Genomic DNA, 56,790 nt, shown 5'->3' with positions numbered 1-56,790 from the left:
GGCCTGCCGCGCAAACGCAGTTTCGGCCCCTGGATGCTGCGCGCCTTCAATGTATTGGCGAAATTCAAATTCCTCCGTGGCACAGCGCTTGATCCTTTCGGCCACAGCCTTGAGCGCAAACAGGAGAGGGAGCTGATTGACGGTTACGTGCGTGACATCGAACTGATTCTTCAGCACCTGCAAGCACAGAATCGCCATACCGCCTTGAACCTGGCACGTCTGCCGGAGCGAATTCGTGGTTATGGCTATATCAAGGAGAGCGCCATGAAAGCGGCGGCATTGCAGGCCGATATTCTGCGCAAGAGCCTGGAAAGTGGCGAAGTGGTTGCACCGAAGTTGTACGAGGCGGCTGCCTGACGGAGAGATGCTTCGCATCGACTGGTCGCAGCGACCGGGGTGATCCGCTGTGTTCTGCGCCCGGAGTATCGCCTTCGCCAATATCAGCTCGGTCTGAACAGGTGTGCATGCCCGGCGCGGTACAGCGAGGACTCGCTGAAGGTGTCGTCGGCAAGCACACGTCCGACCAGAATCAATGCCGTGCGGCGAAAGCCTTTGGCCTGCACTTTGTCTTGAATATCCGCCAGTGTGCCAACTGCCCAGTCCTGATCTGGCCAACTGGCACGGTGCACCACGGCAACCGGGCAATCGGCTCCGTAATGTGGAACGAGCTCGTCGACAATCCGCTGCAGGTTGTTCACCCCCAGATGAATCGCCATGGTTGCCCGGTGGCTGGCCAGACTGGCCAGCTCCTCGCCGCTGGGCATTGAGGTCTTGTCGGCATAGCGAGTCAGAATCACGCTTTGCGAAACATCCGGCAGGGTCAGCTCGACGCCCAGCAGCGCAGCGCAGGCAGCGGTCGCGGTGACGCCGGGAATGATTTCGAATGGAATATTCAGTTCCCGCAGATGGCGGATCTGCTCGCCGATGGCGCCATACAGGCTCGGGTCGCCGGAATGCACGCGAGCAACGTCCTGGCCTTGCGCATGCGCGGCCTTTATCAGTTCAATGATCTGCTCCAGATGCAGCTCGGCGCTGTTGGTCACCTGCACGGCCTGATGACCCTCCAGCACGGCGAGCGGCACCAGTGAGCCTGCATAGATAATGACTGGGCATGTGCGAATCAGGCGTTGCCCCTTGACGGTGATCAGCTCGGGATCACCAGGGCCGGCACCGATGAAATAGACAGTCAATGAATTCTCCGGAGTGGATGAGCGCGGGGAGATTATCCGCTGTGTGCAGGGCTGATTGCCAAGGCAAATGTGGCGTGGGCGCTTTTCTGCCGTTCGATCAGCAGGGTGGCGGTGCCGTCTCCCAGTTGCGCGGCCAGCGCCAGTGCCGAACCTTCGGCGACACCGTGACAGCCGGTGGTCTGGAAGACCTGCGCAGAACGATGGGTGAGGTGCAGCTCCCACGCGACCAGTTGCGCTGCGTTGAAGAACACCAGCGGCACTGCCAGTTGCCCGGCCAGTTCAAGCAGGCCCGGTTCCTGGTCTTTCAGATCAATACATGCCAGCGCAGTGACGCTGGCAATCTCCAGGTCGATTACGCGAAGGCTGTTCTCGATCAGCTCGCGCAACGTCGCTGCAGAGCAACCGCGGCGACAGCCCAGCCCGGCCACCAGTGACGAGCCGGGCTGAACGGTCGGTGAATCAGGCCTGATGCAGGTCGGCATCGTTTCTGCGGAACAGCCAGGCACTGATCAGCCCCATCGCGATCCAGAACAGCGCGTTGGTCAATAGCGAGGCAAGCATGAATTGCGATTCCAGAACTTCGGGTGCCATGCTCTGATGGACCAGCGGCTGTGGGGCGCCGATCACGTGAGGAACGACCAGAATCGCCACGCCCAGCACTTTGAGCAGCCAGTTCTGACCAAATACCAGCAAGGCCAGCCCGGCGGCAGTCGATGCGGCCGTACCTATCCACCAGGCCTGACGCTGACTCAGTTCGGCGGCAGCAGTGCCTGGCAATTCAGGCGGCAGGCCAAGCGTGGGTGCCAGCACAAAAACCGCGAAACCGGCCAGCCCCCACCATACGCCTTGCACTGTGCGACCCGGCGCGCGCAGGGTGTAAAGCCCGGCAAGCATCAGGGCGAAGCCTACCGCGACCACCAGATTGCCGCCCGTGGTGGACAGCACACGTTGCCAGCCGTTTTCAGGTTCCCAGGCCGCTTGGTCATGCGCATGACTGTGCTCGGCAGCAGCGCCGTCGGCATGCTCATGGACCTGTTCGGCAGTTGCGTTCTCGTAGGTTTCGGCCTGCTGGATCAGTGGCACCACCCAGAAGCTTTGCAGCACGGTCAGCAGCAGGGCCGCAAGCAGGCCCGTGAACCCGGCAGTTTGTGCGATTCGCTTGAACATTGTGGAGTCCTTAATGGCAAGGAAAGGCAGCGCTGTGACGGGTATCGTGTGCGGCGTTGTGTACGGCCGCGATGTGCGAGAAACCGGCGAAGTACACCAGACAGGCACCCAGCAGCGCAGCGCTGATGGCGGCTGTCAGGCGTTGAGTGCGTGTGGAGCTGGTAGTGGCGGCGTGGCTGCTGCTGATGGTCGACATGGCGATCCCTCTTGGTGATTGGCAAGCGGGCCACGCGCAAAGAAACCTGCCGGCAGACGCCGAAGGTTTCAACTGCGCCCGCCCACCGCGGGTTTGTCATTGCAACGATGTCGGGCCGGTCTCCGGGCTCGCGAGGGGCTCAAACGTCGCGCGTTCAAGGCCTGCAAGGTCACCTTCCCATGCCGTGGCACAGTGGATAAGACCTTCTCTCGCTTACCGTTGCGGGGGCAGCACCGGACTTGCTCGACAGCGTGAGCGCACCGGTTTCCCGTTTCACCCCGTGAGGGGCACCCGAAACAAGGCGTACAGGAGAGCATGGGCGGCGGGGAATCGTCAATCTGAACGATTGACCTGTCTGCGGTCACTGCGTAGCCTTGCCGGTTCGAGGTTCTCCATGCGTAAAGCGTTACACATGGAGCTAAGACGGGAATGCGGTACACGCCGCAGCTGCCCCCGCAACTGTAAACGATGAGGTTCATTGCACAGCCACTGCTGCGGCGGGAAGGCGCAATGAATGCGTGTTGGCACGGTCTTCATTGCCTGCCACATGTCGCCGTGAGCCAGGAGACCTGCCTCGAACCGGGCTGACCAAAAAGCCTGCGAATTCTCACTACAACCGGGCGGGGTGATCCGGTGGCGATCCGATCCGTGTGCCAGGCACGCGGTTCTCGTCCTGTTTGCCCGCCGCATTGCCAAAGGGCACCTGATGAAAACACTGGCCAAGCTTCCCGTCACCATCGTCACCGGCTTCCTCGGCTCGGGCAAAACCACCCTGCTGCGGCACATGCTCGACAACGCCGAAGGGCGGCGCATCGCGGTCATCGTCAATGAATTCGGTGAACTGGGCATCGACGGAGAAATCCTTAAGCAGTGCACCATCGGTTGCACCGAAGAAGAGGCCAACGGCCGGGTATATGAGCTGGCCAACGGCTGCCTGTGCTGCACGGTGCAGGAAGAGTTCTTCCCGGTCATGCGCGAGCTGGTCGCTCGCCGTGGCGATCTGGACCACATCCTGATCGAAACCTCGGGGCTGGCATTGCCCAAGCCGCTGGTTCAGGCTTTTCAGTGGCCGGAAATTCGCAACGCCTGCACGGTCGATGCGGTGATCACTGTCGTCGACAGCCCTGCGGTATTGGCCGGTACGTTTGCTGCGTTCCCCGATCAGGTCGATGCGCAGCGCAAACTCGACCCGAATCTGGACCATGAGTCGCCTCTGCACGAGCTGTTCGCTGATCAACTGGCCAGCGCCGATCTGGTCATCCTCAACAAGGCCGACATGATCGACGCCGAAGGTCTGGCAGCGGTGCGTGCCGAAGTTGCCGAAGAACTGCCGCCAGCCGTCAAGGTGATTGAAGCCAGCAGTGGTCGTCTGCCGATCAGCGTACTGCTGGGTGTTGGCGCCGAGTCCGAGCTGCACATCGATGGTCGCAAGACCCACCATGATCATCACGACGATGACGATCATGATGACCACGATCACGATGCTTTCGATTCGATTTCCCTGAAATTGCCTCAGGCCGATGAAAAGTTGTTGCTCGACGCACTGAATCAACTGGTCGTGCAGCACGGCATTCTGCGGGTGAAGGGCTTCGCGGCCATTCCCGGCAAGCCGATGCGCCTGCTGATCCAGGGTGTGGGTACGCGTTTCGACAAGCACTTCGACCGCGCCTGGCGCGCCGACGAAGAGCGTGCCACGCATCTGGTGCTGATTGGTCAGGAGCTGGACGCCGTGGCCCTGCAAGCGCAGCTCAACGCTGCGGTTGTCGGCTGATCCCATGCATTTACTGAGAACCCAGCCCGGCGGTTTCGTACCCGACGACAGCATTGCCGATCTGGGCCAGACCCCGGCCGAGCTGGTGATTCTCTGTAGCGGAGACTCCAGCCTGGCGCTGCTGGCCGAAGCTGCCCGCCAGCTTCCTGACGACTACCCGAGCCTGCGTCTGGCCAACCCCATGCAGGTACAGAATCACGCCTCTGTCGACTTGTACGTCGATGAGGTGCTGCGCCACGCAAAGGTCATTCTGATTTCCCTGCACGGTGGCATCGGTTACTGGCGTTACGGCGTCGAGCGGCTGATGGAGCTGGCGGCACGCGGGGTTCAGGTCATTCTGGTGCCAGGTGATGATCGTCCCGATCCTGAGCTGAGTGACCTGAGCACGGTGCCTGCCGCAGAACGCGACCGGCTCTGGCAGTTTCTGCGTCAGGGCGGCTTGCAGAATGCGCTGGAAATGTATCGTTGCATGGCCAGTCGCTGGCTGGACCGGGAGTATTTCTGGACCGAGCCCCAACCGCTGCCACGCACAGCCATTTACCACCCTCGACTGGCGAGTGCGCAGCTCACCGATTGGCAAGCCGACTGGGTTGCAGGGCAGCCCGTCGCGGCGCTGCTGTTTTATCGGTCGCACTTGCAGGCCGCCAATACCGGTTTTATCGACGAGTTCTGCGCTCGCTTGCAGGCACACGGCATTAACCCGTTGCCCATTGCCGTTGCCAGCCTCAAGGAACCCGGCTGTTTCACTCAGGTGGAGAACTGGCTGGACGAGGCTGAAACCGAGCTGATCCTCAACACCACAGGCTTTGCCCAGTCGAGCCCGGAAGCGCCGCATCTGCGCCCGTTTCGGCGCAACGTGCCGGTCATTCAGGCGATCTGCGCGCAGGACAACGAGCCTGCCTGGCAGGCCAGTGAACAGGGCCTTGGTGCGCGCGATCTGGCGATGCACATTGCCTTGCCGGAGCTGGACGGGCGGATCATCAGTCGACCGATCAGTTTCAAGGACCTGGCCTGGCGCAGCGAGCGCAGCCAGTCGGACGTGGTGTGTTACCGCGCCCAGCCGGACAGGATGGATTTTGTCGCGCAACTGGCGCGGCGCTGGATCGAACTGGCGCGGCTGACCAACGGCGACAAGCGTGTGGCGTTGATCCTGGCCAACTATCCGACCCGCGACGGACGCATCGGCAATGGTGTGGGGCTCGACACGCCTGCTGCGGCGCTGAACATCCTGCGCGCCATGCAGGCCGAGGGTTATCCGCTGGCACAGTTGCCGGACAGCGGCACCGAGCTTATCCAGCAATTGCTGGGTGGCGTGACCAATGATCTGGACAGCATCGACCTGCGGCCCTGCCAGCAAAGCATGGCACTGGAGGAATACCTGGCGGCGTTCAACGAGCTGCCGCAGGAAAACCGTGATGCCGTGAATGCCCGCTGGGGCGCGCCGGACAGCGATCCGATGTTTCGCAGTGGCAGAATGATGATTGCCGGGCTGCGCTTTGGCCTGACCTTCGTTGGCATTCAGCCTGCGCGTGGCTACCAGGTCGACCCCAGCGCGGTGTACCACGACCCGGATCTGGTTCCGCCCCACGGTTATCTGGCGTTTTACTTCTGGCTGCGCAAGGCGTATGGCGCTCATGCCGTGGTGCATGTCGGCAAACACGGCAACCTTGAGTGGCTGCCGGGCAAGGGCGTCGGCCTGTCCCGAACCTGCTGGCCGGACGCCGTACTGGGTGCCATGCCGAACATCTATCCATTCATCGTCAATGATCCGGGCGAGGGCGCACAGGCCAAGCGGCGCACCCAGGCGGTGATCATCGATCACTTGATGCCGCCCCTGACCCGTGCGGAAACCTATGGCCCGCTGCGCAATCTGGAACTGCTCGCCGACGAGTTCTATGAGGCGCAACTGCTGGATCCGCGCCGCGCGCGCGAGTTGCAACGGGACATTCTTGAACTGGTCCGTGAAACCCATATCGACCGCGAGCTGGCCCTGGGCGAAAACCTCGACAGTGACGCCGATGCGGCGCTCTGGCTGCCGCGTCTGGACACTTACCTGTGTGATCTGAAGGAGTCGCAGATTCGCGATGGCCTGCACATCTTCGGTCAGTCGCCGCAAGGCCGCCTGCGCACCGACACCTTGCTGGCCCTGCTGCGCATCCCGCGCGGCGACGGGCGCGGCGCGCAGTCGAGTCTGTTACGGGCGCTGAGCAAAGCGTTCGGTCTGGATTTTGACCCGCTGGATTGCGAACTGGCCGAGCCCTGGACCGGCGCGCGTCCCGCTGCGTTGCTGGTGGTCAGCAGTGACCCGTGGCGCACTGCCGGTGATGCGCGTGAGCGGCTTGAGCTTTACGCCGCTGCCCTCATCGAACGCGTGACCCAAGGCGAAGCGCTGCATGACCTGCCGGTCGACGATGATCTGGCACTGATTCTCGACAGCCTGCGTGAAGTGGTCGCGCCGCGTCTGGACGCCTGCGGCCCCGGCGAAATGCAGGGCATGCTCGATGCACTGAGCGGCCGCTTCGTTCCGGCAGGCCCCAGCGGCGCGCCGAGTCGGGGGCGTCTGGATGTGCTGCCCACGGGGCGCAACTTCTTTACCGTAGATGTCCGCAATCTGCCGACCACCACGGCGTGGCGTATCGGTTTCCAGTCCGCCAGCCTGTTGCTGGAAAGGCATCTTCAGGACCATGGCGACCACCTGCGTCAGTTGGGGCTGTCGGTCTGGGGCACGGCGACCATGCGCACCGGTGGTGACGATATCGCTCAGGCGATGGCGCTGATGGGCGTACGCCCGGTCTGGGCGACGGGTAGCCAGCGGGTCGATGATTTCGAGATTCTGCCGGTCAGCCTGCTGGACCGTCCGCGAGTGGACGTGACATTGCGGGTGTCGGGCTTTTTCCGTGATGCCTTCGCCAACCTTATCAAGCTGTTCGACGCTGCGGTGCAGGCAGTTGCCGCGCTGGACGAGCCGGACGACCTGAACCCGCTGGCGGCCAGGGTGCGAGAAGAACGACAAGGTTTTATCGCAGAAGGGTTGAGCGAAGACGAAGCGGCACGTCAGGCGGGCTGGCGGATCTTCGGCGCCAAGCCGGGTGCCTATGGTGCTGGCGTGCAGGGCGCGATCGATGGCCGTCTGTGGCAGAGCCGTGAGGACCTTGCCGAGGTTTACCTGAACTGGGGCGGCTACGCCTATGGCGCTGCCGATGAAGGTACGCCTGCGCGTCAGCGCTTTGCCCAGCGACTGTCTCAGGTACAGGCCGTGCTGCAGAATCAGGACAATCGCGAACACGACCTGCTTGATTCAAACGATTATTACCAGTTTCAAGGCGGCATGCTCGCGGCTTCGGAAACCCTCAGCGGGCAGAAGACCGCCAGTTACCATGGCGATCACAGCCAGCCGGACCTGCCGAAAATCCGCACCCTGAAGGAAGAGCTGAACCGGGTGATACGCTCGCGCGCAGCGAATCCGAAATGGATCGACGGGGCCAGACGTCATGGGTACAAAGGTGCGTTCGAAATGGCCGCGACCGTGGATTTCCTGTTTGCCTTCGACGCGACCACCGAACTGATCGATGATCACCAGTACGCGCTGCTGGCCGACGCCTATCTGCTTGACCCGACCACTCGCGATTTTCTCGCCGAGCACAATCCCGATGCCTTGCGCGACATGACCGAGCGCATGCTCGAAGCCCAGCAGCGTGGCCTCTGGCAGGAGCCGGGCGAGTATCAGCAGGCGCTGGAAGACCTGCTCCTGGACATAGAAGAGAACTGATGACCTTGCCTGACCCGAACATCACCGAAACTCCACATTTTCCGCTGGCCGCTGTGGTCGGCGCCGATGACCTGAAGCTGGCGTTGTGCCTGACCGCCATCGACCCGCGCATCGGTGGCGTATTGATCGAAGGGCCTCGGGGCATGGCCAAATCGACGCTGGCCCGCGGGCTGGCCGATGTGCTGGCCAGCGGTCAGTTCGTCACCTTGCCGCTGGGTGCTACCGAAGAGCGTCTGGTCGGCACGCTGGATCTGGACGCTGCGTTGAGCGAAGGCCGCGCGCGCTTCTCTCCGGGCGTGCTGGCCAAGGCCGACGGTGGCGTGCTGTATGTCGATGAGGTCAATCTGCTCGCCGACCATCTGGTCGACCTGTTGCTGGACGTTGCGGCCAGCGGCGTCAATCTGGTCGAGCGGGATGGTATTTCCCATCGCCATGCAGCGCGCTTCGTACTGATCGGCACCATGAACCCGGAAGAAGGCGAATTGCGCCCGCAGTTGCTGGACCGCTTTGGCTTGAACGTCGCATTGAGTGGCCAGACCCTGCCTGCCGAGCGCAGTCAGATCATCCGCCGCCGTCTGGATTTCGACAGCGATCCGGTTATGTTTTGTCAGCAATGGCAAGCTCAGCAGGACGCTTTGAAGCATCGTTGTGAGCAGGCGCGTCAACTGCTTGCCGGTATCGAGCTGGATGACCAGTCATTGGCAATGATTACCGAGCGCTGCTTTGCTGCGGGGGTCGACGGTATGCGTGCCGATCTGGTCTGGCTGCGGGCCGCGCGCGCCCATGCGGCATGGCGTGGTGCCGACCGGATCGAAGAACAGGACATCGACGCGGTCGCCGAGTTTGCCTTGCGTCATCGGCGGCGCGAGCCAGCCCCGCCACCACAAAACCCGGAAGCGCCGCCGCCCGGATCGTCCAGCAGGCAGGCCGACCCTGAAAGCGGGCAGGGCAGTTGGGGCGAGTTGCCCGCCCAGGCCGTCACTACCGGCGCACGCCGCGAAGTGCCGAGCTGGCCAAAAAAGCCTTAGGCATCCGCCCTCGTATCGCGCAGGGGGCGGATGCCGTTCCCCGTCCTGGTCGACTGGCCACTGGCAGACAAGGGGCCATGCGTGCCGGTGCTGATGGCCCGGTGCAATGGTTGCCCACACTGTTGCGCGGTCAGCCGAAAAGCCGCAAGGACCTGATTCGCCAGCCGCGCAGCAGCCGTCCCAGTGAGTTATTGCTGGTGATTGTCGATGCTTCAGCTTCTACGCGACGCCATCAGGCGTTGAGCCAGGCAAAGGGGCTGTTGTCGCAATTGTTCGACGATGCGTATAGACGCCGCGCGCGTCTTGCCTTGCTGACCGCCAGCGGTAATACGCCACGCTGGCAACATCAGGGCCTGAAAGCGTCATCGGCATTGAGTCCATGGCTGGATGCACTGGGAGCGGGCGGCGGCACGCCACTGTCAGCGGCGCTCCAGCAGGCCAGTGAATGGCTGGCACAGCGGCAAAAACGATATCCGGCCGAGCAGCAGCGGGTTCTGGTGCTGACCGATGGCAGGATCAAGCAGTTACCCGTCCTGCCTGCGTTCAACTGTGCGAGTGTGTTGATCGATATCGAGAAAGGCCCGATCCGCCTGGGCAGGGCGCGGGAACTGGCGTCCAGCCTGGGGGCTGATTATCAGCACATCGATGAGCTGAAACCGGTTTGAGCCATCTGGTCTGGCAGTTCTGCAACTGCGTGCCAATGCTGAAGCATTGGCACGGCAGTCAGTTGCAGTGCACGAGCAATGCTCAACCCTGCATCAGGCTGGCATGGTCCAAGGCTCAAGGTCATAGCCTTCGTTGCTGATTTCAGCGCGGGCCTGTTCCAGAGCGCTGGCCAGTTGCCGCTTGTCTGAATAGGTGCTGCTCGGGATCTGCTTGCGACCGATACGGTTGCTGGTGCGGTCGATCACCGTCAGGCTCAGTTCGCCGTTACCGTCCTGTGGTGCCCAGGCAACACACTGGAAGGGTTCAAAAGCGTGTCCAGCGATCAGAAGTGCATCGTTGAAGCGCAGTGGGGCGTTCATGGTTTTTTCCTCAAGTGCCCATATCAATTCAGTCACGGCGGCGGGCTGACCGTCCGGCTGGTTACTTGTGTTGATGAACGACAAGGGGGCATGAGTCACACCCTTCAAAGAAAAATATGCGAATTTTTTTCAACGCTCGCGCGCGTGACCTTGCAAATAAACATCCTTCAGCGGCTAAGGCGTTAGTGACAGAGGGTTATGAGCGTTAGACCCAAACGGTACAACGCTGCGTCAAAAATTTGCTAGGGTAATAATTGGGCTCGCCAACATGCTGTTTATGAAAAGCTTTTAAAAATCCCACTCCACGTCGGGCGCCAAGGAAACTTCATGCATGGATCGGCCCCAACGCGACGTCTGTTGATCATCGACGGCGGTGACGACTGTCATCTTCTGATTCCTGCTTTGAGTGATGCCGGATGGACGGTGCAGGAAAGCACCTCAGGTTCTACCTTCAATCCCGATCATGACGTGGGCCTGATTCGCCTGACGTCCGGTCATTTCGAACAACTGCCCAGGCTTCAGGAGCTTGTCGCCCACAGCAACATGCGCTGGGTTGCAGTGCTGTCAGCCAACGATCTGCAACGCGAGAAAATCGGCGATTTCGTTTGCCAGTGGTTTTTCGATTTTCACACCCTTCCTTTCGATGCAGCGCGGTTGCATGGCACGCTGGACAGAGCGTTAGCGGCAGGTCGTCCCGAAGTGCAAGGTGGGCTGGCGCTTTCCGAGGCCGAGCCCGAGCTGCTGGGCGACAGTCGGCCCATTCGTGAGCTGCGCAAGCTGCTGAGCCGGCTGGCACCTATCGATTCACCGGTATTGATTCGTGGCGAGCGTGGTACGGGCAAAGAGCTGATCGCACGCAGCCTGCATGTACAGTCTCAGCGACGCGGCAAGCCCTTTGTTGTCGTGGATTGCGCTGCGTTCAGCGGGCATTCGATCCAGACCGAGCTGTTTGGCCATGAAAGCGCTGCGTTTGACGGTGCTCAGGCGCACAGGATCGGGCTGCTTGAAGCTGCTGACGGCGGCACGCTGCTGCTTGACGAGGTTGGCGATCTGCCGCTGGAAACCCAGATGTCGCTGTTGCGCTTTCTGGAAGACCGGCAAATCGAGCGCCTGGGCGGCGGTGAGTCGATTGCAGTGGATGTGCGGGTGCTGGCCGCGACCCGTGAAGATCTTGAAACGGCTGTGCGGAAAAAGCGCTTTCGTGAAGACCTGTATTACCAGCTCAATGTGCTGCAGGTCGGGGTGGCACCGTTGCGCGAGCGTCATGGCGATCTGGCGTTGCTGGCCAACCATTTCGCCCATTTGTACAGTCAGGACAGCGGCAGGCGAGCACGCAGTTTCAGTCAGGATGCGCTGGTGGCGTTGGGCAAGCACGACTGGCCGGGCAATGTGCGAGAGCTGGCCGGTCGGGTACGGCGCGGGCTGGTGCTGGCCGAAGGCAGGCAGATAGAAGCGGCAAACCTGGGCTTGCTGGGCGAAGAAGACAGTGCTGGCAGTATGGGCACGCTGGAGGAATATAAATCGCGTGCCGAGCGTCAGGCATTGTGCGATGTATTGACCCGCCACAGTGACAATCTGAGTGTGGCGGCCAGAGTTCTGGGCATATCGCGACCGACCTTCTATCGGCTGTTACACAAGCATCAGATCAGCTGAGCCCCCAGCAGTTGCGATACAGCCGCCATCGCCTGTTCGCGGCGCTGCGGCCAGTCACCGCCCAGCACTTTATAGGCCTGCCGATGGTGGTCCAGCCATTCCCGGCTGCTGTCGAAGAAGGCCTGGCGTTCGCATAGCTGCGGCTGGCAGCGTTGCCCGTCGCTGATCCAGTCCACGCCCTCGGGTGACAGCAGCAGGTGCAGGTCGTAAGAGCGGCTCAGCAGTTGCTGTTCGATCCACGCCGGACAGTCGCCGAACAGGGTGCGGCTCCAGAGCACATTGCTCAGCAAGTGTGTGTCGAGTATCAGCAAGTGCGGCTCGCTGGCGCGACCGGCATCCTCCCAGTCCAGCTGGCCGCGAGCAATGGCCGGTATATCGGCGTAGTCGGTATCGCGCCCCTGTTGATCGATGAAATGACGTACGTATTCGCCGACCAGTACGCCGCCGAACCGATTCTGTATTTCGGCCGACAGCCAGCTCTTGCCGCTGGACTCGGGGCCGGTCAGGACCAGGACTTTCATCGCGCCAGCGCCAGATCGTTACGCCACTCGCGCCAGCCCTGCACGGCCAGCAGGGTAAACAGCGCATAGAGTGCAGCGGTCAGGTACAGCTCTTTGTAGATGAACAGGCCGACAAAAATCACATCCAGCACAATCCACAGCGGCCAGCACTGAACGCGCTTGTGTGCCATCCACACTTGTGCGACCAGGCTGAAACCCGTCAGTGCTGCGTCGAGCCATGGCTGTGCGGCGTCGGTGAAATGCGCCATGCCAGCGCCCAGCGCGAGGCTGATGACTGCGCCGACAGCCAGCCCTTTAAGCACTGAATGGCTCGGCAGCACAGTGACAGCCTTGACCGGCAGGCCGTCGCCATGGCGAGTCCACTGCAGCCAGCCGTAGATTTGCAAGCCTGCATAGATGACCTGCAGCAGCATGTCTGAATACAGCTTTACGTCGAAGAATATCCAGATGTAGATCACCACCATCACCAGCCCGATTGGCCAGCACCAGGGATTCTGCTTCACTGTCAGCCAGACCGCGATAACGCCGATGGCGGCAGCGAAGAGTTCAAGCCCGGACATGGCGGCTCCTTGGTGAGGGTTGTGAGGGTCGGGGGCGGCGATTGTATGCGCTTCTGCGCGCGGCGTGGAGCTTGTGTTGCGTCAGGCTGCACGTCAGCAGGCTTTGTGCGTGGAGGTCTGCTAGCATTCGGCGCCTTGCATTTGCGCGACTTTCTTCAAGCTTCGTTCAGGCATGCGACGGCATAGTGGCAAGCATTTTTTATACGACAACATTAAACAGCGAGCCTGCGGCATCGCTTCATGGGGGAATGATGGATCTTTGGACCGCTGCTCAGGCGTTGATATTGGGTGTTGTAGAAGGGTTGACGGAGTTCTTGCCGATCTCCAGTACAGGGCATCAGATCATCGTCGCCGATCTGATCGATTTTGGCGGCGAGCGCGCCATGGCCTTCAATATCATCATCCAGCTGGGTGCGATTCTGGCGGTGGTCTGGGAGTTTCGGCGCAAGATTCTTGACGTTGTCACAGGCTTGCCCAAGCAACAGCAAGCGCAGCGTTTCACCCTTAACCTGCTGATCGCCTTCATGCCTGCCGTGGTACTGGGTGTGATCTTTGCCGACATGATTCACCATTACCTGTTCAATGCCATCACTGTGGCAACGGCGCTGGTCGTGGGCGGTGTGATCATGCTCTGGGCCGAGCGCCGCGAGCACACTGTGCGTACCGAAACCGTCGATGACATGACCTGGAGCGATGCGCTGAAAGTCGGGCTGGTGCAGTGTCTGGCGATGATCCCCGGCACATCGCGCTCTGGCTCGACCATTATTGGCGGGCTGCTGTTCGGTCTGTCACGCAAGGCAGCGACCGAATTCTCGTTCTTCCTGGCCATGCCAACCATGGTCGGTGCAGCCGTGTACTCGGGCTACAAATACCGGGACATGTTTCGCCCGGACGACTTCGCGGTGTTTGCCATCGGTTTCATTACCTCGTTCATCTTCGCGATGATTGCTGTTCGCGCGCTGCTCAAGTTCATCGCTACTCATAGCTATGCAGTGTTCGCCTGGTATCGCATCGCCTTCGGCCTGCTGATTCTGGCGACCTGGCAGTTTGGCTGGATCGACTGGGCATCGGCCAAGGCATGACACGCGACCGCGAAACGCAGCGGCCAGCTGGCCGGGGCAGGGCACCGGTCCGGCAGTTGCGCCTGAAGGTGCTGGCGTTCCTGCTGCTGTGTGCGCTACCGGTTTACGGCTCTGCGTCGCTGGGGTTCAGGCAGGTCACGTTGATCCCGGCGCTCGCCTTGATAGTCATGAGCCTGCTGGCGTTTGTGCTCTATCGGCATGACAAGCGACAGGCTGGAAACGGCGGTCAGCGCACGCCGGAGAATGTCCTGCATGCCACCGAACTGCTCGGTGGCTGGCCCGGAGCATTGCTGGCGCAGCAGGTGTTTCGGCACAAGACCCGCAAGGTGCCTTTTCAGGTCGTGTTCTGGCTGATCGTGCTGGCGCATCAGGCGCTGTGGCTTGACTGGCTGTTTCTGGGCAAGCGGCTTTTGCAGCTGTCGCCTTTATAGTTTCAAGCCGATCTGCTGTCGTTTCGGTAGCCTGCCGACCACCAGTTGGTGGGAGCGCGTCAGCAGATCGCGCACTTCATCGTCACTCAGTGTGTGCAGGTCTGCCACGCTGATCCAGTGCGCGCGGGCCAGATAAGGCGCAGGCCTTATGCCGGGCCGATCCACGTAACCCAGAAACAATTCCGGATTGACCTTGAACGAAAGGTCCTGGCCGACCAGGTCCATGACTGCGAACATCTTTTTTTCGGCAACGGAAAACACGCGCACACCGCCCCATTTGTAATCCTCTCGTGCGCCCGGCAAGTCCAGGCAGAACCGGGCGATATCTTCTTTGTTACGGGTCTTGTTCACGGAATGCTCCTTCAAGTGTGGCGTCGAGCGGTAAGCTGTTCGATAGCCGCACGGATATTCGATCAGTGGATTGTATGCTGCTGCGACACTCATTAGTGTGCAGGTTTGTCCTTCTCCGGAGTCTCGAATGTCTGCCGTGCAACTCGCCGATGGTGAACTGAACTACCTGCTCGAAGGCCCGGCCGGTGCGCCGGTGCTGGTGTTGTCCAACTCGCTGGGCACTGATCTGCATATGTGGGACAACCAGATTCCCGCGTTCATTCGTCATTTTCAGGTGTTGCGCTACGACACGCGCGGGCATGGCAAATCGCTGGTCAGCGAGGGCAGTTACAGCATCGAGCAGAATGGCCGCGACGTATTGGCGTTGCTGGATGCGCTGCACATAGACACGGCTTTTTTCTGTGGCTTGTCCATGGGCGGCCTGATCGGTCAGTGGCTCGCCATCAATGCGCCGCAGCGCCTGCGCAAGGTTGTGCTGTGCAACACGGCAGCCAGAATCGGCAACCCCGATATCTGGAACCCTCGCATTGAAACCGTTCTGCGTGACGGGCAGTCAGCCATGATTGCGTTGCGTGATGCTTCTGTCGCGCGCTGGTTTACGCCTTCATTTGCGCACGCCGAGCCTGCTGTGGTCGACACGGTTGTCGGTATGCTGGCCCGCACATCGCCACAGGGGTACGCCGCTAACTGCGCTGCCGTGCGTGATGCCGATTTCCGTGAGCACATTGCCTCCATCCAGCTGCCGGTATTGGTCGTCTGCGGCACTGAAGATGCGGTAACCACTCCAGCGGATGGGCGTTTTATGGTCGAGCGCATTAAAGGTTCGCAGATGATCGAATTGCACGCGGCTCATTTGTCCAGTGTCGAGGCCGGGGAGTCATTCACGGTGCCAGTGCTGGCATTTCTGACAGCCGAGTGAGCTGGCGGGATCTGAAACCCGGTATTGAGAGGCTTGCCAGGGCGCTGCATACTCGCGGCTCTGAAAGCGAGGTGGCCGGGTGTTTGATCTCAATGATCTGTTTTATTTCGTCCAGGTGGTCGAATGCCTCGGCTTTGCGCCCGCAAGCCGTAAACTGGGAATCCCCAAGTCCAAGCTCAGCCGTCGTATTGCCGGGCTGGAAGAGCGCCTGGGTGTACGGCTGATTCACCGCTCGACGCGTACGTTCGCGGTGACCGAGAGCGGCCGCGATTACTACGCTCACTGCGTGGCAATGCTGGTCGAAGCCGAGGCTGCCGAAGAGGCTATTCTGCGTTCCAAATCCGAGCCGCAGGGCAGGGTGGCGATCAGCTGTCCTCCGGCACTGGCGGCGATGGGCTTCAACGAGACCATTGCCCGGTTCGCGGCCGATCATCCGAAGGTTCAGGTGCAGGTCGAAAGTACCAACCGCCGTGTCGACCCGCTGACGGAGAACATCGATATTGCGTTGCGTGTGCGCTTCCCGCCGCTGGAAGACGACGGGCTGGTGGTCAAGCTGCTCGGGCACAGCGCTCAACGTCTGGTCGCACGCCCTGATCTGGCTGCCAGGCTGTCCGCAACACCTACACTTGAGGCGCTATCGACACTGCCCAGCCTCGACACGCCGTCTTCCAACCATGAGCATCGCTGGCTGCTGGAAACGACTCCCGGCAACTATGCTGAAATTCGCCACACGCCGAGGCTGATCAGCTCGGATCTGGACATGATGCTGCAGGCCGCCCTGCAGGGCGTTGGGGTGGCGCAATTGCCTGAATTGATTGTCCGCGAAGCCTTGCAGGACGGACGTCTGGTCGAACTGTTCAGTCAGCATCGGCCAAAGTGCGGCATCGTGCACGCCGTGTTTGCTTCGCGCCGTGGGCTGCTTCCCGCGGTCAGAGGGCTGCTGGATGTGTTTGAGACATCCTTTAAAGAGCTGAGCCTCAGCCCCGACTCGCTTTATTGTTCTCTTCATAGAACGAACAGTCGCATTCAAGACCACTAATCATCTATTGCGATCAAGGATAGGATGCTCGCCACTTGATCGCTAAGTGGCGATTTTCTTTAAGGAGCTACGTTATGAATTTATTGCACCTCGATTCCAGCATCCTCGGCGATCATTCCGCTTCGCGTCAGTTGACCCATGAGGTCGTTCAGGCCTATCAGCGCTCGCATGCCGACAGCCAGGTAACCTACCGCGACCTCGCCAGCGAAGCCCTCGGGCATTTCTCTGCTGCCAGTCTTGCCGCAGCGGGTACCCCTGTAGAAGCCCGCGATGCGGCCCAGCAACAGGAAGTCGACACTAACGAAGCCACCTTGCAGCAGTTTCTCGCCGCCGACGTGCTGGTGATCGGTGCGCCGATGTACAACTTCACTATCCCGTCCCAGCTAAAAGCCTGGTTTGACCGGATCATGGTTGCCGGCCGCACTTTCCGCTATTCCGAAGCCGGCCCTGAAGGCCTGTGTGGCGGCAAGAAGGTTATTATCGTTTCCACTTCCGGTGGCCTGCACGTCGGGCAGCCAACCGGCGTTGGCCATGAAGAGCTGCTCAAGGCGCTATTCGCTTTTGTCGGCATCACTGACCTGCAATTTGTTCGTGCGCACGGCCTGGCCTATGGTGAAGAACCGCGTGCCAACGCCATGACGGCCGCGCAGCAACATATCGAGAGCGAGCTGTTCGCCGCCTGATCGGTAACGGTCTGCACAAAACTCCACAACCCGCGCAGCAGTGTGCGCCGGGCTGTGGAGTTTTTTTGTGCGCGCACAACTGCATGCAGTTTTGAGCGTACTCAACCTTGACAGCTTCCTTACAGGTAAGCGGGCTATTCAAGGACTAAACTGCATCTTCGCGGCACTGTGTTTGCGGTTTTGTGGTGCTTTTCACGATTGCTGAAAAAAGCGGGCGGTTTATGGCCCGGCTTGTGCACTATTTCTGTTTTACACACTCTCATCTGAGTGAGAACGGCGCGCTGGAGCACGATGCTCGACACAAGCGCTGAATGGACTATCCGGGCGAGCCTCCGGATTTGCAAAGGTTGGGCCTTTCGATGGTACGTCTTTGTGCAGTGATGCTGGTTTGCTTGCTCGACAGCCTGATTGCGGTTCACGCTCAGGCTGATGACGTCTGGAGCGCGGGCTATCACGAGCTGAGTTTCCCCGACCCGCTGGATTCACAGCCGGTGCAGGCCATCGCGTTTTACCCGTCGACCGCCAGTGAGCAGTGGAGCACCCTGCACGGCTATCGCGTCGAGGCCGGCGAAGATGCGCCGATTGCAATGGGCCGGTTCCCGTTGCTGCTGCTGTCCCATGGCAATACCGGTACACCGCTGGCGTTGCATGACCTGGCCACATCATTGGCGCGCCAAGGGTTTGTGGTGGTTGCTGTGGTTCATCCTGGCGACAATGATCGTGATCACAGTCGGCTGGGCAGCCTGAGTAACCTGTATGGTCGCCCGCTGCAGATTTCCGAAGCGATCAGCACGGCCTTGCTTGATCCCATGCTGGCCCCTTATCTCAATGCTCGTCAGGTGGGCGTGATCGGCTATTCGGCCGGTGGCGAAACTGCGCTTATTCTTGCGGGCGCGCAGCCTGATCTACAGCGCCTGCGCCAGTATTGCCTCGAACGTCCCACAGACCGTGACGCCTGCAAGACTCAAGGGGAGCTGGTCGCCGATCGCGATGACCTGCATGCCCAGGCTGACCCCAGGGTCGGTGCGCTGATGCTGATGGCCCCGTTGAGCCTGATGTTCGGCCGTCACACGCTTGGCGACGTGCATGTGCCGGTGCTGATGTATGCCGGGGATGACGACCAGTTGCTGGCCATCGACCGCAATGCCGAAGCGCTGGCGCGCAAACTGCCGCAGGCCCCGGACTATAAATTGTTGGCGGGGGCAGGGCACTTTGTCTTTATGGCACCGTGCAGTGACGAACAGCGCTCGAACGCACCGTTACTGTGCAACGACCCTGACGGAGTGGACCGCGAAGACATTCACCGCAACCTGAGCGCAGAAGCTGTGCGCTTCTTCAGCACGGCGCTCAATTCTGCCGACCCTGACCATTCAGGTATGCAGACAGCGCATCACGAATAAGCGCTTTTCAGGCGTTCAGCGAACTCAGAAAGTCGCCAAACCCGCCTCTGGCTTTTGAGTCCAGGCGGGTACTGGTCGTGACCCGCGGGCGGCAGCTCCAGGCGATCCGCGCGCCGATAAGCTCCAGCTGGCGAACCAGATGCACGTCTTCGTGACAGGCCAGTGCCGGAAACCCGCCTGCACTGATATAGGCAATTGAGCTCACGCCCAGGTTGGCACCATGAATGTGCCGATGGCCGTCCCGGTGCTGGTAATGCTTGAGGTAAGCCGCCTGCGCAGCCGCGGAGATATCCTTGTTCCAATCGCCGGGCATGACGGTCCCGCATACCGCATCGGCATCCAGTGCCAGTTGCTCGGCAAGCCAGTCATTCGCCACGGTGCTGTCGCCATCGGTGCACGCCAGCCAGCGCGCACCTCGGTCGAGGAGAAACGCTGCTCCTTCGGCGCGTGCCTGCCCGACGTTGCGGGCCGAGACCTCAAGGGCCATCACCCCATGCGCTCGCGCGATGTCTGCCGAGCTGTCGGTGCAACTGTCTAGAACCACCAGCACCTCTACTCGCTCACCCTTGAGATCCGGGTGTTCAGCCGCCTGCTTTATCGTTTCGAGGCACAAATCGAGTAGCTGCTCTTCATTGTGCACCGGGATCAGAATGCCGATCATCGGAGAATTCCTGTTCTGCTACGGAGGTTCCATCACGACTCCACAGGTCCAGCAGGAAATCCTGTTCGTGATGACTGAAAAGACGGTGCATGGTCAAGCGTTCGGCAAGGATGTCGTGTACAGCCTGTGCGTTCAGCGGGCAGCCCTCGATATCAGGGCGCCAGTGACAGGCGAGCAACTGACCATCGGGTGAAAGCGAGGATAGAATGCAGTCGATCAGGCGGTGCAGGTCATCGACGTCCAGGTAGTAACCCAGCTCGCTGAAGACGATCAGATCAAATTGTCCCTGCGGCCACTGCTGTGGCAAACGGGCCTGCAACACGCGCACATGGGGCAGTCCTGCCAGACGCTGGCGTGCCAGTTCCACCGCCAGGTTTGACGTGTCGCCGCACACCAGTGCGTCACAGCGCCCGGCAAGGTCGGCACTGAGTTCGCCGTTGGCGCAGCCGGGCTCGAATATCGAGCGATACCGTTCACGGGGCAGGGCCGCCAGTGTCAGCGCACGCTTGCGCCGCTCATACCAGCGTTGCTTGAACGCCCACGGGTCATCGTTGTTGCGAAACAGCTCATCGAAATAGCGGTCTTCGACGCTCATACGAATACCACTTCAAACGGTTGCAGCAGTCTTTCCAGAACAACGGCTGGCAGAACGGGCGCAAGACCGATGGCCGGGTCACCCTGCACTTGACTGGCGAAGGCCTGAGCGGCATTGCGTTTACGGGCAAGGGTCGCCGGGTCCAACAGCAACTTGCGTGCGCGGTCCCATGGCAGCCGCTCGTCTTCAGGGTCAGCCCAGTGCCAGGCCCAGATCGGTACTTCGCAAAGCTGCGCTCCGGTAGACGCACAGGCTCTTGCACTGGCACGGCCAACGGCTTCGTGGTCGCCATGACCATCTTCTGCCCAAGTGGCGAACACCACGTCGGCAGGGCCCAGATGACGTTCAAGAAACTCTGTCAGCTGATCTTCGGATTCGGCCACAGCCCCATCCTGCAAGCCGCAGCGCAGCCACTCAAGACGCTCGAGGGGAATATCGAGACGATTCAAGGCTTCGGCGCTTTCCCGGGGCCGGGTTGCAGACAGTCGCTCGACAGGCCATAGCGTGGAGCCCGGATGGCTGGCGGTGCCGTCAGTGACCGAGATCAACAACAGATTGCGTTCCAGTTGTGCTAACTGGCTCATCAAGCCGCCGCATGCCAGCACTTCATCGTCCGGGTGCGGGGCGATGATGACTGCCCTGCAATTGTTCGGCACCAGCAGGTCAGCGGTAATCGCCGGCACGCTGCGCAGCTTGCCGGAGGCGTTCCAGGCAGCCAGAGGCGTGCCCTGGCCAGACTCGTCGTCGCTGACTACAAAGCCTTCGCTCATGATAGATACGCTCTCATAGTGACCACGTGCGTACAGCTGGCAGCCGTTTACCCGTCAATTGACCCAGAGCAGCAAGGTCTTGCTCGGCATGACTCTGACGCAGAAAAACCGGCAGGTCGGTGATCAGTCGAGCGAAGTGCGGGTCCTTGCAGTAAGGACCGGCACCTACCGCGCGGCCCACATGCTGAATGACCAGCTCCGCAGCTTGCTCGACGTAGGCACGGCAACGTCTGGCAAGCACCTCGGCATTTTCAGCCGGGGCCTGATCCAGATGCGCAGCGGCGGCACGCAGTACATCGATTGCTGCGTGCAGCGCGACATCCACAGCACCCAGGTGCGCAAGAGCGTGCGGCTCTTCGCGTTTGCCGACCTGTGCCAGTAAGCGCTGAGCGATGGCACGTGAGGCACCATACCAACAGGCCGCGATGCCGATGCCGCCCTGCCAGAAGCCGGGCCGTTCCAGATAGCCGCCCGGCGCTCCGATCGCTTGCCCGGCAGCGTCCACGAAGACCACTTCGACGCTACCGGTAGCGCCCATGCCCACTGCGCGCCAGCCATCACTGGTCATATGCACGCCGGGCTGGTCGAGACGCACCGCCACCAGTTGCTGGCGATGCTCTTCATCCCATGTGGTGATCAATGCATGGCTCAAGGCCGTAGCCCCGGAACACCACGCTTTTCGGCCATTCAAACGAAGTGAATCGCCAGTACCGCTGATATTCACCCGTGCCTGCGGCGGCTCTGCCGCCCACATGCCCCAGGTGCTGAATTGTTCGGGGGGCGGGGCACCCAGTTCCGCCATGATCGCCAAGGCGTCGGTATGCCCCTCGTACAACTTGCACAACCCCAGGTCGTGGCCTGCAATGCAGGCCAGCGCCCGCCAGCGCTCAAGTGTCTGACCGCTGGCAGGCAGGGGGAGCTGATCCAGACCTTCGTTGACCAATGCCTGCAAGCACTCGCCCAGCGCATGCGTATCGGCATAACCGTGCTTGCGCCAGTCGAGAAACTCACTCAAGGCATCGATCATTGCTGGTCTTCGCGCTTCAGTTCGAACAGCAGCAGCGAGCGCGGCGTGACGGTATATTGCGAACCGAACGCAAAGTGCTCCTTGCTGCGTGCATCATCCTGATTGGTGTCGATCAGGCACTCGTAATGGGTGCCTTCAGGCACTTCCGGCAGGGTGAAATTGACCCCGTCGTGGTGCGCGTTGACGACCAGCAGCAGCGTGGCGTCGGCACCTGGACGACGGATACCGGTTTCCTGTGCGCGACCATCCATCAACATGCCCAGGCAACGGCCATTGGCATCGTGCCATTGCTCGACACTCATCTCGTTGCCATCCGGCGCAAGCCAGGTCACGTCCTTGACGCCGATTTCTTCATTGTAATCGCCTACCAGGAAGCGGCTGCGACGCAGGATCGGGTAGGTCTGACGGAGCTTGATCACGCGGGTCACGAACTTGAGCAGCGCTGCGCCGTCCTCGTCCAGATCCCAGTTGATCCAGCCAATTTCGCTGTCCTGACAGTAGGCATTGTTATTGCCGTGCTGTGTACGGGCGAACTCGTCACCGGCGACGATCATCGGAGTACCTTGTGCCAGCAGCAAAGTAGCGAAGAAGTTACGCATCTGACGCAGACGCAGGGTGTTGATTTCCGGATCTTCGGTCGGGCCTTCAACGCCGTGGTTCCAGGACAGGTTGTTGTTGCTGCCGTCCTGGTTGTTTTCGTCGTTGGCTTCGTTGTGCTTGTCGTTGTACGACACCAGGTCGTGCAGCGTGAAGCCGTCGTGCGCGGTGATGAAGTTCACCGATGCCTGCGGACGCCGACCGCGCTGGTTGAACATATTGCCGGAGGCAGTCATGCGTGCCGCGAAGTCTGCCAGTTGGCCTTCGTCGCCTTTCCAGAAGGCACGTACGGTGTCACGGAACTTGTCGTTCCACTCCATCCAGCCCGGCGGGAAGCCGCCGACCTGATAGCCACCAGGGCCACAGTCCCAAGGCTCTGCGACCAGTTTGACCTGACGCAGCACCGGGTCCTGACGGCAAGCGACGAGGAAGCTGTGGCGCTCGTCGAAACCGTCGTGGTAGCGACCCAGAATGGTTGCCAGGTCGAAGCGGAACCCGTCGACGTGCATTTCCGAAGCCCAGTAACGCAGGGAGTCAGTAACCATCTGCAGTACACACGGATGGCTCAGGTCAAGGGTGTTGCCGGTGCCTGAGTCGTTGATGTAATAGCGCTTGTCGTCCGGCATTAGCCTGTAATAAGAGGCGTTGTCGATACCGCGCATGGACAGGGTAGGGCCTAGCTCGTTGCCTTCGGCCGTGTGGTTGTAGACCACATCGAGGATGACCTCCAGCCCGGCATGGTGTAGGTGTGCAACCATTTCCTTGAATTCGGCAATCTTGCCGCTCGCCAGATAACGCGGGTCTGGCGCAAAGAACGCAATACTGTTGTAACCCCAGTAGTTGGTCATTCCTTTTTGCAGCAGATGCTGGTCGTTGACGAAGGCGTGGATCGGCAGCAGCTCGACGGAAGTCACACCCAGCTTGCGGATGTGGTCGACAACGGGAGCTGATCCCAGACCGGCAAACGTGCCGCGCAGCTCTTCGGCAACTTCCGGGTGGCGCATGGTGATGCCGCGCACGTGGGTTTCATAAAAAATGGTCTTGTCCCAAGGCGTACCGACGCGCTGATCGCGGCCCCAGGTGTAAGCCTCGTCGATTACCTTGCTCTTCGGTACAAAGGGCGCGCTGTCACGTTCATCGAAGCTCAGGTCGCCGTCAGGATGACCAATGGTGTAACCGAACAATGCTTCAGACCACTTCAATTCGCCGACCAGTTGCTTGGCATACGGGTCGATCAACAGTTTGTTGTGGTTGAAGCGATGACCGTTTTTAGGGTCATAAGGGCCGTAGACGCGATAGCCATAGATCAGGCCCGGGTGTGCATCGGGCAGGTAGCCGTGATACGTCTCATCGGTGTATTCCGGAAGTTCGATGCGTTCCAGTTCGATTTCACCGGTCGAGTCAAACAGACACAACTCTACTTTGGTTGCGTTGGCCGAAAACAGGGCAAAGTTGACACCCAGGCCGTCCCAGCTAGCGCCGAGAGGAAAGGGAAGTCCTTCACGAATGCGAGACGGGGTGCTGCCTGGATTGTCTTGCGGGGCTGAATTATCTTCTGCCGTTGTAGTGGACTTCGTATTCATGATGACTTCCTGACGTCGAATGATTTTCTGAGCGGCCAAGGCCGCTATCGAAGCCACAAAGGCTTCAATATTGACGATAAAGTATGGGGGTGTAGCAGGCCTCATCTCCGATCAGAGTGCGACCTGCAACAATGGACTGGCGCCCGGCCAGAAGAGTTTCAAGAATTCGACGGTTTGCGTGGCTTCTTGGCAGCAGGCTTGGCTGGGGCATCAGTTGGCGCAGCGGCAGCCGGCTTTGCTTTGGGAGCAGGCTTGGGAGCCGCCTTGGCCGCTGGCTTGGTCTTGGTTTCAGCTGCGGGCTTGGCCGCTGGCTTTGCTGCGGGTGCTGACTTCGCCACAGGTTTGGCCGCGCCCTTGGCAGGCGCCTTGGCGCTGTCTACCTCAGGCAGCTTGGGCTTGCTCGACTTGCGCACGCTGGACTTGTTCGGTGCCAGGGCTTCGGCTTCTGCAAGCTTGCGCGCCATTTCCCAATGACGCTCGTCGTGTCCAGAGGGCTTACCCTCGGACTCCCAGATCTGGTAAGCAAAATCGCGAATTCTTTTTTCGTCGGCACTCATCTTGAGACTCCCAGCTATTACATAGTTTGAATAAGCAAATTGACGGAAAATCTTTCAAGCGCTGCACTGAGCGGTATCTCCCGAACGTGTGTTGTGACACCGTCGGAAAAGAGTCCTTTCCAGTCAGATCCAGAGTCGGCAAACGGAAGCATAATCCGTGTGTCGCCCCAATTGGCAGCATTAATCAATGGAGTTTGCGCAGTACCCAATAGTTCACTGCTTGTGCGTGGGACTACGATGATAGCGCGCACTCCTTGTGTCTCCCGGGCAAAAGCCATCACGTGCTCGGCGTGGCTACCCTTTATTTCCAGAGGCTGATAACGCCCCTCGCTGAACAGCGTTGGATGCTCGGCACGCAGGTTCAAAACCTTCGCAATCAGCGCCTGTTTGATGCGGCCATCCTGCCAGTTATCGAGCAGGTCGGCAGCGCTTGCATCTTCTGCCAGCGCTTTCTGTCGGGCTGCATAATCAACCGGTCGCCGGTTGTCCGGATCCACCAGGCTGAAATCCCAGAACTCGGTGCCCTGATACAAATCGGGAACACCGGGTACGCTCAAGCGTAGCAAGGTTTGCGCCAGACTGTTGAGTGCTCCGGCGGTCGCGATACGATTGGCCGTTGCGCTCAGGGACTGACGCAACGCCAGCGCTTCAGGGGCCAACAGCAAGCGTTCAAGAAATTCACGGCAAACCGTTTCGTAGGGCTGATTCGGTGCGCTCCAGCTGCTTTGCAGCTTGGCTTCGCGCAGGGCTTTTTCCTGCCACTGCACCATGCGTTGCGCGTATGCCTTGTGAGCGTCTTCGCCCTCCAGGCTCAGCGGCCAACTGCCCAGCAGCGCTTGATAAAGCATCAGCTCGTCACCCGCACTGATGGCCGGCTCTTCGCCTTTCAGCGGCACCGCCAGTTGTCTCCAGCGTTCTACCTGTTCGGCGTACCACGGCGCACATTCACTCAAGACAGCAAGGCGTGTACGTGTGTCCTCGCCACGCTTGTGATCGTGCGTTGCAGTGGTCAGCAGGTTGTCGGGGAATTTTTCCAGACGCTCCAGGCAGACCTGATGGAAGTCTTCCACCGGCGCACTGAAATGCTGCGGATGAAAGCCTACGTCGTTGCGCGACAACAGCACTGCAGAGCGATAGAACGAGGTGTCCTCAACCGACTTGGCGGCAACCGGGGAGGTCAGTTGCTGGAACCGTACACACGCATTCTTGTACAGCTTGCGCAACGGTCCGCGTGGCAGTTTGCGCCACGCTTCGCCACCCAGCCAGCGTGCCAGATAATCCAGCACTGGCCAGTCGCCTTCGTTCAAAGTGGTGCGCGCGCCTTCCATTGCCTGCTGGAAATACTTGTCGTCCTGCGCCGAGCGGCCGCATACCGAGATATAGGTGCGATAAATCGGAAAATTGACGATCAGCGCGAGCAGGGAACGGCGAATTGCACCCAGCGTGAGGTCACGACTCATCAGGTCGCTGCGTGCAACTTGCAGCAACGACTGCGCGACGTTCTCGAAATCGCCCGCCAGTGTGCCGTGCAGGACCAGATCCCGGGCCACCAGCACTTCTTGATCGAAGTCAGCGGTACGTTCTGTCAGTCGACTCCACAGCTCTCCAAGCGGCTCTTTGCCCTTGGGATCGTGTTGCAGCAGCGAGACCTGATTCATGAACTCGTAGCCGGTCGTGCCGTCCACGCTCCAGTCTTCACGCAACGGCTCATCCGGCCCCAGAATTTTCTCGACGAAAATAGGCAGATGATCAATGCGCGCCTCGGCAGGACGCAGCTTGAGCAGGCTTTTTACCCGGCGATGCAGCTTGCGGCCGTAGCCGCGCGGGTTGGCCAGCCCATCGATATGATCGATCCGCAACCCGTCAACCAGGCCGTCGGCAATCAGCTGGAATATCTTGCCGTGGGTGGCTTCAAATACCTGCGGCCGTTCGACACGCAAACCACCTAGCTCGTTGATGTCGAAGAAGCGCCGCCAATTGATGTCATCACCGGCAGTGCGCCAACTGGCCAGACGATAGTGCTGACGTTCCAGCAACTGATGCAGACGCTGAAAGCCTTCCGGCTTGCTGGAGTCGAAGTGCGCAAGGATCTGCTCGATGCCTTTGAGCACCTGCGGATCTTTTGCCAGCTCGGCCAGTTCGGTTCTCGCCTGACGTGCGCGTTCGTAGGCTTGCGGGTATTGAGCAAGCGCAGTGAAGCGCTGGCCCATTTCCTTCAATTGCGGGTGTTCGACTGACTGAAGCAATGAATCATAGGTCAGCGGGCAGATCGGGAAATGATGCTGGTAGTGCTCGATATAAAACATGCCGTGCTCGGCGTCGAAGCGCAGCGGGATTTCTCCGGCCTGCAGGACGGTGCCGTAATCGCTGCTCAGAAAGGGCAGCAGCAACTGGCCTTCCAGCAACGGGTCTGGTGAATTCCACTGAATATCGAAGAACTCGGCGTACGGGCTGCGACGACCCCATTCCAGCAGGTCCAGCCACCAGGGGTTGTCTGCACCACCGACGGCCATGTGGTTGGAGACGATGTCGAGGATCAGCCCCATGCCATGTTCGCGCAAGGCCGATACCAGACGCAGCAGGGCAGGCTCGCCACCCAGTTCCGGGTTGATGACGGTCGGGTCGACGACGTCGTAACCATGCATTGAGCCAGCACGCGCCTTGAGCAGCGGCGAGGCATAGACATGGCTGATCCCCAGGCTGGCGAAGTAGGGCACCAGTGGCACCGCATCGTCGAGCGTGAAATCTTTATGAAATTGCAAACGCTGGGTAGCGCGCAAAGGCTGTAATGGACGGGTCATTGGTCACGCTCCGCAGCTTGCAGCCGGGATTGGGAGAGCAATTCCAGTCGTCGAGCAGCATTCGGGTTATCAAGCAAGGAGGCTGCATCGCCGGGTAGGCGTCTGCGCCAGTTCGGGTGGCTGTCAATGGTGCCGGGCAGGTTGGCCTGCTCCTCGACACCCAGCGCATCTTCCATCGGCAGCAGCACCAGCGGAGCGCGCGTATGACCCAGATAACGAATGCCCGCGTCGATGATCTGTTCCGGGTCTTCGCTGTCTGACGGCAGGCTTTCGACGTTCTGGCTCAGGGCCCGGCGCAGGCTTGCATGTTCGCGCTCACGTTCTTCACGCCACTGCGATTCATGTTGCTCGTCGATGTGACCCAGTCGTGCATTCCACTCGATGTCCAGCTCGCTGAGCCAGCCTGCCAGTGTCGGCAAATCGTGGGTACTGGTGGTAGCCAGTGCCTGGTCCGACCAATCAAGAATGGGTTTGAACTGACCGTTATTCTGTTCGAACAGCAGTACGCGCATGCCCAGAATCGCCCGGGCGCTGAGTTTGTCGCTGAGGCCTTCAGGCACAGTGCCAAGGTCTTCACCGAGCACGATCGCCTTGTGTCGCCAGGATTCCAGACTCAGGAGGCGCAGCATGTCATCCAGAGGGAAATTCAGATAAGCGCCTTCGCTGGGTGGCGATCCATGCGGAATGACCCATAGCCGTTGCAGGCCCATGACATGATCGATACGCAAGCCGCCAGCATGGGCGAAATTGGCACGCAGCATTTCGATGAACGCGCGAAACCCGTTACGTTTGAGGCCGTCCGGTGAAAAGGCCGAAATCCCCCAGCTCTGTCCGGCGCGGTTGAGAATGTCGGGTGGTGCGCCAACGGTCAGGGCCGACAGCAACTCGTCCTGACGACTCCAGGCCTGGCTTCCGGCACCATCGGCACCCACAGCCAGGTCAGCGATCAGGCCGATGCGCATGCCACTGCTGCGTGCTGCAGACTGCGCGCGCTCCAGGCCGCGGGCGATGAGCCATTGAGCGAACGCATGAAAACTGATCTGCTCGCTGTGCGCTTCGGCAAATGCTGCGACGGCGTCACTACGAGGGTCTTTGAACTCTTCCGGCCATTCATGCCAATTGCTGCCGATATTCAACGTTTCGGATTCGGCACACAGCGCTTCGAAGCGGCAGTGGTTCTCCAGGGCCTCGCCACCGCTGTGGCGGAAGCTGTTGAAGTCTTCGTGCAAGGGGTGATCACCCGCACTGAACCCTTCATACAGCTTGTGCAGCGCTTTCCACTTGGCCTGGGCAGCAGCAGGCCAGTCAATCAACTGCTGCGCTTCCAGTTGCTTCATTTCGTCGCCGACGCGCGCGTCTTCTATCGCCTGACGCCATGCATGTTCACCCAGAATGGCACCGGGCGACGCATACAGGCTATTTAGAAACAGTCGGCTGGACGGCGAATAAGGGCTGTAACGGTGTGGATCATTGGCGAACATTGCATGGATCGGGCTGATGCCCAGCGCATCGGCACCGCGCTCTCCGGCAGCGCGAACAACCTTCTCCAGTGCTTCCGTATCGCCAAAACCGCCATCGCCCTCGCGGCGCAGGCTGTAAAGCTGAGCAGTCAGACCCCAGCCATGTGGCTTCGGCGCATCGGTGGCCATTGCCATGCTGAAACAGGTTTTAGGGGCGACAGCGATGGTCAGATGTTGACCGGCAATCTCCAACTGTTGATAGCCGGGCGGTGCCAGCGCTGGAAGTTCGCCGGACGCGGTTAGCCTGGCGTCCAGCGATGAACCGTCTTCTAGGTGCAGCGTGAATGGCGTTTGCGGCGCAAACCACTCGGACAGATCCAGATTACTGTCCGTGTCGACCGTCAGCAGCGGCGGGGCGCTTTTGCCGTGGCTGGCGTTTTGCAGGCTTAACAGGCTGGCATCGATAGCCTCACCGTTTTCGGCCGGATAGCCCAGCGCTTCCAGAACCTTGCGCAGTACATCAGGGCTGACAGTCTGCGGCCGAGCGTTGGCATCGACCCAATGCACCGATAGCCCTGCCTCGGTCGCAAGCCTCTCCAATTGCTCATTGTTCATCCTGTTCCTCCAGAACATCACTTGCTGTCAGGCTGACAATGGCCGTGTAAGGATTGAGGATGGCCTGCGGGGAAAGTTCGGACGATTTTGCCGCGCTGGAGAATATCTGCCGGGCATTTTGCTGCGCCGGGGCATCGACAGCCTGTTCGCTGAGGTTCAGGTCGATACGCAGTTCGCTGCCATCGCCAAGCGCCCAGCGAGCACTGACGGCCTTGTCGCCGAGAATATCGGTTTTCAGGAAGCGTGCACCGGGCAGGCGCGGCATAATTTCCTTGTGCCGCAAAGCCAGCAACTGTGTATAAAAGTCGACCCAGCTGCGGTGATCCAGGCCTTTGTCGGTCTCCAGATCAACTGCCGAAAACGCCGGACGTGATGCCTCGAATGTCTTGATGTCGTTCGGGTCGGGAATGTGCTCGCGCTTTTCCGGATCGGCGAATGCGGCAAAGTCGGCGAACTCCTTGCGACGTCCTTCGCGCACCGCATCGGCCAGTTCGCCATGGTGGCTGGTGAAGAACAGAAACGGTTCGCTGGCCGCCCACTCATCGCCCATGAACATCAGCGGAATCATCGGCGAAAGCAGCAACAGGGCGGTTGCGGCCCTCAGCGCAGCAGGCGTGCACAGCTGCGGCAAACGTTCACCGAGTGCGCGGTTGCCGATCTGGTCATGGTTCTGCAGGAACAATACAAAGGCAGTCGGCGCAAGGTGGCCGCTGGGCTCTCCTCGCGTGTGTCCATGCCGCGTCTGTTCGCCCTGATAGACAAACCCTTCGCTGAGCAGGCGCGCAAGCTTTTGTGTAGGCTCCTGAGCGAAGTCGGAATAATAGGCGTCGGTTTCACCGGTCAGCAGCACGTGCAAAGTGTTGTGCCCGTCGTCGTCCCATTGTGCATCGAAGCCTTTCTCCAGAAGACCGGCCTGGTTGAACTCGTTCTCAAGGTTCAGCCACACGTGCCTGCCCGGCTCGATCTGGCCGCGTACGCGAGTTGCGAATTCTGGCAGGAACGTTTCATCGCGAATGGCATGCACAGCGTCCATGCGCAAGCCGTCGATGCGGTATTCCAGCAGCCACATCAGCGCATTGTCGACGAAGAAGTCGCGCACCTGCGGGCGGCGAAAATCAATGGCATCGCCCCACGGGGTATGCAGATCGCTGCGGAAAAAATCCTTGGCGTAACTTCCCAGGTAGTTGCCGTCCGGGCCGAAGTGGTTGTACACCACGTCCAGTATCACCATCAGGCCAAGACCGTGAGCTGTATCGATCAGGTGCTTGAGCTCTTCCGGAGTGCCATAGGAAGATTGCGGGGCGTAGTGCAGAACGCCGTCGTAGCCCCAGTTGCGATCACCGGGAAACTGCGCAAGCGGCATCAGCTCGATCGCGGTAATGCCCATTTGCGCAAGGCGCGGGAGGTGTTTTTCCACCGCAGCATAGCCGCCCATCGCACCTACGTGCAGCTCATAGATCACCGCCTCATGCCACGGCCGACCTTGCCATGAGGTGTTTTGCCATGAATAGGCCAGAGGGTCCACTACGAAGCTTTGAGAATGGACATCGTCGACCTGCGCGCGGGAGGCGGGGTCAGGCACTTCCAGTTCATGATCGATTTTGAAGCGGTATCGAGTGCCCGCTTCGCAGCGGGCCTCAAGGACGAACCAGCCGTCCGGCTGGGGCAGCATGGCCAGTGACTGAACACCCTGGCCATCCTGGAGTTCGACATTTACGTAGTTGGCATCCGGTGCCCAGAGGGCAAACCGGGTGTGTTCGGGGTCTAGCAAGACGGCGCCGTGGCGCCAGTTATCGTCTGTACGCAGTGGCATCCATTGATCCTTAAACTAGTAGTTGCTGGAAATGCTCACGTTTTTCTTCAACAGGTCGCGGTAGAGATCTGCGTAGGGCTCTACTGCCTGATGCCAGTTGAAGGGAGCAGCCATTGCACGGCAGCGCATGGCGTTGAGCAGCTCACGGTGGGCGAATACCTGAAACGTGCGGTTCAGGGCTTCGGTGTAGCTTTCGATGGTTGATTTTTTGAACAGGAAGCCGGTCACGCCGTCCTCGATTGTGTCCGCCAGGCCGCCGGTGTTGCGTGCGACAGGCAGGGAGCCGAAGCGTTGCGCGTACATCTGGCTCAGACCGCAGGGTTCATAGCGCGATGGCATCAACAGAAAATCGCTGCCGGCGAACATGCGTCGTGCGTCGGTTTCATTGAAGCCGATACGCACACCAATGCGCCCCGGGAAGCGTGCGGCCAGCTCGCGCATGGCATCTTCTTCCTCAGGCTCGCCGCGACCGATAATTGCGATTTGTCCGCCGTTGTTGACGATGTGCTCGGCAACCCCGATGGTCAGGTCCAGGCCTTTTTGATACACAAGGCGCGAAACCACTGCATACAGGGGCCCGGTCGAGGCATCCAACTCAAACAGCTCACGCACATAGTCGGCGTTGATTTCCTTGCGCATCCATTCGTTGGGCGCAAAGTGGCAGATCAGGTGTTCGTCGGTCGCTGCATCCCAGCTTTCGTCGATTCCGTTAGGGATGCCGCTGAGCTGACCCTTGTTAGCCTTGCTCTGCAGAAAACCTTCCAGGCCGCAACCAAACTCTGGCGTGGTGATTTCCCGAGCATAGGTGGCACTCACGGTCGTAATGTGGCTCGCGAAGGCCATGCCTGCCTTGATGAAGGACAGCTTGCCGTAGAACTCCATGCCTTCCGGGGTGATCGCTTCATCTGGAATGCCCAGTTCACGACTCGAAGCGGTACTCACGGTCCCCTGATAGGCCAGATTGTGAATAGTAAAGATGCTTGGCGTGGACTGCCCGCGCCAGCGCATGTAGGCAGGCGCCAGGCCGGCAGGCCAGTCATGGGCATGGACCAGCTCGGGGCACCATTGGCTTTTCACTTCGCCAGCCGCAAATTCGGCAGCCGCGAGCCCCAGACGGGCAAAACGAATATGGTTATCGGACCAGTCGCGGCCATTGCTGTCGGCGTAAGGCGTGCCCTCACGCTCATATAGCTCTGGGCAGATCAACACATAGATCACAAGGCCATCTTTCATGTCCATGCGACCTACCTTGCAAGGTGGCAGTGCAGCATGCCCGCCCAGCTGGCTGATGATATGGATCGGGTTTCCGCTGTTGATGACCTGCGGATAACCTGGAATCAGAACCCGCACGTCATGCAGGTGGCGCATTGCTCGTGGCAGTGCGGCAGATACGTCGCCCAGTCCACCGGTTTTCACCAGATCGGCTAATTCAGAAGTCACGAACAACACTTTGCGTCTGCTGACCTGAGACATGGTCGGCGTGGGCTGAACTGTCGAGGTTGGTAATTGCAGCAAAGGAACGCTCTTGGTAGAGAAGACTGGCAGATGAGTCAGCTCGCCGACAGGCTGGTTAAAACTCTCTCCCTTCTGGGTTTTGACAGCGGCGCTAATCATCGATTTTTCCCCTTAAAACAGTCTTGGTGCATCACTTGATTTTTATTGGCCATTTCCTATGGCCGGGTACACATACGTGCACTACGCAAGATCAATACCCGTTTGGACCATGCGCAGTGACAAAGCGGCGTGATGTCGCCATTACCGGATGTCAGCCAATAGCATAGATGCTCTATTCACCTGACCGGGGCGTTTTGGAGAAGTTTCGACTTTTTTCTGTGCGAATGTCTGGCATGGGCTTTGACGCCGCGCCCGTCGGCACGCTGCAAGGGCCAGCCCGGCAGTCGTTGCGCTTTTTTACGGGTGAAATTCGAGTCCCGACCGCACATGACCGGTCGTCGGATCGTTCGACAATCAAGGTCATGCGTTTCTTTTTTATCGAAAAAAACGGGTGAGTGGAGGTGCTCATGAGCCCCATCGGTGCGTCGCGCCTTCTCTGGGTGCGTCTGGCGGTCAATCTGTGGGCGTGGCGAGAAAATTCCTACATCCGCGCTGGAACATTTTGCAGCGAGGCAGGATAGAATCGGGCTGGACGCTCTAGTCACAGAGCTGGCTTGAAATAACGCGCTGGCCTGAAAGAGTTACCCTTTGACTGATTTTACAGAATCACTTTTATTGAATTGACGAGGATGGAAATGGAAGCCCCCGAGGTATTGGTACTGCAAGCGAGTTACACGAATCCCGTGCACGCTGATGCAATTGGATTTGTGCTGAACGAATATTCGATGGATGTCATGGGCACAGGTCGGCCACTGTCGAGCGATACGCGTCAGCAGTTGGCTATCGAGCTGGCCAAACGTCCCTACGCTTTCAGTGTGCTGGCGTTCATTTCCGGGGAGCCGGTAGGGCTGGTCAACTGCTTTGAGGGTTTTTCAACCTTTGCCTGCCGTCCGCTGGTTAATATTCACGACGTTGCGGTCGTTTCTCAATACCGGGGCATGGGCATCAGCCAGAAAATGTTGCTCAAGGTGGAAGAAATTGCACGCCAGCGAGGCTGCTGCAAACTGACGCTTGAGGTTCTGGAGGGCAACGATGCGGCGCAAGGTGCCTACAGGAAGCTCGGTTTCGACAATTACCAGTTGAGCCCTGAAATGGGGCGTGCCATGTTCTGGCAGAAGGCGCTATAAAGTATGCAGCAGGTTTGTGTGCAGCCGTGTCGGGTGCAAGGGAAAACTGTTCAGCAGAATCGGACGGGGAAGGGGCGCAGACTGTGAGAGCAGATTCGGACAGGGAAGGGGCGTAGACTGTGAGAGCAGATCAAGTGGGCAAGCCAGAATATCGGGCTTGCCCTGAAGCGTTTTAAGGGGTGATGCAATGGCAGTCAGGCTTGAAGCATCTTGCCGGGTGCAGACAAGTGGGGTTGCTGCAGCATCGAGCTCAAATGAGCGACCTTTTTCTGCAACTGCTCGCGCTCTTCTTTCAATGCGCGCAATTCGTCGCGACGGATCGTGACATACAGGGTTTGTGGTGCAAGTGCTGGTAGTACAGTGCCCATTGCTCACCTCGCAAATGGCGGATTCAACCTCAGAAAGGTCCGTGGCAATGACTTTCAATCCATGAGCGCCGCTGCTTACCCTCTCTATCGGCACCGATTTTGATTTCTTTTGCATGATTTTGGAACTTTTTTATTTTTAATTGTCGCGAATGTTTATTAATCGCGACAAAATGCACCACAGGAGGGCGTAAACGCCTTCATCTTCTCGCAAGGGAACCGACGTTCCGCCTCGCTTGACTAACCAGCATGCTCGCAGCCTGTCGATGCGCTGGACAGCAAGTGCGGCACCTTTTTACGATTTAAGGAGCACCTTCATGCAACTTGGGATTATTGGACTGGGCCGCATGGGCGGCAACATCGCACGCCGCTTGATGTTGAACGGCCACACGACGGTTGTGTATGACCGCGATGAGGCATCACGCAACGCCCTGGCCAATGACGGTTCAGTTGCAGTCGCAGGCCTGAAGGAAATGGTCGATGCGCTCGACAAGCCCCGCGCCATCTGGGTAATGCTCCCGGCAGGTGCGCCGACCGAAGAGACCATTCAGACCCTCAGCCAGTTGCTTGACGCCGATGATGTGATCATCGACGGCGGTAATACCTTCTACAAGGATGACATTCGGCGCGCTCAGGAGCTCACCGAAAAAGGCTTGCACTACGTCGATGTCGGCACGTCGGGCGGGGTATGGGGGCTTGAGCGTGGCTATTGCATGATGATTGGAGGCGAGGCCGCTGTTGTCGAGCGCCTGGATCCGCTGTTCGCAACACTGGCACCAGGCCTGGGCTCGATCGAGCGCACTCGTGACCGCAAATCGACCGACGACCGCGCCGAGCGCGGTTATATCCACTCCGGCCCTGCCGGTTCCGGCCATTTCGTGAAGATGATCCACAACGGTATCGAGTACGGAATGATGCAGGCCTTCGCCGAAGGCTTTGATCTTCTCAAACAGAAAAATTCTGAACACCTGCCACCTGAACAGCGTTTTGACCTCAACACGGCGGACATTGCCGAAGTCTGGCGTCGTGGCAGTGTGGTGTCGTCCTGGCTGCTGGACCTGACCGCCGATGCTCTGGCCACCGACCCGCACCTGGATGCTTTCTCCGGTTCGGTTGCCGACAGCGGCGAAGGTCGCTGGACCATCGAGGCGGCCATCGAGCAGGCGGTTCCGGTTCCTGTACTGTCCAGCGCCCTGTTTGCGCGTTTCCGTTCTCGCCAGACAAGTTCGTACGCGGACAAGATGCTGTCCGCCATGCGCTTCGGATTTGGTGGCCACAAGGAACCCAAGTAATGGGCCTGTCGCGTGGCAGCGCCGAGCAAAAAGCCGAAGTGGCTCCCCCCACGACCCTGTTTCTGTTTGGTGCCCATGGAGATCTGGTCAAGCGCCTGCTGATGCCGGCACTTTACAACCTGTCACGCGACGGTCTGGTGGATGAAGGGCTGCACATCGTCGGCGTTGATCACAATGCGATCAGCGATGCCGACTTTGCGAAAAAGCTCGAGAACTTCATTCGCGATGAAGCCGCCGGCAAGGTTGCCGGTGGCGGCAAGGACCCACTCGATCCTGCGCTGTGGAGCAAGCTGGCCGAGCGCATCAGTTATGTGCAGGGTGATTTCCTCGACGACTCCACCTATCAGGACATCGCCAGCAAGATCGAGAGCACCGGCACCGCGAACGCGGTGTTCTATCTGGCTACTGCGCCGCGATTTTTCAGTGAGGTCGCCCAGCGGCTGGGTTCGTCAGGTTTGTTGCAGGAAACCGAAGATGGCTTCCGTCGTGTCGTGATCGAAAAGCCCTTCGGCTCCGATCTGGCCAGTGCGGTCGAGCTCAATGGCTGTTTGCTCAAGGTCATGAGCGAGAAGCAGATCTACCGGATCGACCACTACCTGGGCAAGGAAACGGTGCAGAACATTCTGGTCAGCCGTTTCTCCAATGGCCTGTTCGAATCGTTCTGGAACAACCACTACATCGACCACGTACAGATCACGGCGGCGGAGACCGTAGGCGTCGAAACCCGTGGCAGCTTTTACGAACACACCGGTGCATTGCGCGACATGGTGCCCAATCACCTGTTCCAGTTGCTGGCGATGGTTGCCATGGAACCGCCGGCTGCTTTCGGTGCCGATGCTGTTCGCGGCGAGAAAGCCAAGGTGGTTGGAGCGATCCGGCCCTGGAGTCAGGAGGAAGCTCTGGCCAACTCGGTACGTGGCCAATATGCGAAAGGCGCGATGGGGGACAAGGAGGTTGTCGGCTATCGTCAGGAAGATCGCGTGGCGCCCGACAGCACAACCGAAACCTATGTCGCGCTCAAGGTCATGGTCGACAACTGGCGTTGGGTCGGGGTGCCGTTCTACCTGCGCACCGGCAAGCGCATGAGTGCTCGCAGCACGGAAATCGCTATCTGCTTCAAGCCCGCGCCGTATGCGCAGTTTCGCGACACCGAAGTTGACCGCCTCAAGCCCAACTACCTGAGGATTCAGATCCAGCCCAACGAAGGCATGTGGTTCGATCTGTTTGCCAAGCGCCCTGGTCCGGAACTGAAAATGGAAGATATCGCGCTGGGCTTCGCCTACAAGGATTTCTTCGAGATGCAGCCCTCCACAGGTTACGAAACCCTTATCTATGACTGCCTGACCGGTGATCAGACGCTCTTCCAAAGGGCCGACAACATCGAGAACGGCTGGCGTGCCGTGCAGCCGTTCCTCGACGCCTGGGCTGCGCAACCGGAAGTGCAGCTTTACGAAGCTGGCAAGGATGGCCCGCAAGCGGGTGAAGATCTGCTGAGCCGTGATGGCCGCGAATGGAGAGAATTGAATGTCTGAACTGCCCGTACAGTTCCTGTTGTCCGACATCGACGGCACGTTACTGCGCCGTGATCACAGCCTTAGCCAAGCCAATATCGACGCCATAAAGCGCCTGCGTGATGCTGGCGTTCACTTCACGCTGGCCAGCAGTCGCCCGCCCAGGGCCATGCGCCAGGTGATCGAAGCGCTGGGTGTGAATTTGCCCACCGTGGCGTTCAATGGCGGCACCATCACTCATCCCGACGGTAGCCTGCTGGTGGCTCATCGCATTGACCCGCGCGCAGTAAAGATATGTCTGGATTTGTTTGCCGGCCAGAACGTTGCCACTTGGGTGTTTGCCGACGATCAGTGGCTGTTGCTCGATCCTGACGCCGATTACGTCGATCATGAGCTTGATGCGCTAGGTTACCGCTATGTTCAGGTCGAGAGTTTCGAGCCATATTTGGATCGCGTCGACAAGATCGTCGCGGCCAGTGCTGATTTCGACTTGCTCAAAACCCTTGAAGCGCAGCTCAATCCGCAGATCGAAGGGCTTGCGCTGGCGGCACGTTCGCAAAAATACTACCTGGATGTGACCGCGCTGGAGGCCAACAAGGGTGCCGCTCTGGTCGCGTTGGCGGACTATCTGGGAGTCGACCTTTCTCGCACTGCGGCCATAGGCGACGGCGGCAACGACGTGGCGATGTTTCACAAGGCCGGCTTGTCGATTGCAATGGGGCAGGGCGAGCAGACAGTCAAGGGACAGGCTGATCATGTTACAGATAGCAATGAGCAGGACGGCGTTGCCGTCGCCATCGAGCGTTACATTCTTCCGGCTTGATCGAGCGGTTTGCGCACGCTGACGAATCATCATCACGACGGGCATTTCTGAATGGCGGCACTGATCGAAGATTACGCATTGCTGGGCAACTGTCAGACAGCGGCGCTCGTCGCCCGTGATGGTTCGCTGGACTGGTTGTGTTTCCCACGCTTCGACTCTACGGCCTGTTTCGCCGCTCTATTGGGTAGCGATGAGCATGGCCGCTGGAAGATTGCGCCGACTGCCGAGGTTATCGCTGTCGAGCGCCGTTACCGCGACGGCACTCTGATTCTTGAAACTGTTTTCGAAACCCGTGACGGTCGCGCCATGCTGATCGATTTCATGCCCATGAAGACGACTGGTCATGTGGTGCGTATCGTGGTCGGGCTGTCCGGGCGTGTCGAGTTCGGTGTGGACCTCGCCATTCGCTTCGATTACGGCAGCAGTGTGCCCTGGGTCGAGCGCAAGGACGAACATACGCTGACTGCCGTGGCCGGGCCGGAAATGCTCGTGCTGCGCAGTCCTGTGGCCTTGCACCCGCAGGATCATCACACCGCCAGCCGTTTTCATGTCGGTGAGGGCGAGCGCAAGGTTTTCACGCTCGCTTATCAGGCGTCTTTCGAGCCGTTGGCTGCGCAGATTGATGCCGATCAGGCGCTGGAGGTTACGGCCGCCTATTGGCGGGAGTTTTCTGATCGCTGTCCTGACGTCGGGCCGTGGACGGCTCAGGTAAAGCGCTCGCTGATCACCCTCAAAGCCATGACCTACGCCCCTACCGGTGGCATTGTTGCCGCCGTGACCACTTCATTGCCCGAGCAGTTGGGTGGCGAGCGTAATTGGGACTACCGCTATTGCTGGCTGCGTGATGCCACCATGACCCTTCTGGCGTTCATGAATCTTGGCTATTTCGAGGAGGCGACCGCCTGGCGAGACTGGCTGCTACGCTCGGTTGCCGGCAACCCGGAACAGATACAGATCATGTACGGCGTGGGCGGTGAGCGACGTTTGCAAGAGTACGAACTGCCGTGGCTGAGTGGTTACGAGAACTCGCTGCCGGTGCGGGTCGGCAACGGCGCGGCGACTCAAGTGCAACTGGACGTTTATGGCGAGGTTGCCGATGCCATGATCCAGGCGCTGAGAGGCGGCATGCCGCAGCACCCGCGCAGCGTGGCGATCTCCAAGGTGGTCATGCCCTATCTGGAAAAGATCTGGCACCTGCCGGATGCTGGTATCTGGGAGATTCGTTCCGAACCGCGCCACTTCACCCATTCAAAAGTCATGGCCTGGGTGGCCTTCGACCGAAACGCCACTCAGATCGCCAAGGCTGCCGAAAACGATGAGGATCGTGCGTTGGCGAGTCACTACCGGCGTGTAGCAGACGAGATCCATGCTGATGTCTGTCGCAACGGTTTCGATGCTGATCTTGGCAGTTTCGTGCAGACGTATGGCTCGAAAGAAGTCGACGCCAGTCTGCTGCAAATTGTGTTGACCGGTTTTCTTGCGCCGGAAGATCCTCGTGTCACCGGTACTGTCGCGCAGATCGAGCGCACACTGATGCAGGATGGCCTGTTGCTGCGTTACGACAACGAGCGCAGTGTTGATGGTGTCGCCGGCCGCGAAGGGACGTTTCTGGTGTGTTCGTTCTGGCTGGCTGACGCTTACGTGCTGCTGGGTCGGGCTGATGATGCTGCACGGCTGTTCGAGAGGCTGTGTGATCTGTGCAACGACGTCGGCCTGCTGGCGGAGCAATACGATCCGAAAGATGGCCGCATGCTGGGCAATTTCCCTCAGGCGTTTAGCCACATCGGCATCATCAACACCGCATTGAATCTGCATCGAGCGGTGTGCCCCGCACTGGCTCGCACATCGAGCGAGCTTGAAGGCGCATGATCAGTCGTCGCGGCCAGCCTTGCGAAAGGTCAGGTTGATCCGCTGTTCGCCGAGCAGAGGGTGCTCGGCCTGTTTGACGGGCAGGATGCCGTGGAAGCGCAACCGGTCCTCGCCGCCCCAGACCACTACGTCGCCATGAAACAGTGAGATGCGTTGGGTCTTGTCGCTGCGCAGCATGCCGCCGAACTGGAAGATGGCCGGAATACCCAGCGATACCGATACCACTGGCCAGCGGTGGTCGTGTTCGTTTCTGTCCTGATGCAGAGACATCTTCGCCCCGGGGATGTAACGATTGATCAGGCAGGCGTCAGGCACGAACCCGGCATAACCTGCTGCGAGCGCGGCGTCCTGAGCCAGTTGCATGAAGGCACCCGGCATCGCCGGCCAGGCCTGTCCTGTTTGTGGGTCGGTTGCGGTGTATCGATAACCATGACGGTCGGTTATCCAGCCCAGTTGTCCGCAACTGCTCAGCGCTGCAGACATGCTCAAGCCACTGGGGGTCTGCATGTGTCGGAACGGGGAGAGGCCCAGTGTCGCCTCAAGGGCGGCCAGCAGTTGTGGCATGACCGGCAGCGCATAGCCCCTGAGCAGCCATGACCCAGGCCCGATCAGCTCGTTGCTTGCAGGCTGGGCCGTCTGGTCGGCAAACATATCCAGGTTGGCGGGCGTGTCACCTTTGCGTTGCATGGTCGGGTCGAGCTCCTGCGGGTATCAGAGCGCCTTGCTGACCTTCACGTCTGTGATCTGATCGTCGCTCTGACCGTGCATTTTTTTCAAGGCGGCTTCGGCTTCTTTGGTTGATGCCGATTGCAGTTGGGCGAACTCGAAGCGGCGTTCGCCATTGAGCTTGTAGCTGACAGCAAATTTGGTGGTGCGCGGGGCTGGGTTGTTCACGGTGACTCCTTGCATCATCCCAGGCGTGAGGTCGAGCGCCGGACGATCTTGATCTTGTGAGTGAAAGGCGGTTTGCGGCCTGCATTGGTATCTATCTTGCGGCCTGCGGTATCGATGGTGATGTTCCAGAAACCGGTGCTCGGCGCGGCGATCTTGGCCGGAAACGTGTCAAATGCACCGCCATGATAGGTGTGCCGACCGCCATTTTTGAAGCTGCGAAAATTCGCATCGTTCATCAGACGAATGTTGCAGGTCTGCGAGCACTCGATAACGACCAGGTCGTCCTCGTTGAGATGCTCACGCTGGTGTACGAATTTCATGACGGGCTCCGAATGGGGGTTTTTCTGAAAAATCAAAACGATAGCATGTGATGCCTGCAATTTGACGTCGGTGGACACTAATTTGCCGTGTTTCTCGCAAATATTGCCTCAGTCGGGATTTAATTGCGCGTCAGCTTGTCGTAGGACCTTTATTTGGAGGCTTTGTATGAAACTGGCTGTAGTAGTCCTGGCTCTGGCAATGACTGGCTGTGCCACAGTAAATGACATCGAACATACACCCCCCACCATGAACGTGATGTCGGGCAAGAACCCCAAGGAGTATGCCGATTGCTTCGTTGGCAAGATCGCCAGCAGTCGCAAGCCGCCGCTTATCGAGCCTCGCCATGATGGCTTGCGCGTAATTGTGGCGCAAAAGCTCAGCAAATCGCCTGCGGCCGTCGTCGATGTCGAGAGCCGCTCGGGCGGCAGTACGATCAAGGTCTATGAACGACTCGCCAACGTGCCGATCCGCTTCAGGGATGTTCAAAACGCTGCCGAAGCGTGCATTTCAGGTTGATCGCTCAGGCGGGCTCAGCAGGCCCTGTCCGCTGCGGGCAGGGCGGCAGGCTTGATTACTTGCAGACTACCAGCACGCTACGGCTCTTGTAGTTACCTACGTCCACACCCAGTGTCTTGTCGCTTTCCGCAGGCTGCGGAGTGCCGTCCGTGCCGACAATTTCATAACCTGTGCCCGCGCAGGACGCGTCCGCTTTTTCGTAGCAGCTTGCCCAGGACATCGCCTCGCCGGAGCAGTCGATGCTCAAGCCCTGTTTGCCGTTTTTCAGGTAAGTGTTGGAGGCGGTTGCGCAGCCGGTCAGGCCCAGAGCAACAATAATGGACAGTAGGGAGAGGATTCTGATCATGTTTTTCGCTTCAGGATAAGGTCAGAGAATTGACAAATGCGAACGTTGGACTGGTAACGGGTGCCATCGTTCCGCCATGTTTTTCATCATAAATAGCTCGTCGTTCGCTGGCCACTGTTGCAGTTCTTTTGGAGCAGAGCATAAATGCTTCGGTCGTCGAAAATGCGTGCGCAGCACTGTTGCGGCGGGCTTTGGCGGCGGCTGGAGTGTGGTCCAGTCTGTAATTGGCTGTAGGCAATATCCAGGAAGTGCGGAACTATCTGCCTGAGGATTCCTCTATCATGGCATCAGACGGCCAAAGGCGGGGCATTGTAAGGTGACCGCCTCCTGATTAGACTGCGCCGTTAACACCAACAGCCCTTACCAAGGACTTTTATGATCAAGAAATGCTTGTTCCCAGCAGCCGGTTACGGCACTCGCTTCCTGCCAGCGACCAAGGCCATGCCCAAGGAAATGCTGCCGGTGGTCAACAAGCCACTGATCCAATACGGTGTTGAGGAAGCCCTCGCGGCAGGCCTGACCGAAATTTCCATCGTGACCGGTCGTGGCAAGCGTGCTCTTGAAGATCACTTTGATATCAGCTATGAGCTTGAGCATCAGATCAAGGGTACGGACAAGGAAAAGTACCTGGTTGGTATTCGCAAACTGATCGACGAGTGCAGCTTTTCCTACACTCGCCAGACTGAAATGAAAGGTCTGGGTCATGCCATTCTCAGCGGTCGTCCGCTGATTGGTAATGAGGCTTTTGCCGTGGTTCTGGCTGATGACCTGTGCGTCAACCCTGAGGGTGATGGCGTGCTGGCGCAGATGGTCAAACTGCACAAGCATTATGGCTGCTCGATCATTGCCATTCAGGAAGTCGATCCGCAGGAAACCAACAAGTACGGCGTGATCGCCGGTGAAGAAATCAAGACGGGCCTGTTCCGCGTGACCAACATGGTTGAAAAGCCAAAGCCTGAAGATGCGCCTTCCAACCTGGCGATCATCGGCCGCTACATCCTGACTCCGGACATTTTCGAGAAGATCGAACAGACCGAGCCAGGCAAAGGGGGTGAGATCCAGATCACCGACGCCCTGATGAAGCAGGCTGCAGAAGGCAACGTACTGGCCTACAAGTTCAAGGGTGAGCGTTTTGACTGCGGTGGTGCCGAAGGGTACATCCAGGCCACCAACTTCTGCTTCGAGCATTTCTACAAAACCGGCAAAGCGCATTGATTTTCGATTGATGATGCTCGGGACAAGGCCACCTTCGGGTGGCTTTGTCATTTCTGACTGGCCGCCAAGCGGTTATGCTGTGCTTCTGCCAAGGAGATATCGATGGCCTTTGATTTTGATCTGTTTGTAATTGGCGCCGGTTCCGGTGGCGTCAGGGCGGCACGTTTTGCTGCTGGTTTCGGTGCGAAGGTTGCCGTGGCTGAAAGCCGTTATCTGGGGGGGACCTGCGTTAACGTGGGGTGCGTGCCCAAAAAACTGTTGGTTTACGGAGCGCATTTTTCCGAAGATTTCGATCATGCCAAGGGCTTTGGCTGGTCGCTGGGTGAAGCCGAATTCGATTGGGCAACGCTGATCGCCAACAAGGATCGTGAGATCAATCGCCTCAATGGCATCTATCGCAAGTTGCTTGTCGACAGCGGCGTGACGCTGCTTGAAGGGCACGCAAAATTGACCGGTCCGCAACAGGTCGAAATCAACGGCCAGACCTACAGTGCCGAGCGCATTCTGATTGCCACCGGTGGCTGGCCACAGGTTCCTGACGTACCAGGGCGCGAGCACGCGATCACCTCCAACGAGGCGTTCTATCTCAAAACGTTGCCCAAGCGTGTCGTCGTTGTGGGTGGCGGCTACATCGCGGTGGAGTTCGCCTCGATTTTCAACGGGCTCGGCGCCGACACCACGCTGGTCTACCGTCGCGAGCTGTTTTTGCGTGGCTTTGATGGCGGCGTTCGCACCCATCTTCATGAAGAGCTGCTCAAGCGTCACATGACGATTCGCTTCAATAGCGATATCGAGCGCATCGACAAGCAGGCCGACGGCAGCCTGCTGCTGTCCATGAAAGGCGGCGGCACGCTCGAGACTGATTGTGTGTTCTACGCCACTGGCCGTCGGCCGATGCTCGACAATCTCGGGCTGGACAGTGTTGACGTCAAACTTGATGAGCATGGATATATCAAGGTTGATGAGCTCTATCAGAGCAGCGAGCCTTCCATCCTGGCTATCGGCGATGTCATCGGTGGTGTGCAGCTGACTCCGGTTGCGCTGGCTGAAGGCATGGCCGTTGCGCGTCGTCTGTTCAAGCCGGAGCAGTATCGCCCGGTAGACTACAATCACATTCCAACCGCAGTTTTCAGCTTGCCGAACATTGGTACAGTCGGGCTGACCGAAGAGGATGCGATCAAGGCAGGTCATGATGTGCAGGTGTTCGAAAGCCGTTTTCGGCCAATGAAGCTGACCCTGACTGACGATCAGGAACGCACCTTGATGAAACTGGTTGTGGATGCGAAAACCGACCGCGTACTGGGCTGCCACATGGTTGGGCCGGATGCAGGCGAAATCGTCCAGAGCCTTGCAATTGCCATCAAGGCTGGCGCGACCAAACAGGTGTTCGATGACACCATCGGCGTGCACCCGACTGCTGCAGAAGAGTTTGTAACCATGCGCACGCCTGTCAAACGCTAACGTCAGGCAGCGCAATACCCGGAGGTCAGGAAGAGCTCCGGGACAAGGCTTGAAAAGGACGGATCCCGACGTGAACAGAGAAAAATCATCGGCCGGAATGCGCCTGCATCTGGCCGGGCAGGATTGTGAAATCGCGCAGCACATTGATGCATTGCGTGAAAGCGAGCATCAGTTCAGAACCCTGGCTGACAACATGAGTCAGTTGGCCTGGACTGCAAGTCCTCGCGGGCAGGCCCATTGGTATAACGAGCGCTGGTACGCATACACCGGGACGTCGTTCGAGGCGATGACGGCTCTGGGCTGGCGTTCGATACTGCATCCCGAGCATCGTGAGCGTGTGCTGGCGCATTTGCAGTACTGCTTTTCAACGGGCTCGATCTGGGAAGACACCTTTCCACTGCGCGGCAAGGACGGTGCCTTCAGCTGGTTTCTGTCGCGTGCACTGCCCATGCGCGATGTGCAGGGCCACATCACTCACTGGCTGGGTACTCACACCGATATTACGGCTCAGGTCAACGCTGAAGAGGCGTTGCGCGAACTCAATGAAAGTCTCGAGTTACGCGTTGCCGAGCGCACTCGCGAGCTGGCAACCGCCAATGAATTTTTGCAGGCCGAAATCGTCGAGCGAGCAATGGCTGAAGAGGTCTTGCGCCATGCGCAAAAAATGGACGCAATTGGCCAGTTGACGGGCGGCATCGCCCACGACTTCAACAATGTGCTTTCCGGCGTAATGGGTGCCCTGGACATGATCCGGATCCGCGTGGCGGCAGGCCGGGTGGAGGAAGTTGATCGTTATCTGGACGCTGCGACCAGTTCCGCAAATCGTGCGGCTGCGTTGACCCGGAGGCTGCTGACATTTGCTCGTCGTCAGTCGCTGAATGTCACGGCAGTGGATATCAATCATATGGTCCGGTCTATGGAAGAGCTGCTGCGAGGTACGGTCGGCGCTCGCGCGCAATTGCGCATCGAGCTGGAGGAGGGGTTGAATTGCGTGCGTACGGATGAGCATCAACTGGAAAATGCCTTGTTGAATCTGGTGATCAACGCGCGTGACGCTGTTGCGGTCGGAGGGGCGCTCCGGGTGCGCAGCCAGCGGTTAACACTTGCCGCTCAGAAAGACGGGCTGGCACCTGGTGATTATGTGCGGCTCAGCGTAGAAGATAATGGCTGTGGAATGGCTCAAGACGTCATCGACCGGGCGTTCGACCCGTTTTTCACCACCAAGCCCGTAGGGCAGGGAACGGGGCTGGGTTTGTCCATGGTCTACGGTTTCATCAAGCAGGCGGGCGGGCATGTGCAGATAAAAAGCCAGGAAGGTCAGGGCACTCAGGTTCATCTGCTCTTGTCTTGCGCAGTAATGGCTGCCTGAGCGTTGCTTCTCATGCCTTGCCTTTTGGCTTTTTTCCAGTGGTCGTGGGTTTATCAGGCTGGCTGAGGCCGTTCTGCAGGTTTTCCAGTGCTGCTTCCTTCTTGGTCAGCAGCAGTTCCAGCATCCGGTTCTGCTGCCGTAGCTCTGTCATGGTCCGCTGGAGCGTGGTGCTTTCTTCCATCAGGCTGCGTAACCGTTCTTCCAGCAGAGCGCATTGGGTGCGGGCGTGATGCTGTTGTTCTGCCAGAGCGGCAGCCTGGGTAGTGGCCTGGTTCAGCAGGTCTTTTCGTTCGTGCAGTTCACGCAGGGTGCTGCGGTTTTCAGCCAGTAATCTCTCGTTGTCACGATTCAGCTGTGTGATGTCTTCCTGGCGCATGGCGATGCCTTGCTGCGCCTGTCGAAGTTCCATTTGCAGTTGCTGAACCTGACCTTCGTGGCGTTGCTGTTCCTGCTCGCGCTGCTCTCTGATCGAGTTGCGATAGTGTTCCAGCGCTTCACGGGCGTGCTGATGTTTTTCTTCAAGCGAGTGGATCTGGCCGTCCTTGTCGTGCAGGCGCGACTCCAGGTCCTGGTTGGCCTGAAGCAGTCTGGCGTGCTCGGTCTGTTCGGTTTGCAGGGCATTTTGCGTGCGAAGCAGGGCGGCAGCCTGCTGTTCCAGAGCCTCGTGACGTTGCTGCGCATGTTCCTGCAGTTCGCTGATCTGTTGCTGAGCCGCCGCCAATTGTTGCTGCAGGGTGGCGCGATCGGCCTGATACGTGTTGCAGGCCTGATCAATGCGTTCCTGAGCCTGCTCCTGAAGACGCTGGGCAAGATGAGCTACCAGGCCGCTCAATTCCTCATTGATGTCCGGCGCTGGCGCATGCGTGGCGTCGAGTTCCTTGAGATACCGGTGAATCGTGGTTTTCGAGCCGGTGTTACCCATTTCGATACGTACAGCATCAATACTGGGGTTTTCACCTCTGGACAGCAGGGAAGCCCTTGCTTTCTGCACCAACGCCTTGTTTACGCCGCCCCGAGCCATGTATTCCCCTACGATTTCGTACTGTGGTATGTACCCTGTAATTACATACTATATCATTCGAAATTATTTGCCATTTTTTGAATTAATTAACCCGTGATATTGGCGTATTATCCCGTGTCAGGCGTTGTCAGTTCATTTTTCGGCGCTTTCTCCGGTACACCGTGCAGGCTTGAACCATGAATGACGTTGATCGCTATATCGATGCCGCAACCCGTGACAACACGCGCCGCAGTTATCGGGCGGCCATCGAGCATTTCGAAGTGACGTGGGGCGGGTTTCTGCCGGCGACCAGCGAAAGCGTGGCGCGCTACCTGGCCAGCCATGCCGGAAAGTTATCGGTCAACACCTTGAAACTACGCCTGTCAGCGCTGGCGCAATGGCATGTCAGTCAGGGTTTTGCCGATCCCACCAAGGCGCCCATGGTGCGTAAGGTCATCAAGGGCATTCGTGCATTGCATCCGGCACAAGAGAAGCAGGCCGAGCCTTTGCAGTTGCAGGACCTGGAGAAAGTCATCGCCTGGCTGGAGAGCGAGATACGTGATGCAGAGGCGCAACACGATCAGCCGCGCCGATTGCGTTGTCGTCGGGATTCGGCGCTGATTCTGCTGGGGTTCTGGCGCGGCTTTCGCAGCGACGAGCTTTGTCGCCTGCAAGTGCAGGACGTCAAGGCCATCGCCCACTCGGGCATCAGCCTTTATCTGCCGCGCAGCAAGGGTGATCGCGATAACCTGGGCAGAACGTATCAGACCCCCGCCTTGCAGCGGCTGTGCCCGGTGCAGGCTTATATAGAGTGGATCAATTGCGCTGCGCTGGTGCGCGGTCCGGTGTTTCGGGCGGTGGATCGATGGGGTAATCTTGGCGAGGAGGGGCTGCACGCCAACAGCGTTATCCCGTTGCTGCGTCAGGCTCTCCAGCGTGCAGGCATTGCCGCCGAGCACTACACCAGTCACTCGCTACGCCGCGGCTTCGCCAGTTGGGCGCACAGCAATGGCTGGGACCTCAAGTCACTGATGTCTTATGTAGGCTGGAGGGACATCAAGTCGGCGATGCGCTACATTGACGCCGCGCCGTTCCCGGGCAACCTGGAGACAGGGAACGGGTCGAAGGTTTCTTCTATCGATAAGCTGCCTTCATAGTGAAAAGCAATCAGTGACATCAGGTTTGCCAATGAGCGATTGTCACTGATCATGCGTAAGCTTCACTCCATCGAATTAACAACCCATCCAACCCATCAGGAGATATACCGATGCCTATCATCAACAGCCAAGTAAAACCGTTCAAGGCTACCGCGTTTAAGAACGGCGCTTTCGTTGACGTTTCGGACGCCGACTTCAAAGGCAAGTGGTCTGTCGTATTCTTCTACCCGGCCGACTTCACCTTCGTTTGCCCGACCGAGCTGGAAGACTTGGCTGACAACTACGAAGAGTTCAAGAAGCTGGGCGTCGAGATCTACAGCGTTTCGACCGACACCCACTTTGCTCACGCTGCATGGCACAACACTTCGCCTGCAATCGGCAAGATCCAGTACACCATGATCGGTGACCCGACCCTGACTATCTCGCGCAACTTCGACGTGCTGATCGAAGAAGCCGGTCTGGCGGATCGCGGTACGTTCGTGATCAACCCTGAAGGTCAGATCAAAATCGTCGAGCTGAACGACGGCGGTGTTGGCCGTGACGCTTCCGAGCTGCTGCGCAAGATCAAGGCTGCTCAGTACGTTGCCGCTCACCCGGGCGAAGTCTGCCCAGCCAAGTGGAAAGAAGGCGAAGCTACTCTGGCTCCGTCCCTGGACCTGGTTGGCAAGATCTGAGTCGCATGAATCGGCTGGGGGCGTTGAGCTCTTGAGCAAGTAAACCGCATCGCCCCAAAAAACGCCCGGGCGGTAATCGCCTGGGCGTTGTTATTTCTACCCTTTGTAAACAGGAAGCCGCCACATGTTGGACGCCAATCTTAAAGCCCAGTTGAAATCCTATCTGGAGCGGGTTACTCGCCCCATCGAGATCGTCGCGTCCCTTGATGACGGCGCGAAGTCTCAGGAAATGCTCGCACTGCTCAATGATGTGATCAGTGTCTCCAAGGACGTCACCCTGAATGACAGCGGCACCGACGCGCGTACTCCGTCGTTCTCGCTGAGCAGCCCTGGCCACGATATCAGCCTGCGTTTTGCCGGTATCCCCATGGGCCACGAATTCACCTCGCTGGTCCTGGCGCTGCTGCAAGTTGGCGGCTACCCACCCAAGGTCAGTGCGGAAACCATCGAACAGGTTCGCGCTCTTCAAGGCGAATTCCATTTCGAAACCTATTTCTCGCAGTCCTGCCAGAACTGCCCGGACGTCGTCCAGGCATTGAACCTGATGGCAGTATTGAACCCTGGCATCAAGCACGTCGCTATCGACGGTGCACTGTTCCAGGACGAAGTCACCGATCGCAAGATCATGTCGGTGCCCAGCATCTATCTGAATGGCGAGCTTTTCGGTCAGGGCCGCATGGGCCTGGAAGAAATTCTGGCCAAGATCGACACCGGTGCCGGTGCGCGTCAGGCGGAAAAACTCAACGCCAAACAGGCTTTTGATGTACTGGTAGTGGGCGGCGGTCCTGCTGGTTCGGCTGCTGCGGTTTACGCAGCCCGCAAAGGCATTCGTACCGGTGTTGCAGCCGAGCGTTTCGGCGGTCAGGTGCTCGACACCATGGCCATCGAGAACTTTATTTCGGTACAGCACACCGAAGGCCCGAAGCTGGCCGTTGCGCTCGAAGAACACGTCAAGCAGTACGAAGTCGACATCATGAACCTGCAACGCGCCGACAAGCTGATTCCAGGCGCGGCCGGTGAGCTGCACGAAGTTAAATTCGCCAGCGGTGCCAGCCTCAAGGCCAAGACCGTCATTCTTGCCACCGGTGCACGCTGGAGGGAGATGAATGTACCGGGTGAGCAGCAATACCGTAACAAGGGCGTGGCTTATTGCCCGCACTGCGACGGTCCGTTGTTCAAGGGCAAGCGCGTTGCCGTGATTGGTGGCGGTAACTCGGGTGTCGAGGCGGCAATCGATCTGGCGGGTATCGTGTCACACGTGACGCTGCTGGAATTCGATGTGCAACTGCGTGCCGACGCCGTCTTGCAGCGCAAACTGCACAGCCTGCCGAACGTTACCGTGATCACCAGTGCGCAAACCACTGAAGTGACAGGTGATGAGCAGAAGGTCAACGGCCTGCGCTACAAGAACCGCACCACAGGCGAAGAGATCAACGTACCGCTCGAAGGTATCTTCGTGCAGATTGGCCTGCTGCCCAACAGTGAATGGCTCAAAGGTGCCATCGAGTTGTCGCCGCGCGGCGAGATCGTGGTCGATCCTCGCGGTGAAACCTCGGTGCCAGGCATCTTCGCTGCCGGTGACGTGACGGTTGCACCGTACAAACAGATCATCATCGCCCTGGGCGAGGGTGCCAAAGCCTCCCTGAGTGCCTTTGACCACCTGATCCGTACTTCCGCCCCGGCCTGATCGGAGAGCGGTAAACGAAAAGCCCCGTGAGCGATCATGGGGCTTTTTGCTTTCTACGCGGATCGCTCCTTGCCGAAGCGATCACCGGCAGTCTCAGAGCGGCGTTGGCTGGATGATCTCTACCCAGTAGCCGTCCGGGTCCTTGATAAAGGCCAGGCTGTTCATGCGGCCATCGGACAAGCGCTTCTGAAAGTCGACGCCCAGGCTTTCAAAACGCTCGCAGGCGACTTTCACATCCGGGACCGACACGCAGATATGGCCAAAGCCGCGCGGGTCGCTGTTACCGTTATGGTAAGACGCTGTGGCATCGCTTTCAGTACCGTGGTTATGGGTCAGCTCCAGAATGCCGGGGATCGATTTCATCCACTCGTTGCGGGCTTTGTCGTCTTCCGGAATCTGCGCCTTGTCCACCAGCGCGAGGAAGTAGAGGCTGAATTCGGCTTCCGGGAAGTCACGCTTTTCAACCAGGCTGAAGCCGAGCACGCGGGTGTAGAAATCCAGCGATTTGGTGATGTCCTTGACGCGCAGCATGGTGTGGTTGAACACAAACTGCCGGGTAGCCGCTTCAGGGGCGGCGGTAACGCCCGGTAGTGTGTTGAGTTCGTGCAAGCTCATCAATGTGTCTCCAACAGAATGTACAAATAATGCCAAATGATACGGGGCAGGGCGGGCAGTGCCAAACCCTCGCTCGGATAACGTCGCTTCGGTCTTGCTCGATGCCGGCAACAGGCTCAGAATTTCCGGCCACCTGTTCTGGCGACCTGACCATGATCCTTTCGCAATACCGATGCTCCTTGCCAGGCCTGTGCCTGCTCCTGCTGCTGGGCACTGCACAGACTCATGCCGCCGATGCGATGATCATCTGGCCCGCAGGCTGGGAGGTCGAGTCGCTGCCGACCGAGTCGGGCAAGCCCGTGCAACCGTCCGTGCAAGTCAGACAGCGCGCGGTGAAAAACGATCAAAGTGGAAACCCGCTGATGGTCATGGAGCTGACCCAGACACGCCTGACGCCCGGGCATGAGGTCAATGTCCAGGGCGTACTGCTGGAGATGCGCAAGTCGGTTCAGGTCAATTTTGCCCGCAGCGGCCTGCAGAGCGTCTGCACGCATGTGCGTGAGAGCCGGCTCAGCGTCGTGCCGGCACTGGAAACCACCTGCACCATCACCCAGAACGGCGTGCATGTGTTGACCCAGACGCTGGTAGCGGCTGCCAGTAAAGAAATGGCCTGGTCGTTGTCCTACGCGGGATCAGCAGATGGATACACGGCCAACAAGGACGAGGCGTTGCGTATCCGCGAGAGCCTGCGACTGGACGATGCGCAGTGATACCTGCTTTTTCGCAGGCAAAAAGAAGCCCGCCGAGGCGGGCATGGGGCGCTATTCCTTTAGCGGTCTTCATCATCCGAGAATCCATGTGAAAAAAGTGTGAAGCTGCGCGGTGTCGGTCATCCGCCGATTTTCGATGCGGCGAAGCACGCAGTAACAAATTGTCTTATCGCTCATTACACCGAATAAACCGAATAATTACTCTACACATTTCAGCAAGTGTTCAGGTTTGTAACTGCGTGCTGAATCGAATAATCGATGAATTTTTATTGGCGTCATTATTTCAACGGTATTAATGCCTGACGCGCTGGAAGTACATGTACCGAGCAGTTCACTTAATCATGTGTATGAATGTCATGGGCGGGCAGGCAGTCAACTGTGTATGGGCGTTTGATCAGGCAGATGCAGTGTGCAGGTGCTCAGTTGACGTACGGGTAGATAAAAAAAGCCCCGCAAGTGCAGGGCTTCAATTGACAAAGTTTCAATCAGGCGCGAAGCCACGAATCAACAGTGTCTACACCGTACTGCTCTTTCCACGCCTTGAGACCGCGGTGGTTACCACCCTTGGTTTCAATCAGCTCGCCGGTATGCGGGTTCTGGTAAACCTTGACCACGCGTGCACGACGGCGCTTTGGCCCGGCGGGTGCGACCAGCGACGTAGCGCTTGAAGGATCAAGGATTGCGATGATGTCACGCAGGCTTTTGCCGTAGGTGCCCATCAGGTCCTGGAGCTTTTGCTCGAACTCGATTTCCTTCTTCAACCCGGCGTCATTCTTCAAGGATTCCAGCTGTGCCAGCTGTTCTTGAAGGGCTTTCTCTGCTGCTCGAAACTCGGCAAGTCTGGACAAGTAATACACTCCAACAATGTAATGGCTGTTGTCAGCCCTATAAAGCGATGAGACAAAACTGATTGACCGATTCGCTCACTCGATGCTGCCCTGTACCTGCGGTTTCTATGCTGAAACATGGCCTTTGCGGCTTGTCATTGCGCAGACAGAGGATAGTTATAACTCAGTAGCCCGCAAATGATGCACCTTTTTTTTCAGTTAGAAAATAGCCTTTTTCAAATTCGTTAAATAGTCGTGGTGGAGAATGTTGGATATAGGCAATGAAGCCTGCGTTATCAGGCGAGCTGTTGTGTAAGTTATTTCCGACATTAGTCGCTGATGGAAAACGTGCCATGCGACACGGGACGGCTTAAAAGGAGAAACATCTGACAGACATGGGGGCTGGCAGATGCGGAAAGAGTAGAAATGTCTGAAGGCAGCGGATGAAAGGGCGTGTAGCCGCATCAAAGATGGCCCTTGGCCTGCCTTTTTTTGCCTTTCTGACCCTACAGTCCCTGTTGCAGCACCGGGTCGTCGGGGTTCTGCTGCTCGAGCTCCGCCAGCAGAATCTGCACGTTTTGCAACTGACCGTTTTCTTTCCAGTATTGAATCAGCAGCACTCTGGCCTTGCGGTTCGCAGGCTGGCTCTGAACAATCTGCGTCAACTGCCTCTGCGCCGCCTCAAGCTCGTGCAACGAATGCAGGGCAACCGCCAGGTCATAGCGATAGTCGGTGTTATCAGGTGCCAGCTCTGTAGCCTTCGCCAGGCTGAGCACGGCAAATTCTGCCTGCCCGTGGTTAAGCAGCCACATGCCCAGTGCGTGCTGGAGCATGGACGAACCGGGGTTATGTTCCAGCAACTGGGCGAAAAGGCTGCGTGCCTGCTCAGCCTGGCCCTTGCGGTCCAGCAGCTCAATGTGCGCCAGCGCTGCTTCAATATTGCCCGGGTCCAGGGCTGTGGCCCTCTGTAGCGCGGCGACTGCCGGCTCCAGGTCGCCGGTCTGCAGGTACAGTCTGGCCAGTTGCAACTGGTTTTGTGCGCTTTGCGGCTGGCTCTTCAGCGACTCCTGAAACGCCTCGGCACTTTGCTGCAGCACGGCAAAGTACAGCCCCAGTTCATCTGGTGACAGGCCGAGCAGGGCACTGGTGGCGCGGAATCTGACGGATTGTTCGTCGTCGTCCAGCAATGGGCCCAGCAGCAGGCTGCGCTGGCTGTTGGAGACCAGTCTGACGCTGACATCGATAGCCGCTTCGCGCACCTGTGCGGATCGGTCACCCAGCGCGGCATCGAGCAATTTGAGGGCCTGAGGGCTGGGGTAGTCGCTCAATTCGGCGAGCAGGTTGATGCGCTGCTCGTCAGACAGGTCGGTTCGTGCCAGTTGTTGGTACAGCACGCGTGCAGCGCCGGGCTTGCCGTCGTGCGCCTGTTCCAGTGCCTGAGCGTAGGTGTGGCTCAACCTGGCGGGAACGGTCTGAACGGGCAGGCGCCACCACCAGAAGGCCAGTGATAGCGCCAGCATCGCCGCAGCCGCTGCGCCGATCAGCCAGCGATGTCGAGTAGTGGGTTGAGGCGATAACCCCTTGGTAGAAAGTCTGGGCATATCGATTTCCAATGCTTGACGGGTTGCAGCTTCGGGGAGTGGGTGGCAGCTGTCAAACGGCAATCATGATGCCGTCGGCTTACGGACAAAAAAAGCCCCGCGTCCTGAATGGGCGCGGGGCGGGTTTACGGCCTGTTCGGTGTATCAGGCCTGAGGTTGCCAGCCGCCACCCAGTGCCTTGTAAATGGCTACGATGCCGCGGTACAGCTCGATTTCTGCCTGTGCCTGAGAGTCTTCAGCGGCCAGACGCTCGCGCTCGGCATCCAGCAGGACCAGGAAGTCCGCTGTGCCTTCGCGGTACTGCACTGAAGCCAGCCTGGCTGCGGAGCGACTCGCATCGCTTTGGCGCATCAGCGAAACCAGCCGTTGCTGGCGTTTGTCGTAATCGCTGAAGGCGTTCTCCGACTCCTCCAGGGCGAGCAATACCTGCTGCTCATAGTTGGCCAGCGCGCCCTCGGCGTCGGCATCGGCGCTGCGAATCTGCGCCCTGACGCTGCCCAGATCGAAAGCTGCCCAGGTGATGCTGGGGCCGAGTGACCAGGCTTTGGCCGCTGACGAACCGATCTGCGAGCCGCGGCCAGCGGTAAAGCCCAGAAAGCCGCTCAGACTGACCCGCGGAAACAGATCGGCGGTCGCCACGCCGATGCGTGCGGTCGAGGCGGCCAGTTGGCGTTCGGCGGCGCGAATGTCGGGCCGATTGCGCAGCACCTGTGTTGGGTCGCCAATCGGCAGGGCCTTGGCGATAGCAGGCAGTTTGCTCGGGCTCAGGTCGACGCTGAGGTTTTCCGGGCGCTCGCCCAGCAACGTGGCGATACGATTGCGTTGGCGAACCTGTTCGGCCTGCAACTGCGGCACGGTCGCTTCAACGGCTGCCAGTCGTGCCTCGGCACGCACCACGTCCAGTTCATTGCCCACGCCGGCATCACGCAGCTGTGTGGTCACGTCCTGAGAGCTCTGCTGGTTTTTCAGGTTGTCGCGGGCGATGGCTTCACGCAGCTGTGCGCCGCGTAGCTGCCCGTAGGCGTCGACCACCTCGGCAATCAGAGTGACCTGAAGCTGATACAGGTTGGCTTCGGCGGCTTCCTGATCGGCATCGCTGGCTTCCAGTTGGCGCTGAATACGTCCGAACAGGTCGACCTCCCAGGCCATGTCCAGGCCAAGGTCATACCGCTCGCTATTGACGCGCCGCTCGGTAACACCAGGTTGTTGACCCTTGCCCAGGTCACTGCTGGCCCGGCTGGTGATCACCGGCATGGCGTCGTTGGCAACGTCATCGCGAATCGCCCGTGCAGCTTTCAGGCGGGCAAAGGCAACACGCAGATCGCGGTTGCCGTCCAGCGACCGGGCCACCAGTTTATTGAGGGTAGGGTCCTCAAACTGCTGCCACCAGACGGTGTCCACTTTGCTGCGGTCATAGTTGCCCTGGGCTGCGGACGCCAGTTGTGCTGGCGCCGTAACCGGTGCCTTGTAGTCCGGGCCGACGGCGCAGGCCGCCAGCGCCATGACCAGCAGGCTCGGGAGGAAAAGTTTGAACGCGCTCATCAATGCATCTCCGCAGGCAGGTTTTGCAGTCTTTGTGCCTTGGCGGCCTTGCGGGCCTCCTGGCGTTCGACGTAATTACGGATAAGCACGTAGAACACCGGCGTCAGCAGCAGGCCGAAGAACGTGACCCCCAGCATCCCGGAGAACACGGCGACCCCCATGGCATGGCGCATTTCCGCACCTGCACCGCTGGAAAGCACCAGTGGTACTACGCCCATGATGAACGCGAAGGACGTCATCAGAATCGGACGCAGGCGCAGTCGGCATGCTTCCAGGACAGCATCCAGCGGGCTCATGCCCTCGGCCTGTTTGTCCTTGGCGAACTCGACGATCAGAATCGCATTCTTGCACGCCAGGCCCACCAGTACGATCAGACCAATCTGGGTGAAGATGTTGTTGTCGCTACCGGCAATCATCACCCCGGCAATCGCCGAAAGCAGAGTCATTGGTACGATCAGGATCACCGCCAACGGCAGGCTCCAGCTTTCGTACTGAGCCGCCAGTACCAAAAATGCCAGCAGAACACACAGCGGAAAGACGAACAGCGCCGTGTTGCCTGAAAGAATCTGTTGGTACGTAAGGTCAGTCCACTCGTAAACCATGCCGTTGGGCAGCTCTTCACGCAGCAGTTTCTCGACCGCCGCCTGCGCCTGACCAGAGCTGAAGCCCGGACCGGCAGCACCGTTGATTTCTGCCGTTATGAAGCCGTTGTAGTGCATTACGCGGTCGGGACCTGCGGTGTCACTGACTTTTACGAAGGTTGCCAGCGGGATCATTTCCCCCAGATTGTTGCGCACCTTGAGCTGACCGATCTGGTCGGCATCCTGACGGAACTGCTGCTCTGCCTGGACATTGACCTGATACGTGCGGCCAAAACGGTTGAAGTCGTTGGCATACAGCGAGCCCAGATAAACCTGCAGGGTGTCAAAGATATCGCTGACCGCAACGCCATGCGTCTTGGCCTTCTCGCGGTCGATGGCGGCATCCACC

General features: G+C 59.1%; 54 protein-coding genes and 2 riboswitches (2 of these 56 running past the window's edge). Of the genes, 25 read left to right on the top strand and 29 right to left on the bottom strand.

Translation table 11 applies throughout. From position 1 onward, the window contains the following. Positions 1-357, top strand: partial view of an indolepyruvate ferredoxin oxidoreductase family protein gene (locus AO068_RS08895; RefSeq protein ID WP_058408169.1) — the final stretch only. Its footprint begins 3,129 nt before the window's first position; only the last 357 of its 3,486 coding nucleotides appear in the window; its start codon lies off the left edge, out of view; its stop codon occupies positions 355-357. Positions 358-440: 83 nt separating this feature from the next. Here the strand turns inward: AO068_RS08895 and cobM are convergent, their stop codons facing one another. From cobM to AO068_RS08875, 4 genes are read right to left on the bottom strand one after another with little or no spacing between them, the layout of a single operon-like run. Beyond that, positions 441-1,190, bottom strand: a complete 750-nt coding sequence (gene cobM, locus AO068_RS08890; RefSeq protein WP_058402257.1) for a precorrin-4 C(11)-methyltransferase — start codon at positions 1,188-1,190, stop codon at positions 441-443. A gap of 32 nt (positions 1,191-1,222) precedes the next feature. Then, positions 1,223-1,672 carry a cobalamin biosynthesis protein gene (locus AO068_RS08885; RefSeq protein WP_058402258.1) on the bottom strand — a complete coding sequence of 150 codons (450 nt, stop codon included), beginning with the start codon at positions 1,670-1,672 and terminating at the stop codon, positions 1,223-1,225. Beyond that, positions 1,650-2,357, bottom strand: a complete 708-nt coding sequence (locus AO068_RS08880; protein WP_058408168.1) for a CbtA family protein — start codon at positions 2,355-2,357, stop codon at positions 1,650-1,652. The genes AO068_RS08885 and AO068_RS08880 overlap by 23 nt, the downstream gene beginning before the upstream one ends. A gap of 10 nt (positions 2,358-2,367) precedes the next feature. Next, positions 2,368-2,553, bottom strand: coding sequence for a CbtB domain-containing protein (locus AO068_RS08875; protein ID WP_002553258.1), 186 nt, complete (start codon positions 2,551-2,553; stop codon positions 2,368-2,370). Positions 2,554-2,649: 96 nt separating this feature from the next. Further along, positions 2,650-2,863: riboswitch (cobalamin riboswitch) on the bottom strand. 58 nt (positions 2,864-2,921) lie between these two features. Further along, positions 2,922-3,144, top strand: a riboswitch (cobalamin riboswitch). Between the two features lie 115 nt (positions 3,145-3,259). Between AO068_RS08875 and cobW the strand changes: the two genes are divergently transcribed. The 4 genes from cobW (at position 3,260) to AO068_RS08855 (ending at position 9,786) form a co-directional block, all read left to right on the top strand. Then, positions 3,260-4,324 (top strand): cobalamin biosynthesis protein CobW, encoded by a 1,065-nt coding sequence (cobW, locus tag AO068_RS08870; RefSeq protein ID WP_005745174.1) that lies wholly within the window; start codon positions 3,260-3,262, stop codon positions 4,322-4,324. A 4-nt stretch (positions 4,325-4,328) separates the two neighbouring features. Continuing rightward, on the top strand, positions 4,329-8,093 hold the full coding sequence (cobN, locus tag AO068_RS08865; RefSeq protein WP_058408167.1) for a cobaltochelatase subunit CobN: 3,765 nt from the start codon (positions 4,329-4,331) through the stop codon (positions 8,091-8,093). Then, on the top strand, positions 8,093-9,121 hold the full coding sequence (locus tag AO068_RS08860; protein ID WP_058408166.1) for an ATP-binding protein: 1,029 nt from the start codon (positions 8,093-8,095) through the stop codon (positions 9,119-9,121). The genes cobN and AO068_RS08860 overlap by 1 nt, the downstream gene beginning before the upstream one ends. A 77-nt stretch (positions 9,122-9,198) precedes the next feature. Beyond that, entirely contained in the window at positions 9,199-9,786 is a 588-nt protein-coding gene (locus AO068_RS08855; RefSeq protein WP_058408165.1) for a vWA domain-containing protein, read from the top strand. Positions 9,787-9,879: 93 nt separating this feature from the next. Here AO068_RS08855 and AO068_RS08850 read toward each other — a convergent pair whose 3' ends face one another. Continuing rightward, positions 9,880-10,146 carry a hypothetical protein gene (locus tag AO068_RS08850; RefSeq protein ID WP_003315350.1) on the bottom strand — a complete coding sequence of 89 codons (267 nt, stop codon included), beginning with the start codon at positions 10,144-10,146 and terminating at the stop codon, positions 9,880-9,882. A 327-nt stretch (positions 10,147-10,473) separates the two neighbouring features. Between AO068_RS08850 and AO068_RS08845 the strand changes: the two genes are divergently transcribed. Then, the gene (locus AO068_RS08845; protein WP_058408164.1) at positions 10,474-11,799 is read left to right on the top strand and encodes a sigma-54-dependent transcriptional regulator; all 1,326 of its coding nucleotides are present in this window, start codon (positions 10,474-10,476) and stop codon (positions 11,797-11,799) included. Here the strand turns inward: AO068_RS08845 and AO068_RS08840 are convergent. Both AO068_RS08840 and pnuC read right to left on the bottom strand, forming a co-directional pair. After that, the gene (locus AO068_RS08840; protein ID WP_058408163.1) at positions 11,787-12,320 is read right to left on the bottom strand and encodes an AAA family ATPase; all 534 of its coding nucleotides are present in this window, start codon (positions 12,318-12,320) and stop codon (positions 11,787-11,789) included. The genes AO068_RS08845 and AO068_RS08840 overlap by 13 nt on opposite strands. Further along, the gene (gene pnuC, locus AO068_RS08835) at positions 12,317-12,880 is read right to left on the bottom strand and encodes a nicotinamide riboside transporter PnuC (RefSeq protein ID WP_005731787.1); all 564 of its coding nucleotides are present in this window, start codon (positions 12,878-12,880) and stop codon (positions 12,317-12,319) included. The genes AO068_RS08840 and pnuC overlap by 4 nt, the downstream gene beginning before the upstream one ends. A 251-nt stretch (positions 12,881-13,131) precedes the next feature. Between pnuC and AO068_RS08830 the strand changes: the two genes are divergently transcribed. Further along, entirely contained in the window at positions 13,132-13,962 is an 831-nt protein-coding gene (locus AO068_RS08830) for an undecaprenyl-diphosphate phosphatase (RefSeq protein WP_005745167.1), read from the top strand. Then, positions 13,959-14,393, top strand: a complete 435-nt coding sequence (locus tag AO068_RS08825) for a DUF1294 domain-containing protein (RefSeq protein WP_058408162.1) — start codon at positions 13,959-13,961, stop codon at positions 14,391-14,393. Before AO068_RS08830 ends, AO068_RS08825 begins: the two co-directional genes overlap by 4 nt. Here the strand turns inward: AO068_RS08825 and AO068_RS08820 are convergent. Then, a complete protein-coding gene (locus tag AO068_RS08820; protein WP_058408161.1) occupies positions 14,388-14,744 on the bottom strand; it encodes an MmcQ/YjbR family DNA-binding protein in 357 nt (118 codons plus the stop codon). The two genes, AO068_RS08825 and AO068_RS08820, sit on opposite strands and share 6 nt — an antisense overlap. Positions 14,745-14,871: 127 nt before the next feature. On the opposite strand from AO068_RS08820, the gene pcaD reads away from it, so the two are divergent. The 4 genes from pcaD (at position 14,872) to AO068_RS08800 (ending at position 18,785) form a co-directional block, all read left to right on the top strand. Then, entirely contained in the window at positions 14,872-15,663 is a 792-nt protein-coding gene (gene pcaD / locus AO068_RS08815) for a 3-oxoadipate enol-lactonase (RefSeq protein ID WP_058408160.1), read from the top strand. 79 nt (positions 15,664-15,742) lie between these two features. Beyond that, entirely contained in the window at positions 15,743-16,702 is a 960-nt protein-coding gene (locus tag AO068_RS08810) for a LysR substrate-binding domain-containing protein (protein WP_058408159.1), read from the top strand. A gap of 74 nt (positions 16,703-16,776) precedes the next feature. Continuing rightward, the gene (locus AO068_RS08805) at positions 16,777-17,385 is read left to right on the top strand and encodes an FMN-dependent NADH-azoreductase (RefSeq protein WP_058408158.1); all 609 of its coding nucleotides are present in this window, start codon (positions 16,777-16,779) and stop codon (positions 17,383-17,385) included. Positions 17,386-17,744: 359 nt separating this feature from the next. After that, positions 17,745-18,785, top strand: a complete 1,041-nt coding sequence (locus tag AO068_RS08800; protein ID WP_058408215.1) for an alpha/beta hydrolase family protein — start codon at positions 17,745-17,747, stop codon at positions 18,783-18,785. Between the two features lie 7 nt (positions 18,786-18,792). Here AO068_RS08800 and AO068_RS08795 read toward each other — a convergent pair whose 3' ends face one another. From AO068_RS08795 to glgA, 10 genes are all read right to left on the bottom strand, one after another. Then, positions 18,793-19,446: a glycosyltransferase gene (locus AO068_RS08795; protein WP_058408157.1), complete on the bottom strand. Its 654-nt coding sequence runs from the start codon at positions 19,444-19,446 to the stop codon at positions 18,793-18,795. Further along, positions 19,415-20,041 (bottom strand): SAM-dependent methyltransferase, encoded by a 627-nt coding sequence (locus tag AO068_RS08790; RefSeq protein WP_058402269.1) that lies wholly within the window; start codon positions 20,039-20,041, stop codon positions 19,415-19,417. Before AO068_RS08790 ends, AO068_RS08795 begins: the two co-directional genes overlap by 32 nt. Then, positions 20,038-20,811, bottom strand: a complete 774-nt coding sequence (locus AO068_RS08785; protein ID WP_058408156.1) for a PIG-L deacetylase family protein — start codon at positions 20,809-20,811, stop codon at positions 20,038-20,040. The genes AO068_RS08790 and AO068_RS08785 overlap by 4 nt, the downstream gene beginning before the upstream one ends. 13 nt (positions 20,812-20,824) lie before the next feature. Next, entirely contained in the window at positions 20,825-21,838 is a 1,014-nt protein-coding gene (locus tag AO068_RS08780; RefSeq protein WP_058408155.1) for a hypothetical protein, read from the bottom strand. Then, positions 21,835-24,018, bottom strand: coding sequence for a glycogen debranching protein GlgX (gene glgX / locus AO068_RS08775; RefSeq protein WP_058402272.1), 2,184 nt, complete (start codon positions 24,016-24,018; stop codon positions 21,835-21,837). Before glgX ends, AO068_RS08780 begins: the two co-directional genes overlap by 4 nt. Positions 24,019-24,176: 158 nt before the next feature. Further along, positions 24,177-24,575 carry a DUF2934 domain-containing protein gene (locus tag AO068_RS08770; RefSeq protein ID WP_058408154.1) on the bottom strand — a complete coding sequence of 133 codons (399 nt, stop codon included), beginning with the start codon at positions 24,573-24,575 and terminating at the stop codon, positions 24,177-24,179. Positions 24,576-24,592: 17 nt separating this feature from the next. Next, positions 24,593-27,376, bottom strand: a complete 2,784-nt coding sequence (locus AO068_RS08765; protein WP_058408153.1) for a malto-oligosyltrehalose synthase — start codon at positions 27,374-27,376, stop codon at positions 24,593-24,595. Then, a complete protein-coding gene (gene malQ / locus AO068_RS08760; RefSeq protein WP_058408152.1) occupies positions 27,373-29,451 on the bottom strand; it encodes a 4-alpha-glucanotransferase in 2,079 nt (692 codons plus the stop codon). The genes AO068_RS08765 and malQ overlap by 4 nt, the downstream gene beginning before the upstream one ends. Further along, the gene (treZ, locus tag AO068_RS08755; RefSeq protein ID WP_058408151.1) at positions 29,441-31,264 is read right to left on the bottom strand and encodes a malto-oligosyltrehalose trehalohydrolase; all 1,824 of its coding nucleotides are present in this window, start codon (positions 31,262-31,264) and stop codon (positions 29,441-29,443) included. Before treZ ends, malQ begins: the two co-directional genes overlap by 11 nt. Before the next feature lie 15 nt (positions 31,265-31,279). Beyond that, positions 31,280-32,878 carry a glycogen synthase GlgA gene (gene glgA / locus AO068_RS08750; protein ID WP_058408150.1) on the bottom strand — a complete coding sequence of 533 codons (1,599 nt, stop codon included), beginning with the start codon at positions 32,876-32,878 and terminating at the stop codon, positions 31,280-31,282. A 635-nt stretch (positions 32,879-33,513) separates the two neighbouring features. On the opposite strand from glgA, the gene AO068_RS08745 reads away from it, so the two are divergent. Beyond that, positions 33,514-34,005 carry a GNAT family N-acetyltransferase gene (locus AO068_RS08745; RefSeq protein WP_058408214.1) on the top strand — a complete coding sequence of 164 codons (492 nt, stop codon included), beginning with the start codon at positions 33,514-33,516 and terminating at the stop codon, positions 34,003-34,005. Between the two features lie 194 nt (positions 34,006-34,199). On the opposite strand, the gene AO068_RS29000 is transcribed toward AO068_RS08745, so the two are convergent. Continuing rightward, the gene (locus AO068_RS29000; RefSeq protein ID WP_002553283.1) at positions 34,200-34,373 is read right to left on the bottom strand and encodes a DUF6026 family protein; all 174 of its coding nucleotides are present in this window, start codon (positions 34,371-34,373) and stop codon (positions 34,200-34,202) included. A 314-nt stretch (positions 34,374-34,687) separates the two neighbouring features. Here AO068_RS29000 and gnd point away from each other — a divergent pair, with 314 nt between their 5' ends. From gnd to AO068_RS08725, 4 genes are read left to right on the top strand one after another with little or no spacing between them, the layout of a single operon-like run. After that, entirely contained in the window at positions 34,688-35,662 is a 975-nt protein-coding gene (gnd, locus tag AO068_RS08740) for a phosphogluconate dehydrogenase (NAD(+)-dependent, decarboxylating) (protein ID WP_058408149.1), read from the top strand. Further along, a complete protein-coding gene (gene zwf, locus AO068_RS08735) occupies positions 35,662-37,194 on the top strand; it encodes a glucose-6-phosphate dehydrogenase (protein WP_058408148.1) in 1,533 nt (510 codons plus the stop codon). Before gnd ends, zwf begins: the two co-directional genes overlap by 1 nt. Beyond that, complete coding sequence (locus AO068_RS08730) at positions 37,187-37,996, top strand: Cof-type HAD-IIB family hydrolase (RefSeq protein WP_058408147.1); 810 nt, start codon at positions 37,187-37,189, stop codon at positions 37,994-37,996. Before zwf ends, AO068_RS08730 begins: the two co-directional genes overlap by 8 nt. 51 nt (positions 37,997-38,047) lie before the next feature. After that, positions 38,048-39,865, top strand: a complete 1,818-nt coding sequence (locus tag AO068_RS08725; RefSeq protein WP_058408146.1) for a glycoside hydrolase family 15 protein — start codon at positions 38,048-38,050, stop codon at positions 39,863-39,865. Here AO068_RS08725 and alkB read toward each other — a convergent pair whose 3' ends face one another. The 3 genes from alkB to AO068_RS08710 are packed head-to-tail and all read right to left on the bottom strand — an operon-like array spanning position 39,866 to position 41,079. Then, positions 39,866-40,552, bottom strand: a complete 687-nt coding sequence (gene alkB / locus AO068_RS08720; protein WP_058402281.1) for a DNA oxidative demethylase AlkB — start codon at positions 40,550-40,552, stop codon at positions 39,866-39,868. A gap of 24 nt (positions 40,553-40,576) precedes the next feature. Next, positions 40,577-40,759, bottom strand: a complete 183-nt coding sequence (locus AO068_RS08715; RefSeq protein WP_080394922.1) for a hypothetical protein — start codon at positions 40,757-40,759, stop codon at positions 40,577-40,579. 14 nt (positions 40,760-40,773) lie between these two features. Then, positions 40,774-41,079, bottom strand: coding sequence for a DUF1883 domain-containing protein (locus AO068_RS08710; RefSeq protein ID WP_002553290.1), 306 nt, complete (start codon positions 41,077-41,079; stop codon positions 40,774-40,776). A 166-nt stretch (positions 41,080-41,245) separates the two neighbouring features. On the opposite strand from AO068_RS08710, the gene AO068_RS08705 reads away from it, so the two are divergent. Then, entirely contained in the window at positions 41,246-41,596 is a 351-nt protein-coding gene (locus tag AO068_RS08705) for a hypothetical protein (protein WP_058402283.1), read from the top strand. Positions 41,597-41,651: 55 nt separating this feature from the next. Here the strand turns inward: AO068_RS08705 and AO068_RS08700 are convergent, their stop codons facing one another. Further along, complete coding sequence (locus AO068_RS08700; protein ID WP_177342364.1) at positions 41,652-41,933, bottom strand: hypothetical protein; 282 nt, start codon at positions 41,931-41,933, stop codon at positions 41,652-41,654. 384 nt (positions 41,934-42,317) lie between these two features. Between AO068_RS08700 and galU the strand changes: the two genes are divergently transcribed. The 3 genes from galU (at position 42,318) to AO068_RS08685 (ending at position 45,987) form a co-directional block, all read left to right on the top strand. Continuing rightward, positions 42,318-43,157 carry a UTP--glucose-1-phosphate uridylyltransferase GalU gene (gene galU, locus AO068_RS08695; protein ID WP_057401823.1) on the top strand — a complete coding sequence of 280 codons (840 nt, stop codon included), beginning with the start codon at positions 42,318-42,320 and terminating at the stop codon, positions 43,155-43,157. A gap of 102 nt (positions 43,158-43,259) precedes the next feature. Next, positions 43,260-44,618, top strand: coding sequence for a glutathione-disulfide reductase (gene gorA, locus AO068_RS08690; RefSeq protein ID WP_058402284.1), 1,359 nt, complete (start codon positions 43,260-43,262; stop codon positions 44,616-44,618). 97 nt (positions 44,619-44,715) lie between these two features. After that, complete coding sequence (locus AO068_RS08685; RefSeq protein ID WP_058402285.1) at positions 44,716-45,987, top strand: hybrid sensor histidine kinase/response regulator; 1,272 nt, start codon at positions 44,716-44,718, stop codon at positions 45,985-45,987. Positions 45,988-45,997: 10 nt separating this feature from the next. Here AO068_RS08685 and AO068_RS08680 read toward each other — a convergent pair whose 3' ends face one another. Further along, positions 45,998-47,008, bottom strand: a complete 1,011-nt coding sequence (locus AO068_RS08680) for a DNA-binding protein (protein WP_058402286.1) — start codon at positions 47,006-47,008, stop codon at positions 45,998-46,000. Between the two features lie 176 nt (positions 47,009-47,184). On the opposite strand from AO068_RS08680, the gene AO068_RS08675 reads away from it, so the two are divergent. The 3 genes from AO068_RS08675 to ahpF all read left to right on the top strand — a co-directional run bounded on the left by AO068_RS08675 (position 47,185) and on the right by ahpF (position 50,505). Next, a complete protein-coding gene (locus AO068_RS08675; protein WP_058402287.1) occupies positions 47,185-48,144 on the top strand; it encodes a site-specific integrase in 960 nt (319 codons plus the stop codon). A 110-nt stretch (positions 48,145-48,254) separates the two neighbouring features. After that, on the top strand, positions 48,255-48,818 hold the full coding sequence (ahpC, locus tag AO068_RS08670) for an alkyl hydroperoxide reductase subunit C (RefSeq protein ID WP_002553298.1): 564 nt from the start codon (positions 48,255-48,257) through the stop codon (positions 48,816-48,818). A 124-nt stretch (positions 48,819-48,942) separates the two neighbouring features. Beyond that, positions 48,943-50,505, top strand: coding sequence for an alkyl hydroperoxide reductase subunit F (gene ahpF, locus AO068_RS08665; protein WP_058408145.1), 1,563 nt, complete (start codon positions 48,943-48,945; stop codon positions 50,503-50,505). Between the two features lie 93 nt (positions 50,506-50,598). On the opposite strand, the gene gloA is transcribed toward ahpF, so the two are convergent. Then, positions 50,599-51,120 (bottom strand): lactoylglutathione lyase, encoded by a 522-nt coding sequence (gene gloA / locus AO068_RS08660; protein WP_058402289.1) that lies wholly within the window; start codon positions 51,118-51,120, stop codon positions 50,599-50,601. 101 nt (positions 51,121-51,221) lie between these two features. Here gloA and AO068_RS08655 point away from each other — a divergent pair, with 101 nt between their 5' ends. Then, positions 51,222-51,830: a DUF4946 domain-containing protein gene (locus AO068_RS08655; RefSeq protein WP_058402290.1), complete on the top strand. Its 609-nt coding sequence runs from the start codon at positions 51,222-51,224 to the stop codon at positions 51,828-51,830. Positions 51,831-52,315: 485 nt separating this feature from the next. Here AO068_RS08655 and AO068_RS08650 read toward each other — a convergent pair whose 3' ends face one another. From AO068_RS08650 to AO068_RS08635, 4 genes are all read right to left on the bottom strand, one after another. After that, positions 52,316-52,678 carry a histone-like nucleoid-structuring protein, MvaT/MvaU family gene (locus AO068_RS08650; RefSeq protein WP_002553302.1) on the bottom strand — a complete coding sequence of 121 codons (363 nt, stop codon included), beginning with the start codon at positions 52,676-52,678 and terminating at the stop codon, positions 52,316-52,318. 485 nt (positions 52,679-53,163) lie between these two features. Next, positions 53,164-54,258: a tetratricopeptide repeat protein gene (locus tag AO068_RS08645; RefSeq protein ID WP_058402291.1), complete on the bottom strand. Its 1,095-nt coding sequence runs from the start codon at positions 54,256-54,258 to the stop codon at positions 53,164-53,166. A 144-nt stretch (positions 54,259-54,402) separates the two neighbouring features. After that, positions 54,403-55,800: an efflux transporter outer membrane subunit gene (locus AO068_RS08640; RefSeq protein WP_005780332.1), complete on the bottom strand. Its 1,398-nt coding sequence runs from the start codon at positions 55,798-55,800 to the stop codon at positions 54,403-54,405. Then, a protein-coding gene (locus tag AO068_RS08635) for an efflux RND transporter permease subunit (protein ID WP_058408144.1) crosses the window boundary here: on the bottom strand, positions 55,800-56,790 show its 3' portion. The gene runs 2,201 nt beyond the window's last position; the window shows 991 of its 3,192 coding nt (coding positions 2,202-3,192); its start codon lies beyond the right edge, outside the window; the stop codon is at positions 55,800-55,802. Before AO068_RS08635 ends, AO068_RS08640 begins: the two co-directional genes overlap by 1 nt.

The sequence above is a fragment of the Pseudomonas sp. ICMP 3272 genome, from assembly GCF_001466905.1.
In the GTDB taxonomy this organism is placed as follows: Bacteria; Pseudomonadota; Gammaproteobacteria; order Pseudomonadales; family Pseudomonadaceae; genus Aquipseudomonas; species Aquipseudomonas amygdali.
The sequence above is the reverse complement of the archived record's forward strand: the minus strand, read 5'-3'. Positions and strand labels throughout refer to the sequence as shown.

Coding starts and splice junctions, on each gene's coding strand:
- AO068_RS08885 (WP_058402258.1), bottom strand. CDS start 1,672: ATGCCGACCTGCATCAGGCCTGATTCACCGACCGTTCAGCCCGGCTCG.
- AO068_RS08880 (WP_058408168.1), bottom strand. CDS start 2,357: ATGTTCAAGCGAATCGCACAAACTGCCGGGTTCACGGGCCTGCTTGCG.
- AO068_RS08875 (WP_002553258.1), bottom strand. CDS start 2,553: ATGTCGACCATCAGCAGCAGCCACGCCGCCACTACCAGCTCCACACGC.
- cobW (WP_005745174.1), top strand. CDS start 3,260: ATGAAAACACTGGCCAAGCTTCCCGTCACCATCGTCACCGGCTTCCTC.
- cobN (WP_058408167.1), top strand. CDS start 4,329: ATGCATTTACTGAGAACCCAGCCCGGCGGTTTCGTACCCGACGACAGC.
- AO068_RS08860 (WP_058408166.1), top strand. CDS start 8,093: ATGACCTTGCCTGACCCGAACATCACCGAAACTCCACATTTTCCGCTG.
- AO068_RS08855 (WP_058408165.1), top strand. CDS start 9,199: ATGCGTGCCGGTGCTGATGGCCCGGTGCAATGGTTGCCCACACTGTTG.
- AO068_RS08850 (WP_003315350.1), bottom strand. CDS start 10,146: ATGAACGCCCCACTGCGCTTCAACGATGCACTTCTGATCGCTGGACAC.
- AO068_RS08845 (WP_058408164.1), top strand. CDS start 10,474: ATGCATGGATCGGCCCCAACGCGACGTCTGTTGATCATCGACGGCGGT.
- AO068_RS08840 (WP_058408163.1), bottom strand. CDS start 12,320: ATGAAAGTCCTGGTCCTGACCGGCCCCGAGTCCAGCGGCAAGAGCTGG.
- pnuC (WP_005731787.1), bottom strand. CDS start 12,880: ATGTCCGGGCTTGAACTCTTCGCTGCCGCCATCGGCGTTATCGCGGTC.
- AO068_RS08830 (WP_005745167.1), top strand. CDS start 13,132: ATGGATCTTTGGACCGCTGCTCAGGCGTTGATATTGGGTGTTGTAGAA.
- AO068_RS08825 (WP_058408162.1), top strand. CDS start 13,959: ATGACACGCGACCGCGAAACGCAGCGGCCAGCTGGCCGGGGCAGGGCA.
- pcaD (WP_058408160.1), top strand. CDS start 14,872: ATGTCTGCCGTGCAACTCGCCGATGGTGAACTGAACTACCTGCTCGAA.
- AO068_RS08805 (WP_058408158.1), top strand. CDS start 16,777: ATGAATTTATTGCACCTCGATTCCAGCATCCTCGGCGATCATTCCGCT.
- AO068_RS08800 (WP_058408215.1), top strand. CDS start 17,745: ATGGTACGTCTTTGTGCAGTGATGCTGGTTTGCTTGCTCGACAGCCTG.
- AO068_RS08795 (WP_058408157.1), bottom strand. CDS start 19,446: ATGATCGGCATTCTGATCCCGGTGCACAATGAAGAGCAGCTACTCGAT.
- AO068_RS08790 (WP_058402269.1), bottom strand. CDS start 20,041: ATGAGCGTCGAAGACCGCTATTTCGATGAGCTGTTTCGCAACAACGAT.
- AO068_RS08785 (WP_058408156.1), bottom strand. CDS start 20,811: ATGAGCGAAGGCTTTGTAGTCAGCGACGACGAGTCTGGCCAGGGCACG.
- AO068_RS08780 (WP_058408155.1), bottom strand. CDS start 21,838: ATGATCGATGCCTTGAGTGAGTTTCTCGACTGGCGCAAGCACGGTTAT.
- glgX (WP_058402272.1), bottom strand. CDS start 24,018: ATGAATACGAAGTCCACTACAACGGCAGAAGATAATTCAGCCCCGCAA.
- AO068_RS08770 (WP_058408154.1), bottom strand. CDS start 24,575: ATGAGTGCCGACGAAAAAAGAATTCGCGATTTTGCTTACCAGATCTGG.
- AO068_RS08765 (WP_058408153.1), bottom strand. CDS start 27,376: ATGACCCGTCCATTACAGCCTTTGCGCGCTACCCAGCGTTTGCAATTT.
- malQ (WP_058408152.1), bottom strand. CDS start 29,451: ATGAACAATGAGCAATTGGAGAGGCTTGCGACCGAGGCAGGGCTATCG.
- treZ (WP_058408151.1), bottom strand. CDS start 31,264: ATGCCACTGCGTACAGACGATAACTGGCGCCACGGCGCCGTCTTGCTA.
- glgA (WP_058408150.1), bottom strand. CDS start 32,878: ATGATTAGCGCCGCTGTCAAAACCCAGAAGGGAGAGAGTTTTAACCAG.
- AO068_RS08745 (WP_058408214.1), top strand. CDS start 33,514: ATGGAAGCCCCCGAGGTATTGGTACTGCAAGCGAGTTACACGAATCCC.
- AO068_RS29000 (WP_002553283.1), bottom strand. CDS start 34,373: ATGGGCACTGTACTACCAGCACTTGCACCACAAACCCTGTATGTCACG.
- gnd (WP_058408149.1), top strand. CDS start 34,688: ATGCAACTTGGGATTATTGGACTGGGCCGCATGGGCGGCAACATCGCA.
- zwf (WP_058408148.1), top strand. CDS start 35,662: ATGGGCCTGTCGCGTGGCAGCGCCGAGCAAAAAGCCGAAGTGGCTCCC.
- AO068_RS08730 (WP_058408147.1), top strand. CDS start 37,187: ATGTCTGAACTGCCCGTACAGTTCCTGTTGTCCGACATCGACGGCACG.
- AO068_RS08725 (WP_058408146.1), top strand. CDS start 38,048: ATGGCGGCACTGATCGAAGATTACGCATTGCTGGGCAACTGTCAGACA.
- alkB (WP_058402281.1), bottom strand. CDS start 40,552: ATGCAACGCAAAGGTGACACGCCCGCCAACCTGGATATGTTTGCCGAC.
- AO068_RS08710 (WP_002553290.1), bottom strand. CDS start 41,079: ATGAAATTCGTACACCAGCGTGAGCATCTCAACGAGGACGACCTGGTC.
- AO068_RS08705 (WP_058402283.1), top strand. CDS start 41,246: ATGAAACTGGCTGTAGTAGTCCTGGCTCTGGCAATGACTGGCTGTGCC.
- galU (WP_057401823.1), top strand. CDS start 42,318: ATGATCAAGAAATGCTTGTTCCCAGCAGCCGGTTACGGCACTCGCTTC.
- gorA (WP_058402284.1), top strand. CDS start 43,260: ATGGCCTTTGATTTTGATCTGTTTGTAATTGGCGCCGGTTCCGGTGGC.
- AO068_RS08685 (WP_058402285.1), top strand. CDS start 44,716: ATGCGCCTGCATCTGGCCGGGCAGGATTGTGAAATCGCGCAGCACATT.
- AO068_RS08680 (WP_058402286.1), bottom strand. CDS start 47,008: ATGGCTCGGGGCGGCGTAAACAAGGCGTTGGTGCAGAAAGCAAGGGCT.
- AO068_RS08675 (WP_058402287.1), top strand. CDS start 47,185: ATGAATGACGTTGATCGCTATATCGATGCCGCAACCCGTGACAACACG.
- ahpC (WP_002553298.1), top strand. CDS start 48,255: ATGCCTATCATCAACAGCCAAGTAAAACCGTTCAAGGCTACCGCGTTT.
- ahpF (WP_058408145.1), top strand. CDS start 48,943: ATGTTGGACGCCAATCTTAAAGCCCAGTTGAAATCCTATCTGGAGCGG.
- gloA (WP_058402289.1), bottom strand. CDS start 51,120: ATGAGCTTGCACGAACTCAACACACTACCGGGCGTTACCGCCGCCCCT.
- AO068_RS08655 (WP_058402290.1), top strand. CDS start 51,222: ATGCCGGCAACAGGCTCAGAATTTCCGGCCACCTGTTCTGGCGACCTG.
- AO068_RS08645 (WP_058402291.1), bottom strand. CDS start 54,258: ATGCCCAGACTTTCTACCAAGGGGTTATCGCCTCAACCCACTACTCGA.
- AO068_RS08640 (WP_005780332.1), bottom strand. CDS start 55,800: ATGAGCGCGTTCAAACTTTTCCTCCCGAGCCTGCTGGTCATGGCGCTG.